General features: G+C 71.8%; 49 protein-coding genes and 4 tRNA genes. 25 read left to right on the top strand and 28 right to left on the bottom strand.

Features of this window, described 5'->3' with window-relative positions; all coding sequences use genetic code 11:
* Positions 1 to 29 precede the first annotated feature (29 nt).
* The 6 genes from ACWIF2_RS07550 to ACWIF2_RS07525 all read left to right on the top strand — a co-directional run bounded on the left by ACWIF2_RS07550 (position 30) and on the right by ACWIF2_RS07525 (position 4294).
* On the top strand, positions 30 to 998 hold the full coding sequence (locus tag ACWIF2_RS07550) for an ABC transporter ATP-binding protein (protein WP_399022461.1): 969 nt from the start codon (positions 30 to 32) through the stop codon (positions 996 to 998).
* Entirely contained in the window at positions 988 to 1905 is a 918-nt protein-coding gene (locus tag ACWIF2_RS07545; protein WP_454359170.1) for an ABC transporter permease, read from the top strand. The genes ACWIF2_RS07550 and ACWIF2_RS07545 overlap by 11 nt, the downstream gene beginning before the upstream one ends.
* The gene (locus ACWIF2_RS07540; RefSeq protein WP_184593781.1) at positions 1902 to 2813 is read left to right on the top strand and encodes an ABC transporter ATP-binding protein; all 912 of its coding nucleotides are present in this window, start codon (positions 1902 to 1904) and stop codon (positions 2811 to 2813) included. Before ACWIF2_RS07545 ends, ACWIF2_RS07540 begins: the two co-directional genes overlap by 4 nt.
* A gap of 9 nt (positions 2814 to 2822) precedes the next feature.
* Positions 2823 to 3542 (top strand): ABC transporter permease subunit, encoded by a 720-nt coding sequence (locus ACWIF2_RS07535; RefSeq protein ID WP_454359169.1) that lies wholly within the window; start codon positions 2823 to 2825, stop codon positions 3540 to 3542.
* Positions 3543 to 3653: 111 nt separating this feature from the next.
* Positions 3654 to 3938 carry an SGM_3592 family protein gene (locus ACWIF2_RS07530; RefSeq protein WP_454359168.1) on the top strand — a complete coding sequence of 95 codons (285 nt, stop codon included), beginning with the start codon at positions 3654 to 3656 and terminating at the stop codon, positions 3936 to 3938.
* Between the two features lie 269 nt (positions 3939 to 4207).
* A tRNA-Ser gene (locus tag ACWIF2_RS07525) sits at positions 4208 to 4294 on the top strand.
* A 36-nt stretch (positions 4295 to 4330) separates the two neighbouring features.
* On the opposite strand, the gene ACWIF2_RS07520 is transcribed toward ACWIF2_RS07525, so the two are convergent.
* From ACWIF2_RS07520 to ACWIF2_RS07480, 9 genes are all read right to left on the bottom strand, one after another.
* Positions 4331 to 5149, bottom strand: coding sequence for an HAD family hydrolase (locus ACWIF2_RS07520; protein ID WP_454359167.1), 819 nt, complete (start codon positions 5147 to 5149; stop codon positions 4331 to 4333).
* Positions 5146 to 6423, bottom strand: coding sequence for a serine--tRNA ligase (serS, locus tag ACWIF2_RS07515; RefSeq protein ID WP_454359166.1), 1278 nt, complete (start codon positions 6421 to 6423; stop codon positions 5146 to 5148). The genes ACWIF2_RS07520 and serS overlap by 4 nt, the downstream gene beginning before the upstream one ends.
* 550 nt (positions 6424 to 6973) lie before the next feature.
* A complete protein-coding gene (pheA, locus tag ACWIF2_RS07510; protein ID WP_454359165.1) occupies positions 6974 to 7906 on the bottom strand; it encodes a prephenate dehydratase in 933 nt (310 codons plus the stop codon).
* A gap of 62 nt (positions 7907 to 7968) precedes the next feature.
* Positions 7969 to 9258: an iron uptake transporter deferrochelatase/peroxidase subunit gene (gene efeB, locus ACWIF2_RS07505; RefSeq protein ID WP_454359164.1), complete on the bottom strand. Its 1290-nt coding sequence runs from the start codon at positions 9256 to 9258 to the stop codon at positions 7969 to 7971.
* A gap of 6 nt (positions 9259 to 9264) precedes the next feature.
* On the bottom strand, positions 9265 to 11271 hold the full coding sequence (locus ACWIF2_RS07500) for a copper resistance protein CopC (RefSeq protein ID WP_454359163.1): 2007 nt from the start codon (positions 11269 to 11271) through the stop codon (positions 9265 to 9267).
* A gap of 13 nt (positions 11272 to 11284) precedes the next feature.
* Positions 11285 to 11758, bottom strand: a complete 474-nt coding sequence (locus ACWIF2_RS07495; protein ID WP_454359162.1) for a copper chaperone PCu(A)C — start codon at positions 11756 to 11758, stop codon at positions 11285 to 11287.
* Entirely contained in the window at positions 11755 to 12408 is a 654-nt protein-coding gene (locus ACWIF2_RS07490; RefSeq protein WP_454359161.1) for an SCO family protein, read from the bottom strand. The genes ACWIF2_RS07495 and ACWIF2_RS07490 overlap by 4 nt, the downstream gene beginning before the upstream one ends.
* Before the next feature lie 95 nt (positions 12409 to 12503).
* Complete coding sequence (locus ACWIF2_RS07485) at positions 12504 to 13247, bottom strand: YcnI family copper-binding membrane protein (protein ID WP_454359160.1); 744 nt, start codon at positions 13245 to 13247, stop codon at positions 12504 to 12506.
* Between the two features lie 160 nt (positions 13248 to 13407).
* The gene (locus ACWIF2_RS07480; RefSeq protein WP_454359159.1) at positions 13408 to 14223 is read right to left on the bottom strand and encodes a hypothetical protein; all 816 of its coding nucleotides are present in this window, start codon (positions 14221 to 14223) and stop codon (positions 13408 to 13410) included.
* Positions 14224 to 14467: 244 nt separating this feature from the next.
* Between ACWIF2_RS07480 and ACWIF2_RS07475 the strand changes: the two genes are divergently transcribed.
* Positions 14468 to 14938 carry an ATP-binding protein gene (locus ACWIF2_RS07475; protein WP_454359158.1) on the top strand — a complete coding sequence of 157 codons (471 nt, stop codon included), beginning with the start codon at positions 14468 to 14470 and terminating at the stop codon, positions 14936 to 14938.
* Positions 14939 to 15058: 120 nt separating this feature from the next.
* On the opposite strand, the gene ACWIF2_RS07470 is transcribed toward ACWIF2_RS07475, so the two are convergent.
* Positions 15059 to 18052, bottom strand: coding sequence for a glycine--tRNA ligase (locus ACWIF2_RS07470; protein WP_454359157.1), 2994 nt, complete (start codon positions 18050 to 18052; stop codon positions 15059 to 15061).
* Between the two features lie 183 nt (positions 18053 to 18235).
* On the opposite strand from ACWIF2_RS07470, the gene ACWIF2_RS07465 reads away from it, so the two are divergent.
* Positions 18236 to 19165, top strand: coding sequence for an intradiol ring-cleavage dioxygenase (locus ACWIF2_RS07465; RefSeq protein ID WP_454359156.1), 930 nt, complete (start codon positions 18236 to 18238; stop codon positions 19163 to 19165).
* Positions 19166 to 19174: 9 nt separating this feature from the next.
* Positions 19175 to 19984: a triphosphoribosyl-dephospho-CoA synthase gene (locus ACWIF2_RS07460; protein ID WP_454359155.1), complete on the top strand. Its 810-nt coding sequence runs from the start codon at positions 19175 to 19177 to the stop codon at positions 19982 to 19984.
* On the opposite strand, the gene ACWIF2_RS07455 is transcribed toward ACWIF2_RS07460, so the two are convergent.
* Positions 19981 to 21441, bottom strand: a complete 1461-nt coding sequence (locus ACWIF2_RS07455) for an aminopeptidase P family protein (protein ID WP_454359154.1) — start codon at positions 21439 to 21441, stop codon at positions 19981 to 19983. The two genes, ACWIF2_RS07460 and ACWIF2_RS07455, sit on opposite strands and share 4 nt — an antisense overlap.
* A gap of 83 nt (positions 21442 to 21524) precedes the next feature.
* Positions 21525 to 23039 (bottom strand): PP2C family protein-serine/threonine phosphatase, encoded by a 1515-nt coding sequence (locus ACWIF2_RS07450; protein ID WP_454359153.1) that lies wholly within the window; start codon positions 23037 to 23039, stop codon positions 21525 to 21527.
* A 503-nt stretch (positions 23040 to 23542) separates the two neighbouring features.
* Here ACWIF2_RS07450 and ACWIF2_RS07445 point away from each other — a divergent pair.
* Both ACWIF2_RS07445 and ACWIF2_RS07440 read left to right on the top strand, forming a co-directional pair.
* Positions 23543 to 24208 (top strand): bifunctional DNA primase/polymerase, encoded by a 666-nt coding sequence (locus tag ACWIF2_RS07445; RefSeq protein WP_454359152.1) that lies wholly within the window; start codon positions 23543 to 23545, stop codon positions 24206 to 24208.
* 55 nt (positions 24209 to 24263) lie between these two features.
* Positions 24264 to 24884, top strand: coding sequence for a hypothetical protein (locus ACWIF2_RS07440; RefSeq protein WP_454359151.1), 621 nt, complete (start codon positions 24264 to 24266; stop codon positions 24882 to 24884).
* A 198-nt stretch (positions 24885 to 25082) separates the two neighbouring features.
* Here ACWIF2_RS07440 and ACWIF2_RS07435 read toward each other — a convergent pair whose 3' ends face one another.
* The 3 genes from ACWIF2_RS07435 to ACWIF2_RS07425 form a co-directional block, all read right to left on the bottom strand.
* Complete coding sequence (locus ACWIF2_RS07435) at positions 25083 to 26048, bottom strand: DUF5926 family protein (RefSeq protein WP_454359150.1); 966 nt, start codon at positions 26046 to 26048, stop codon at positions 25083 to 25085.
* Between the two features lie 111 nt (positions 26049 to 26159).
* The gene (locus tag ACWIF2_RS07430; protein WP_454359149.1) at positions 26160 to 26798 is read right to left on the bottom strand and encodes an ATP-binding protein; all 639 of its coding nucleotides are present in this window, start codon (positions 26796 to 26798) and stop codon (positions 26160 to 26162) included.
* 153 nt (positions 26799 to 26951) lie between these two features.
* Positions 26952 to 27779: a glycerophosphodiester phosphodiesterase gene (locus tag ACWIF2_RS07425; RefSeq protein ID WP_454359148.1), complete on the bottom strand. Its 828-nt coding sequence runs from the start codon at positions 27777 to 27779 to the stop codon at positions 26952 to 26954.
* A 288-nt stretch (positions 27780 to 28067) separates the two neighbouring features.
* Between ACWIF2_RS07425 and ACWIF2_RS07420 the strand changes: the two genes are divergently transcribed.
* Both ACWIF2_RS07420 and ACWIF2_RS07415 read left to right on the top strand, forming a co-directional pair.
* Complete coding sequence (locus ACWIF2_RS07420; RefSeq protein ID WP_454359147.1) at positions 28068 to 29510, top strand: S1C family serine protease; 1443 nt, start codon at positions 28068 to 28070, stop codon at positions 29508 to 29510.
* 64 nt (positions 29511 to 29574) lie between these two features.
* Positions 29575 to 29661 (top strand) — tRNA-Ser (locus tag ACWIF2_RS07415).
* A gap of 135 nt (positions 29662 to 29796) precedes the next feature.
* Here the strand turns inward: ACWIF2_RS07415 and ACWIF2_RS07410 are convergent.
* Positions 29797 to 29967: a hypothetical protein gene (locus ACWIF2_RS07410; RefSeq protein ID WP_454359146.1), complete on the bottom strand. Its 171-nt coding sequence runs from the start codon at positions 29965 to 29967 to the stop codon at positions 29797 to 29799.
* A gap of 500 nt (positions 29968 to 30467) precedes the next feature.
* Positions 30468 to 30866 (bottom strand): hypothetical protein, encoded by a 399-nt coding sequence (locus tag ACWIF2_RS07405; RefSeq protein ID WP_454359145.1) that lies wholly within the window; start codon positions 30864 to 30866, stop codon positions 30468 to 30470.
* Positions 30867 to 31437: 571 nt separating this feature from the next.
* Between ACWIF2_RS07405 and ACWIF2_RS07400 the strand changes: the two genes are divergently transcribed.
* Complete coding sequence (locus tag ACWIF2_RS07400; protein WP_454359144.1) at positions 31438 to 32196, top strand: glycosyltransferase family 2 protein; 759 nt, start codon at positions 31438 to 31440, stop codon at positions 32194 to 32196.
* A 19-nt stretch (positions 32197 to 32215) separates the two neighbouring features.
* Here the strand turns inward: ACWIF2_RS07400 and ACWIF2_RS07395 are convergent, their stop codons facing one another.
* The 3 genes from ACWIF2_RS07395 to ACWIF2_RS07385 are packed head-to-tail and all read right to left on the bottom strand — an operon-like array spanning position 32216 to position 33715.
* Positions 32216 to 32983, bottom strand: coding sequence for a PIG-L deacetylase family protein (locus tag ACWIF2_RS07395; protein WP_454359143.1), 768 nt, complete (start codon positions 32981 to 32983; stop codon positions 32216 to 32218).
* Between the two features lie 9 nt (positions 32984 to 32992).
* On the bottom strand, positions 32993 to 33202 hold the full coding sequence (locus ACWIF2_RS07390) for a ferredoxin (protein ID WP_454359142.1): 210 nt from the start codon (positions 33200 to 33202) through the stop codon (positions 32993 to 32995).
* Positions 33203 to 33250: 48 nt separating this feature from the next.
* Positions 33251 to 33715: a hypothetical protein gene (locus ACWIF2_RS07385; protein ID WP_454359141.1), complete on the bottom strand. Its 465-nt coding sequence runs from the start codon at positions 33713 to 33715 to the stop codon at positions 33251 to 33253.
* Between the two features lie 391 nt (positions 33716 to 34106).
* On the opposite strand from ACWIF2_RS07385, the gene ACWIF2_RS07380 reads away from it, so the two are divergent.
* Complete coding sequence (locus ACWIF2_RS07380) at positions 34107 to 38186, top strand: nSTAND1 domain-containing NTPase (protein WP_454359140.1); 4080 nt, start codon at positions 34107 to 34109, stop codon at positions 38184 to 38186.
* 176 nt (positions 38187 to 38362) lie between these two features.
* Here ACWIF2_RS07380 and ACWIF2_RS07375 read toward each other — a convergent pair whose 3' ends face one another.
* The 4 genes from ACWIF2_RS07375 to ACWIF2_RS07360 all read right to left on the bottom strand — a co-directional run bounded on the left by ACWIF2_RS07375 (position 38363) and on the right by ACWIF2_RS07360 (position 41108).
* Positions 38363 to 38935, bottom strand: coding sequence for a GNAT family N-acetyltransferase (locus ACWIF2_RS07375; protein WP_454359139.1), 573 nt, complete (start codon positions 38933 to 38935; stop codon positions 38363 to 38365).
* Between the two features lie 41 nt (positions 38936 to 38976).
* Positions 38977 to 39516 carry a DinB family protein gene (locus ACWIF2_RS07370; protein ID WP_454359138.1) on the bottom strand — a complete coding sequence of 180 codons (540 nt, stop codon included), beginning with the start codon at positions 39514 to 39516 and terminating at the stop codon, positions 38977 to 38979.
* A gap of 9 nt (positions 39517 to 39525) precedes the next feature.
* Positions 39526 to 40011: a hypothetical protein gene (locus ACWIF2_RS07365; RefSeq protein WP_454359137.1), complete on the bottom strand. Its 486-nt coding sequence runs from the start codon at positions 40009 to 40011 to the stop codon at positions 39526 to 39528.
* A 230-nt stretch (positions 40012 to 40241) separates the two neighbouring features.
* The gene (locus tag ACWIF2_RS07360; RefSeq protein WP_454359136.1) at positions 40242 to 41108 is read right to left on the bottom strand and encodes a bifunctional DNA primase/polymerase; all 867 of its coding nucleotides are present in this window, start codon (positions 41106 to 41108) and stop codon (positions 40242 to 40244) included.
* Positions 41109 to 41492: 384 nt separating this feature from the next.
* On the opposite strand from ACWIF2_RS07360, the gene ACWIF2_RS07355 reads away from it, so the two are divergent.
* The 6 genes from ACWIF2_RS07355 to ACWIF2_RS07330 all read left to right on the top strand — a co-directional run bounded on the left by ACWIF2_RS07355 (position 41493) and on the right by ACWIF2_RS07330 (position 47074).
* Positions 41493 to 41819 carry a hypothetical protein gene (locus tag ACWIF2_RS07355; protein ID WP_382492434.1) on the top strand — a complete coding sequence of 109 codons (327 nt, stop codon included), beginning with the start codon at positions 41493 to 41495 and terminating at the stop codon, positions 41817 to 41819.
* A gap of 167 nt (positions 41820 to 41986) precedes the next feature.
* Positions 41987 to 42943, top strand: a complete 957-nt coding sequence (locus ACWIF2_RS07350; RefSeq protein WP_454359135.1) for a bifunctional MaoC family dehydratase N-terminal/OB-fold nucleic acid binding domain-containing protein — start codon at positions 41987 to 41989, stop codon at positions 42941 to 42943.
* Positions 42940 to 43374 (top strand): MaoC family dehydratase, encoded by a 435-nt coding sequence (locus ACWIF2_RS07345; RefSeq protein WP_454359134.1) that lies wholly within the window; start codon positions 42940 to 42942, stop codon positions 43372 to 43374. Before ACWIF2_RS07350 ends, ACWIF2_RS07345 begins: the two co-directional genes overlap by 4 nt.
* Before the next feature lie 16 nt (positions 43375 to 43390).
* A complete protein-coding gene (locus ACWIF2_RS07340) occupies positions 43391 to 44599 on the top strand; it encodes a lipid-transfer protein (RefSeq protein WP_454359133.1) in 1209 nt (402 codons plus the stop codon).
* A gap of 97 nt (positions 44600 to 44696) precedes the next feature.
* A complete protein-coding gene (locus tag ACWIF2_RS07335) occupies positions 44697 to 45257 on the top strand; it encodes a SigE family RNA polymerase sigma factor (RefSeq protein ID WP_382492444.1) in 561 nt (186 codons plus the stop codon).
* 137 nt (positions 45258 to 45394) lie between these two features.
* A complete protein-coding gene (locus ACWIF2_RS07330; protein WP_454359132.1) occupies positions 45395 to 47074 on the top strand; it encodes a long-chain fatty acid--CoA ligase in 1680 nt (559 codons plus the stop codon).
* 40 nt (positions 47075 to 47114) lie between these two features.
* On the opposite strand, the gene ACWIF2_RS07325 is transcribed toward ACWIF2_RS07330, so the two are convergent.
* On the bottom strand, positions 47115 to 47657 hold the full coding sequence (locus ACWIF2_RS07325) for a GNAT family N-acetyltransferase (RefSeq protein WP_454359131.1): 543 nt from the start codon (positions 47655 to 47657) through the stop codon (positions 47115 to 47117).
* Between the two features lie 116 nt (positions 47658 to 47773).
* Positions 47774 to 48994, bottom strand: a complete 1221-nt coding sequence (locus ACWIF2_RS07320) for an MFS transporter (RefSeq protein ID WP_454359130.1) — start codon at positions 48992 to 48994, stop codon at positions 47774 to 47776.
* Positions 48995 to 49152: 158 nt separating this feature from the next.
* Here ACWIF2_RS07320 and ACWIF2_RS07315 point away from each other — a divergent pair, with 158 nt between their 5' ends.
* Entirely contained in the window at positions 49153 to 49731 is a 579-nt protein-coding gene (locus ACWIF2_RS07315; protein ID WP_454359129.1) for a TetR family transcriptional regulator, read from the top strand.
* Between the two features lie 232 nt (positions 49732 to 49963).
* Here the strand turns inward: ACWIF2_RS07315 and ACWIF2_RS07310 are convergent, their stop codons facing one another.
* Both ACWIF2_RS07310 and ACWIF2_RS07305 read right to left on the bottom strand, forming a co-directional pair.
* Positions 49964 to 54595 (bottom strand): PAS domain-containing protein, encoded by a 4632-nt coding sequence (locus ACWIF2_RS07310; RefSeq protein ID WP_454359128.1) that lies wholly within the window; start codon positions 54593 to 54595, stop codon positions 49964 to 49966.
* A 424-nt stretch (positions 54596 to 55019) separates the two neighbouring features.
* A complete protein-coding gene (locus ACWIF2_RS07305) occupies positions 55020 to 55535 on the bottom strand; it encodes an SSI family serine proteinase inhibitor (RefSeq protein WP_454359127.1) in 516 nt (171 codons plus the stop codon).
* Positions 55536 to 55700: 165 nt separating this feature from the next.
* Here ACWIF2_RS07305 and ACWIF2_RS07300 point away from each other — a divergent pair.
* The 3 genes from ACWIF2_RS07300 to ACWIF2_RS07290 all read left to right on the top strand — a co-directional run.
* Positions 55701 to 55791 (top strand) — tRNA-Ser (locus ACWIF2_RS07300).
* A 184-nt stretch (positions 55792 to 55975) separates the two neighbouring features.
* Positions 55976 to 56048: transfer RNA gene (locus ACWIF2_RS07295), tRNA-Arg, on the top strand.
* A 59-nt stretch (positions 56049 to 56107) separates the two neighbouring features.
* The coding region (locus ACWIF2_RS07290) for a hypothetical protein (protein WP_454359126.1) at positions 56108 to 56290 on the top strand (183 nt) is incomplete at its 3' end.

Genomic DNA, 56290 nt, shown 5'->3' with positions numbered 1-56290 from the left:
CCCGCGGCCCCTACCTTCGAAGGGTGACTGTGATCGCGACCGAAAGCCTGAGCAAGCGGTTCCCGAGGGTGACCGCGCTTGACCGGCTCTCCGTGGACGTCGGGCCCGGTGTGACCGGACTCGTCGGAGCCAACGGGGCCGGCAAGTCCACACTGATCAAGATCCTGCTGGGTCTGTCCCCCGCCACCGAGGGCCGCGCCGACGTGCTCGGCCTCGATGTCGCCACCAAGGGCGCCGACATCCGCGAGCGGGTCGGCTACATGCCCGAGCACGACTGCCTGCCGCCGGACGTCTCGGCCACCGAGTTCGTCGTCCACATGGCGCGCATGTCCGGCCTGCCGCCCACCGCGGCGCGCGAGCGCACGGCCGACACACTGCGCCACGTCGGGCTGTACGAGGAGCGCTACCGCCCCATCGGCGGCTACTCGACCGGCATGAAGCAGCGCGTCAAGCTCGCCCAGGCCCTGGTGCACGACCCGCAGCTGGTCTTCCTGGACGAGCCGACCAACGGCCTCGACCCGGTCGGCCGCGACGAGATGCTCGGCCTGATCCGCCGGATCCACACCGACTTCGGCATCTCGGTCCTGGTCACCTCGCACCTCCTGGGCGAACTGGAACGCACCTGCGACCACGTCGTCGTCATCGACGGCGGCAAGCTCCTGCGCTCCAGCTCCACCACGGACTTCACCCAGACCACGACGACCCTCGCGATCGAGGTCACCGACACCGACGAACACCCCGACGGCACCCGCGCGGTGCGCGACGCGCTGCACGCGCGCGGGGTGAGCGTCGAGGACGGCAGCGGCCTGCCGGGCGCCGGCCACGTCCTGCTCCTCACCGCCCAGGGCGAGGAGACGTACGACCTGGTCCGGGACGTGATCGCCGACCTCGGACTCGGCCTGGTGCGCATGGAGCAGCGCCGGCACCACATCTCCGAGGTCTTCACGAGCAGCGACGAGCGCGAGCAGCGGAAGGAGGCGGTCGGCCATGGCGGTTGAGCACTCCACGGGGACATCCACCCCGGCACCGGGTGACCAGACCCGCATCCACAACATCGGCTACCGCACCTACGACGGCCCCCGCCTGGGCCGCGCCTACGCCCGCCGCTCCCTGTACTCGCAGTCCCTGCGCGGCTCCTACGGCCTCGGCCGCTCGGTGAAGTCCAAGGTGCTGCCGATGCTGCTGTTCGTGGTGATGTGCGTGCCCGCGGCCATCATGGTCGCCGTCGCGGTCGCCACCAAGGCCAACGCCCTGCCCGTGGACTACACGCGCTACGCGATCGTCATGCAGGCGGTCATCAGCCTGTACGTCGCCTCGCAGGCACCCCAGTCGGTCTCGCGCGACCTGCGCTTCAAGACCGTGCCGCTGTACTTCTCACGGCCCATCGAGACCGCCGACTACGTCCGTGCCAAGTTCGCGGCGCTGGCCTCGGCGCTGTTCGTCCTCACGGCCGCTCCCCTGCTCGTGCTCTACGTGGGCGCGCTGCTGGCCGAGCTCGACTTCGCCGACCAGACCAAGGGATTCGCACAGGGACTCGTCTCCGTGGCACTGCTCTCACTGCTGTTCGCCGGTATCGGCCTGGTCATCGCGTCCTTCACCCCGCGCCGCGGCTTCGGCATCGCGGCCGTGATCGCCGTGCTGACCATCACCTACGGCGCGGTCTCCACCCTGCAGGCCATCGCCGACGTCCAGGGCAGCAGCGACGCCGTGCCGTTGATCGGGCTGTTCTCGCCGATCACCCTCGTCGACGGTGTGCAGTCCGCGTTCCTGGGCGCGACCTCCGCCTTCCCCGGCGGGGTGGGCCCGAGCAACGCCGAGGGCGTCGTCTTCGTCCTCGTCGCCCTGGGCCTGATCTCGGCGAGCTACGGCCTCCTGATGCGCCGCTACAAGAAGGTGGGACTGTGACCACGCTCTCCATCGACCATGTCTCCCGCTGGTTCGGCAACGTGGTCGCCGTCAACGACATCACCATGACCATCGGCCCCGGCGTCACGGGCCTCCTCGGCCCCAACGGCGCCGGAAAGTCCACCCTCATCAACATGATGGGCGGCTTCCTGGCCCCCTCCACCGGCACGGTCACCCTCGACGGCCAGCCCGTGTGGCGCAACGAGCAGATCTACCGGCACATCGGCGTCGTCCCCGAGCGCGAGGCGATGTACGACTTCCTCACCGGGAAGGAGTTCGTCCTGGCCAACGCCGAGCTGCACGGCCTGGGCGCCAAGGCGGCCCAGAAGGCCCTGGCCACGGTCGAGATGGAGTACGCGCAGGACCGCAAGATCCAGACGTACTCCAAGGGCATGCGCCAACGCGTGAAGATGGCCTCCGCCCTGGTCCACGACCCGTCCCTGCTCCTGCTGGACGAACCCTTCAACGGCATGGACCCACGCCAGCGCATGCAGCTGATGGACCTGCTGCGCCGCATGGGCGACGAGGGCCGCACGGTGCTGTTCTCGTCCCACATCCTCGAAGAGGTCGAGCAACTCGCCTGGCACATCGAGGTCGTCGTCGCCGGCCGGCACGCCGCCAGCGGTGACTTCCGCAAGATCCGGCGCCTGATGACCGACCGGCCGCACCGCTACCTGGTGCGTTCCAGTGACGACCGCGCCCTCGCGGCCGCGCTGATCGCCGACCCGTCGACGTCCGGGATCGAGGTCGACCACGCCGAGGGCGCGCTGCGCATCCAGGCCGTCGACTTCGGCCGCTTCACGGCTCTGCTGCCGCGTGTGGCCCGCGAGCACGGCATCCGCCTGCTCACGGTCTCGCCGTCCGACGAGTCCCTCGAGTCCGTCTTCTCGTACCTGGTCGCGGCGTAGGAGGCCCTGATGTACGACCCCACAGTCGCCCGGCTCACCTACCGGGCCCTGCTCGGCCGGCGCCGGGCCCTCATCCTCGGTGCCCTGCCCCTGCTGCTGATCGTCATCGCCGTGGCGGTGCGCGCTCTCACCGGTGCGGACGACCAGACCGCCTCGGACCTGCTGGGCGGGCTCGCCCTCGCCACGATGGTGCCGCTCATCGGCGTCATCGCCGGAACCGGCGCGATCGGTCCGGAGATCGACGACGGCTCGGTGGTGTACCTGCTGTCCAAGCCGATCAAACGGCCGACCATCATCTTCACCAAGCTGATCGTCGCCGTCGCCGTGACCATGGTGTTCTCCGCGGTGCCGACGCTCATCGCGGGCTTCATCCTGAACGGCAACGGCCAGCAGATCGCCGTGGCCTACACGGTGGCGGCGCTGGTCGCGTCCATCGCGTACGCGGCCCTGTTCCTGCTGCTCGGCACGGTCTCCCGGCACGCGGTGGTGTTCGGCCTCGTCTACGCGCTGGTCTGGGAGGCCCTGTTCGGCTCCCTGGTGCCGGGCGCCCGCACGCTGAGCGTCCAGCAGTGGTCGCTGGCCGTGGCCCAGAAGGTGTCCGGCGGTGACCTGGTGACCTCGGACGTCGGCCTGACGACGGCGACGGTGCTGCTGGTGGCCGTCACGGTCCTGGCCACCTGGTACGCCGGTCAGAAGCTGCGCTCGCTGACGCTGGCCGGCGAGGAGTGACGTTGTCCGGGCGTCCGGGCCTTGACGGGGGCTTCACCTCTGTCGGGGCACACTGGGCAAACGGGATGTAGGGGAACCACACGGGAGTTGGACGGCCGGGAGGAGACGGGGATGGCGGGCGAGAGGGCTCAGTACGAGGACGGCGACCAGGCCGGGGCGGAGCCCGGGGCCGGGTCCGATTCCGGGTCCGGGTCCGCAGACGACGCCTGGGAGGACCTCGTCCTGGACGACGACTTCATACGCTCCGCCGAGTCCTCCGAGCCGTCCGCCCGGGCCCGGATGCTCGCCGAGCGCTGGCGCCGCGAGGAGCCGGAGCCGCAGCCCTGGCGCTCCGACGAGCCGCCCGCGGGCTGGTTCTTCAGCAAGGTCCGGCGGCGCAGGTGGCGCAGGCGCTGAAGGCGGGCGATTTAATCGGTGGCGTCCAATTCGCCCGGCGGGCAGAGTGGTTGTGTCCACCCCGCCGGGCGAGGAAGCCCGGCGCCGAGTTCTGGGAGAGGAGCGGGACGATGTCCATGCACGGCAGTACGTCCAGCTCCCTTCAGGGCAGCCCGCGGCGGGCTCCGGAGTAGTCGCTACCCCACTCCGTAGAGCTCGCCCCGAACGGGGAGCTGCCCGGGGCGGCCGCTTCGAGCACGCGAATCGCATATCGCGTGGGCCGCCCACCCGGAGGATTGGCCGAGTGGTAAGGCACCGGTTTGCTAAACCGCGGTCGGGCTCATACGCCCGCGCACGTTCGATCCGTGCATCCTCCGCCGCGCGCGAGTCCCGAATGCGCAAGACCCGAAGCTTCAGCCCAGCCACCGCTCCAGCACCACAGCGATCCCGTCCTCCTCGTTCGAGGACGTCACCTCGTCGGCCACGGCCTTCAGTTCCTCGTGGGCGTCCGCCATGGCGACACCGTAGGAGGACCAGGCGAACATCGGTATGTCGTTGGGCATGTCGCCGAAGGCGATCGTGTCGGCCGCCTTCACCTTGAGCCGGCGGGCCGCCAGGGACAGGCCGGTGGCCTTGGACAGGCCCAGGGGGAGGAGTTCGACGATGCCCGCCCCCGCCATGACGACGCTGACGAAACCGCCGGCGGCGCGCGTGGCCACCTCGCACAGCTCGTCGTCCGACAGCGTCGGGTGCTGGATGTACAGCTTGTTCAGCGGCGCGGACCACAGGTCCGAGGCGTCCGCGAACGGGGTCGCGGGGAGGGTGCCCTGGACCGCGTAGCCGGGGCCGACCAGTACCTCTCCGTCCAGGCCGTCGCGGCTCGCGGCCAGGTGCAGCGGGCCGGCCTCCGCCTCGATCTTGGCCAGCGCGACCCCGGCCAGCTGCCGGTCCAGCGTCACCGACGTCAGCAGACGGTGGGCGCCGGCGTCGTAGACCTGCGCGCCCTGGCCGCAGACGGCCAGCCCCTGGTAGCCCAGGTCGTCGAGGATGTGCCGGGTCCACGGAACCGCGCGGCCGGTGACGACGATGTGCGCGGCGCCCGCCGCGGTGGCCGCGGCGAGCGCGTCACGGGTGCGCTCCGAGACCGACTCGTCGGAGCGCAGCAGCGTCCCGTCGAGGTCGGTGGCGATCAGCTTGTACGGGAAGCCGCCCGAAGGGGCCGTGTCGCTCACTTGGACACCGGCTCCAGGACCTCCCGGCCGCCCAGGTACGGGCGCAGCACCTCGGGCACGCGCACCGAGCCGTCGGCCTGCTGGTGGTTCTCCAGGATCGCGACGATCGTGCGCGGTACGGCGCACAGGGTGCCGTTGAGCGTGGCCAGCGGCTTGACCTGCTTGCCGTCACGGACGCGGATCGACAGCCGGCGGGACTGGAACTCGGTGCAGTCCGAGGTCGAGGTCAGCTCGCGGTACTTGCCCTGGGTCGGGATCCACGCCTCGCAGTCGAACTTGCGGGAGGCCGAGGCGCCGAGGTCGGCGCTCGCCACGTCGATCACGCGGTACGGCAGCTCCAGGGAGGTCAGCCACTGCTTCTCCCACTCCAGCAGCCGCTGGTGCTCGGCCTGCGAGTCCTCCGGGGCGACGTAGGAGAACATCTCGACCTTGTCGAACTGGTGCACGCGGAAGATGCCCCGGGTGTCCTTGCCGTGCGAACCGGCCTCGCGGCGGAAGCAGGGCGAGAAGCCCGCGTAGCGCAGCGGGAGGCGGTCGGCGTCGAGGATCTCGTCCATGTGGTACGCCGCCAGCGCCACCTCGGACGTGCCGACCAGGTAGAGGTCGTCGTCGGCGAGGTGGTAGACGTCCTGGGAGGCCTGGCCGAGGAAGCCCGTGCCCGCCATGGACTGGGGACGGACCAGGGCCGGGGTGAGCATCGGGGTGAAGCCGGCCGCGGTGGCCTGGGCCATCGCCGCGTTCACCAGGGCGAGCTCCAGGAGCGCGCCGATGCCGGTCAGGAAGTAGAAGCGCGAGCCGGAGACCTTGGCGCCGCGCTCGACGTCGATCGCGCCGAGGATCTGGCCGAGCTCCAGGTGGTCCTTGGGCTCGAAGCCCTCGGCGCCGAAGTCACGGATCGTGCCGTGCGTCTCCAGCGTGACGAAGTCCTCCTCGCCGCCCACGGGCACGTCCGGGTGGACGAGGTTGCCGAGCCTCTGGAGCAGTTCCTGGGTCTCGGTGGCGGCCGCGTCGCGTTCCGCGTCGGCGGCCTTGACGTCGGCGGCGAGCTGGCTCGCCTTCTTCAGCAGCTCGGCCTTCTCGTCCCCGGACGCCTTGGGGATCAGCTTGCCGAGCGCCTTCTGCTCGGCGCGCAGCTCGTCGAAGCGGACGCCGGACGACCTGCGCCGCTCGTCGGCAGACAGGAGGGCGTCGACGAGCGCGACGTCCTCTCCACGGGCGCGCTGGGACGCGCGCACACGGTCGGGGTCCTCACGAAGCAGGCGAAGGTCAATCACGCGGTCAAGGCTACCGGTGTGGGGTGACCGCCCACGACTCACTATTCGGGTCGTGCAATACGTACCGTTATGGGGGAATTGCGCGCAGTGTCAATAAACAGCCCGCCTCTCCCCGGAACGAGGCATCCGCCGGGCGCTGCATTGACTCGAATCCCTTGTGGGAGGCGGGACTTGGGATCCGGTTGTCCACAGGGATCCACACCCGTCGAAGAGTTATCCACAGGCTGTGTGGAAGATCTGTGGACTTCGGAATTGATCACTCCGGAAGGCCCTCCCACCCCTCGGAATTCCCGGCACAAACCCGCTCTATCTTCACTTTCGGTGGAATCAGCTCACCCCGAAGAGTTACACAAAGGAAAACGGTGGACGAAGGGTGACCTGCCCGTCGATGGACACATCAGGGGCCTGTAGGGCGATTTGTCGACTGACTCACACTTCGTTGTCGACTTGTCCCCAGGTCGAGAAGCCAACCTGTGGATAACTTCTGTGGATAACGACAATCAGCAGGTACGACAGCCCGGGGCCGGCCCGGGACCCGTCTGGAACCGGCCTAGAACCGGCCGTCCTGGCACCGCGCCACCCAGTCCGCCGCCTCCGCGAACTCCTCGTCCGACGTCCCCAGCCGCGGCGGCTGGACATCCCCGGGCTTCACGTCCGCGCGCGGATAGGAGCCGAGGTAGCGCACCTGGAGGCAGATCCGCTTCAGGCCCTTCAGGGCATCGGCCACCCGGCGGTCGGAGATATGGCCCTCGGCGTCGATGCAGAAGCAGTAGTTGCCGATGCCAGCACCGGTGGGCCGGGACTGGAGCAGCATCAGGTTGATGCCCCGCGTGGCGAACTCGCCCAGCAGGTCGCGCAGACCACCGGGGTGGTCGTCGCGCTGCCACAGCACGATGGACGTCTTGTCCGCGCCGGTCGGTGCCGCGGGCCGGGCGGGCCGGCCGACCAGCACGAACCGTGTCTGGGCGTTCTCCGCGTCGTGGATCCCCGTTTCCAGGGCCTCCAGGCCGTAGCGGGCGGCCGCGAACTCACCGGCGAAGGCGGCGTCGTACTGGCCCTCCTGGACCAGCCGGGCGGCGTCCGCGTTCGAGGCGGCCGACTCCCAGTGCGCGTCCGGCAGGTGCTTCTTCAGCCAGTTGCGCACCTGCGGCTGGGCGGCCGGGTGGGCGGAGACCGTCTTGATGTCCGACAGCTTCGTGCCCGGGCGGACCAGCAGCGCGAAGGTGATCGACAGCAGCACCTCGCGGTAGATCATCAGCGGCGCGCCGGCGACCAGCTCGTCGAGAGTGGTGGTGATGCCGCCCTCGACGGAGTTCTCGATCGGCACGAACGCGGCCTCGGCCTCGCCGGTCCGTACCGCGTCGAGCGCGGACTGGACGGAGACGTACGGGGTGAGTTCCCGGGTGGCGGCCTCGGGAAGCGTGCCCAGGGCGACTTCGGTGAAGGTGCCCTCAGGGCCGAGATACGCATAGCTCGCTGGCATGACCTCACCCTAATGGGCCCGCGGAATCGGCATCCCCCACAAGCCCGTCCAGAGACGAACTCTCACCCCTCCAGCAACTTCTGCCCCACGTACTCGCCCTCCGCGGCCCCGCCCGGAACCGCGAACAGCCCGCTCGACTCGTGCCGGATGAACTGAGACAGGGCATCGCCGCGGTCGAGCTTGCGCTGCACCGGCACGAAGCCGCGCAGCGGATCGGCCTGCCAGCAGATGAAGAGCAGACCCGCGTCGGGCACCCCGTCGGTGTCGATGCCGTCGTGGAACGAGAACGGGCGGCGGAGCATCGCCGCGCCGCCGTTCTGGTCGGGCCGGGTGATCCGGGCGTGGGCGTTGATCGGGACGACCAGGTTGCCCTTGGCGTCCGTCTTCTCCAGGTCCATCGCGGTCGTCTCGCTGCCTCCGGACAGCGCCGCCCCGTCGGACTTGCGGCGCCCGATCACGTCCTCCTGCGCCTTGCCGGAGAGCTTCTCCCAGTCGTCGAGGAGCATGCGGATCCGGCGTACGACGACGTAGGAGCCGTTCGCCATCCACGCCGGTTCGCCCTTCTCCGGCACGAAGATCCGCTGGTCGAAGTCGGGCTCGGCCGGCTTCGGGTTGCGGGTGCCGTCGATCTGGCCCATCAGGTTGCGGGCCGTCATGGGGTGGGCGGTGGCGCCCGGCGAGCGGTTGAAGCCGTTCATCTGCCAGCGGACCCGGGCCGCCGAGCCGGTGTCCTTCTGGATGGCGCGCAGGGCGTGGAAGGCGACCAGGGAGTCGTTGGCTCCGATCTGCACCCACAGATCGCCGTTGCTGCGGTTCTTGTCGAGGCGGTCGGAGGAGAACTCGGGCAGCGGGTCGAGGGAGGCCGGGCGCTGCTTCTCCAGGCCGGTCCTGGCAAAGAAGCTGTGGCCGAAGCCGAAGGTGATCGTCAGCGACGACGGGCCGGCGTCCCGGGCCACGCCGGTGTCGTCGTGGCCGCTCGGCTCGCCCGCCATCAACCGCCGGGCCGTCTCCGACCAGCGGCGCAGCAGGGCGGCGGCCTCCTTGCGGCCGGCGCCCGCCGCCAGGTCGAAGGCGACGACATGGCCGCGGGCCTGGAGGGCGTCGGTGATGCCGGGCTGATGTTTCCCGTGAAACATCGCCCGGTCGGTGCCGAGCGAGGTGAGCGGCGCGGCGGCCTCGGAGGGCGCGGCCGCGTATCCCCCGGCCGCGCCCGCCGTACCGAGCACGAGCCCGGTGGCACCGGCGGTGCCGAGCATCCGGCGCCGTGAGATGCCCTCCCGGGCGGAGGCCGCCTCGGTCTTCCCCGGGGCGGTGCCGGGGGTGCGGGCCTCCGGAGTGGACTGGTCAACCATGGTCGTTCAGCCGATCTGCGCGTTCTTGGAGACGGTCACCTCGTCGATGTCGGAGGTCCGCACGGTCACGTCGACCTGCCAGTCGCCGGCCATGGGGATCTGCACTCCGTTCGCCGACCAGTGTCCGGTAGCGATGTGGTCGGGGACGACGGGCAGGGGCCCGATGTCCTTGGCTTTCAGGGTGAAGTCGACCTTCACCTCGGGGATGTCGAAGGCCCGGCCGTTGGGCCGCTCCACGTAGACGTGCATCTCGTTGTCGCCCACGCGTGCGGGGTCGAGGTCGATCGTGACGATGCCCTTGCCGTCCTCGCCGCCGGTGTCGAACGGCATGTCCAGGGTCAGCGCCCCGGACGCCCCGGCGTCGGCGGCGGCGGACGCGGAGGACGATGCGGCCGCCTTGGCCTCCTGCTCCGTTCGGCCCGGCTCGGTCTGCGTCAGCACGGTGGTGACGGCGAGCAGGACGACCGCGATGCCGGCCTCGGCCATTACGGAGCGGCGCAGTCCGAAGCGGTTCGGATCGGCGTCCCGCAGCTGCTTCCGCAGGGCGGTGTCCCGAGCGGCCCGCTGCCGGGCGAGCTGCGCGGCGCGCTCGGCGTCGGCGGGCTCGCCGTTGTCGCCGGGCTGGGAATCAGGCTCGGCGTCGGCGTTGGCGTCGGCGTCGCTGTCGCCGTCGGTGTCCGTGCCGGTCCGGTCGTCGCCGGAGGCATCGGCGTCTGTGCCACCGGAGGCCTCACCCCCCGCACCGACGCGCGCCAGTTCCCGCTCCGCCGATGCCGGCACGGCCTCCAGCAGCCGCCCCGTCCAGCGCCGCGAGATCCACGCGACGCCGACCAGGACGACCACGAGGGCGATCTTGGCCAGGAGGAGCTGCCCGTACCGGGTGTCGGTGAAGGCCGACCAGGAGCCGAGCTGGCGCCAGGACTGGTACGTACCGGTCGCGATCAGCGCGAGCACGCTGCCGAAGGCGAAACGGGAGAAGCGGCGTACGGCCGCCGCGTCGACGGGCGCGTCGGCGGGTGCCCGGTACAGGGCGACCAGGAGCGCGCCCAGCCCGCCGAGCCACGCGGCGACCGCCAGCAGATGGACGACATCGACCGGCATGGAGATGCCCGCCTGGAGCCCGACCGAGGCGTGCTCCGACATCGCCCAGCTCGCGGCGAGCCCGGCCGCCACGACGATGCCGCCGATGGCGAGACCGAAGGTCAGGTCGCGCTTCTCCTGGGCGTCCTCGCGCTTGTCGTACGCCCCGAACAGCACGGAGATGAACAGCGCAGCGGCGGCGAGCAGCAGCAGCCGGGACACCAGGGCGGCGCCGGTCTTGGTCTCGAGCACCTGTCCGAGCAGGGACAGGTCGAAGACGTCGGCGACCTTGCCGGAGCCGGTGAAGGAGCCGCGCAGGAGCAGCAGCGCGAGGGTCGCGGCGGTGAGCGCGAGCCACCCGGAGACGACGAACCGCTGCACCGGCCGCACCCCGGAGCCGCGTCGCCAGCAGCCGAGGACGAAGGCGGCGCCGCCGGCCATCATGATGAACCCGGCGTACGACACATACCGCCCGAAGCCGTACAGCCAGCCGACGACCCCGTCGTCGGTCGCCTGCTGGGAGACCGCGGCGGAGGTCTTGGAGGGGGCGCCGATCGAGAAGGTGTAGGCGCCGGCGACGGGATGGCTGTCCGCGGAGACGACCTGGTAGGCCACCGTGTACGTGCCGTCGGGCAAGCCCGGCTTCAGCGGCACGGCATACGTCGTCCCGCTCACGTTGGACGGCTCGGCGGTGTCGACGCGCTTGCCGTCGGGGTCGAGCACGCGCAGCGAGTCGTCGGACAGCGCGACCTGCTCGGAGAAGGTGAGCGAGATCCGGGCCGGGGCCTCCTGGACCACCGCCCCCTGCCCGGGGTCGCTGCCGGTCACCGCGGCGTGCGCGGAGGCCGGTCCGGCCCCGGCGAGAAGTGCGCAGGCCGCGCCCAGGAGCAGCAGCACCAGGGTCCGGACGCGGGGGGCGATGGTCTGTGTCACAGGGATCCCTCCCTCAGTGTCCGGTCTTCGGGTGGTAGGTCGCCGACTTCACCGGCATCTCGACCTTGACGGGGCCGGAGCGGGCGAAGCGCAGTTCGAGGGTGACCGTCTGGCCTTCCTTCGGCTTGCGCTTCAACTGCTCGAACATCAGGTGGTCGCCGCCGCTCTTCAGCACCAGTTCGCCGTGGGCGGGGACCTTCAGGTCCTTGACCTCCTGCATGGCCCCGCCGACCGTCTCGTGCACGGTGACCTGACCGGCGACGTCGCTCGTGACCGAGGTCAGCTCGTCGGCGGCACCGCCCTTGTTCGTGACGGTGAAGAAGCCGGCCGCCATCTCGTCGGAGACCGGCTGCGGCATGTACGCGGAGCCGACGGAGAGTTCCGCCTTCCCGTCCGCGGAGCCGCTGCCGGAGTCCGAGCCGCCGCAGCCCGCCAGGGCCAGTGCCCCGGTCAGGACGAGGGCCGCCGGGACGGGTCGACGCCTCACGGGTTCGCTCCCTTGACGATCTCGGGGAGGTCCTTGGTGTAGTCGTCGACGCTGGCGTCCTCGCCGTAGAGCACATAGCCGCCGTCGGTCTTCGGCGAGAACGCGATGACCTGGGTGCCGTGCTCGGAGATGACCTTGCCGTTCTTGTCCTTCCTCGGCGCGTCGATGGAGATGCCGAGGGTGCGGGCGCCGGCCTGGATGGTCGCGAAGTCGCCGGTGAGCCCGATGAACTGGGGGTCGATGCCCTTGAGCCACTTGCCGAGCTCGGCCGGGTTGTCGCGGTCCGGGTCGGTGGTGACGAACACGACGCGCAGGTCGTCCTGTTCGGCCTTGGGCAGCTGCTTCTTGGCCACGGCGATGTTGCTCATGGTCGACGGGCACACGTCGGGGCAGTGGGTGTAGCCGAAGTAGATCAGCGTGGGCTTGCCCTCGGTCTCCTTGCGGAGGTCGTACTTCTTGCCCTGTGTGTCGGTGAGGACCAGGTCCGGCTTCTCGAACGGCTTGTCGAGGACGGTGGCGGCCTTCTCGGTGCCGGCCTCCTCCGACACCACGGCGACGGGCTTGTCGCTGTCGCCGCCGCTGCCGCAGGCGGTCAGGGTCAGAGAGGCGGCGGCGAGCAGAGCGGCCGCGGCGAAGGTCTTGGTGCGCATAGAAAGGAATCCCAGATGTCGGTGACCCGGCGCGCACCGGGGTGTCCCCGCCCGAGGGGCGAGGACCCGGCGCGCGCCGTGCAACGGAAGCGGCGTCAGGCGTTGGCGCGCCGACGCCCGGCGAGTACGCCGTAGGCGACGCCCGCCGCGCCCACCACGATGCCGACGACGCCCAGGACACGGGCGGTGGTGTCGGTGCCGTCGGAGGAGGCGGTGTCGGCGGCGGCGGTCTTGGCGGAGGCCTTCTCGGCGTGCTCGGAGTCGGAGGCCTTGTCGCCCGAGGAGCCGTGGTGCCCGTCCTCGGAGGCGGCGGACAGCTCCAGCACGGGGGCCGGGTTGTCGGGCTCCTCCTTGCCCTCCTGCGGCACCTCGATCCAGCGGACGACCTCCTTGTTGGAGTACGTCTGCAGGGCCTTGAAGACGAGCTCGTCGGCGTCCTCGGGCAGGGTGCCGATGGAGACCGGGAACTTCTGGAAGAAGCCGGCCTTGATGCCGTCGCCGTCGGCGGTCCAGGTGACCTTGGTGACGGCCTCGGAGATCTTCTCGCCGTGCATCTCCAGCGGCTTGTCCAGCTTGGACTTGGTGACCTTGATGTCCCAGCCGGGCACCGGCTCCGGCATGACGGAGGCCAGCGGGTGGTCGGTGGGGAAGTTGACCTCGAGCTTGGTGGTCGAGGCGTCGTCGCGCTCGTTCGGGACCTTGAAGTCCACGACCGCGTAGCCGCCCTTGGCGGCCTCGCCCTCGGGCTGCACGGTGACATGCGCGAAGGCGGGGGCGGACAGGGCGAGAACGGTGACACCGGCGGCGGCACCGGCCGCGGCGATACGGGAAACCTTCATGGAAGGGAGCACTCCGCTGTGAGTCGGGTCGGGATGGGGAAGAGGGATCCGCGCACGCGCGCGTGCCGCACGACGGCGGCCTCTTCTCCGAGCCGTCCGGGAATCCGGGGATTCAGAGGAATCCGGGAATCCGAAAAAGCGGAGTGGTGGTCGCGTCGCGTCAGGCGGCGAGAGCGAGTGCGGCTGCGGGAGCCGTGCCGGCCGGCGGGCCGCGCCGGATCACCGTGTGCTGCAGTGCGGTGGTGCACGGCATCTCAGGTACGGGTCGCACGGCGTGCGCGGGGCACGGACGTGCTTCCGGCGCTCCCGGCAGCCCGGCACGCAGGGCGCGCACCAGCGCGAACGCCGCCCGCAGGGAGCGCACCAGCGTCCCTTCGGCGACGCCCTGCGCCGACAGTTCGGTGAGCCGCAGCAGCGCCAGGTCGCCGTGGCGCAGCAGCCAGCCCGCGGCGATCGCCGCGAGGACATGGCCGAGCAGCATCGGCAGGGACGGCCAGAGCGAGGCCGGTGCGGCATCCGTGGCCACATGCGTGTGGGCGCCGCCCGTCGGCTGGAGCCGGGCGTCGGTGAGGATCTTGTGGGCCTGCGCCGGGCTGATCGCCGCCGCCGTGGTGCCGCACAGGAGCCGCGCGGCCTGCTGGACCAGTGCGGCGTCGCTCCCGCTCGCCGGTACCGAGGACGTGCCGGCGGCGGCCGTACCGTGCTGCCCCAGCCCGAACAGGGTGTGCAGCACCGTCTGGCCGACCGCGAGCAGTGCCGCGATGCCCGGCAGCGAGCGCACTCGCCCCGTGAGCGGGGCCGCCACCGCGACCACCCCGAGGAACCCGGCGCCCAGCGTCCACAGCGGAATGCCCTCGCACGACGCCAGCGCGTGACCTGCCCCGGCCAGCACGACGCAGACCGCGGCGAACACCGCGGCCCGCAGGATCCGGAGCGGGTGTCCGGAGCGCGTCGCGCGCGCGTGGGGGGCAGTCATGGCGGGCTCATCATCGCACTGGCCCCGCGGGCCTCGTGCGGCAGGTCCACAAGATGCCGTACGACCGGAACGTCACCCTCTGGTCGCGCGCGCCCCCACTTGCACCGATGTTCGCTCCTACATACACCGATCGGGACCAGCACGCATCCGCCGTATGGGCGGCGTCACGTCAACTTCACGCTTACATGCGGGGACTCGGGGCAATACGTAACGGTATGTCGAGCCGCAGCCAGGAGGCTGGAGCATGAGCATCTGGTGGTCACTCCATTTGCGGCGCGAAGCTGCCAGCGTGCCTCTCGCCAGGCGCCTGCTGATCGGCACGATGGAGACCGCGGGCGTCGACCCGGACATCTCCTACGACCTCTCCGTCGCCCTCAGCGAAGCCTGCGCGAACGCCGTGGAGCACGGTGGGGACAAGGCCTGCGGCGGCCCCGGTTCGGAGGCGTACCGGGTGACGGCCTACCTCGACGGGGAGAAGTGCCGGATCGAGGTCGCCGACGCGGGCCCGGGTTTCCCCGTGTCCTCCGCCGCCCGGCCCCGTCCGCCGATCCGGCCCTCGCACTCCGACGCGGAGAACGGCAGAGGGCTGTGCCTCATCCAGGAGCTCGCCGACCACGTCCACATCGGCAACAAGCCGGGCCGGGGCGGGGCCGTGGTGAGCTTCGACAAGGTCCTCAAGTGGCGCGAGGGCGCCGCGCCGCTGATGGCGGTCTGACCCCGCGGCGGTGTTTCACGTGAAACACCACCGCCGTGTGAACCACCACGGCCGTGTGAACCACCACGGCCGTGTTTCACGTGAAACGTCCCCCTGAGACATCTGCTGCCAGGCCCGCCCCTACAGCGCACTCCAGTCCAGCGTCGTCCGCGCCAGCCCCGCCACCTGTGTGAGCAGCGCCAGCCGGGCCGCACGGACCGCCGGTTCGGGGTCCATCACCAGCACCTCGTCGAAGAACGCGCTGATCGCCTCGACCAGTGGCCCGGAGACCTCGATCAGTGCCCCGAGGTCGTCCTCGCGGCCGTGCAGCGCCTGGCGTACGGCCTCGGCGCTCTCGGCGAGGCGCAGTTCGGCGGGCGCGGTCAGCAGGGACAGGTCCGCCGCCTCGACGCCGCCCCCGGGGAGGATGCGCACGACCCGCTGGAACGCGGCGGCGAGTGCCTCGAACGTCTCCGTGCCGATGTGCCGCTCCAGCGTGGCCAGTGTCCGGTCCCCGTGGGCGGGCCGGTCGGCCCACACCAGGACGGCCTGGACGAGCCGGTGTTCGTGCCCGGCGTCCGTGAGCTGCTGCTCATAGCGCCGGGTGATCAGCTCGGCGGCCTCCGCGACCCGCTCGACAGGCACCTCGACACCCTGCGCCGCATACCGTACGGCCGCCGCGCGCAGCCCGTCGCTCACCCGTACCCCGGCCACCGCGGGCAGGGTCCGCAACACGTTGAGCAGACCGATCGCGGCCCGGCGCACCCCGTACGGATCGGAACTCCCGGTCGGTGCGGCCCCGATGATGAACATCCCCGTCACCAGGTCGAACCGGTCGGCGAGCGACAGCACGGCACCCGCGTCCCCGGCAGGAAGAGCGCCGCCGGCGGAGCGCGGCAACTCCATCTCGGCGAGGGCCCGGGCGACCTCCGCGGACTCGCCGGCCCGCCGGGCGTACTCCTCGGCCATCACCCCGGCCAGCCCCGAGAACTCGATCACCATCTGGGACGCCAGGTCGAACTTCGCCAGCGCACCGGCGCGGCGGACGACGTCCACCGCCTCCTGAGCCAGCCCGGCACGCCCGGCCAGATCGAGGGAGAGGACGGCCAGGCGCTCGGCGCGGTCGGCGACCGTACCGAGCCGGTCCTCGAAGGTCAGCTTGTCCAGCCGGCTCCGGAATTCCGCCGGCGGCACCTTCAGGTCCGCCCGCCAAAAGAACGCGGCGTCCTCGTAACGCGCCCGCAGCACCGCCTCGTTGCCCGCCCGGACCACGTCGTCGTCGCACAGGGCGTTGGCGAAGGTGACGAAGTGCGGCATGAGGCGCTCGCCGTCCAGCACCGGCAGATAGCGCTGGTGCTTGCGCATCACCGTGGTCAGGACGCTCGCGGGCAGTTCGAGATAGCGCTCGTCGAACGATCCCCGCACGGCGTACGGGAACTCCAGGATGTCGGTGATCTCGTCGATCAGTCCGGCCTGGCCCTCCACGTCGATCCGCCCGCCGACCTCGGCCGCCGCCTCCAGGGCACCGCGGACGACCGCGCCGCGCCGTGACTCCCGGTCGAGCAGGATGCCGTGCATGTGCAGGAAGTGCGGGTAGCCCTCGGCGGCGGTCACCCGGACCTCCGGGTAGGGGGCCTGGCGCTGCACCCGCGTCGTGTCGCCCGCGGAGAGGGAGGAGACCACGACGGGCAGGGGAGTACGGCCCAGCAGCGCGAGCAGCCAGCGCACGGGACGCGAGAACGACAGCCCCGGGTCGCTCCACCGCATGTTGCGCCCGGCCCGCAGCCCGGACACGACCTCGGCCAGCAGCTCGCTGAGCACCTCGACGGCCGAGCGCCCCTCCTCGTGTCGGGTGAGCGCCACATACTCGACGCCCTTGACGTCGACGATCCGCACGTCCGTCGGTTCGGCGCCCTGGCTGCGGGCGAAGCCCAGCAGAGCCGGGGTGGGAGCGCCGTCTTTGAAGGCGGCGGCGACCTTCGGCCCGCGCACGGTCCGCATCGTGTCCCGTTCACGCGGCTGCACACCGTCGACGGTGATCACGATCCGGCGAGGTGTGGCCATCACGGTGATCGCGCCGTGCCCCAGCCGGGTGTCGGCCAGCTTCGCGGTGACCGACTCGCGCACCGCCTCGGTGGTGGCGGGCACGTCGGCGTACGGCAGTTCCTCCACGCCGATCTCGAACAGCAGCGTCTCGACGCCGGGCACCTTGGGCAGCGCGGGCCGCTCGGCCGGGGCCGGTGCGGCCGCCACCCCGAGCGGATACTCCAGCGCGGCCCGCCGCCGCTCCCACAACTTCGCCGACTCGTGGGTCAGCCCGCGCATCAGCGAGAACGCCTTGGCCCGCTCGGTGGTGCTGATGGCGCCGCGCGCGTCGAGCACATTGAAGGTGTGGCTGCACTTGAGCACATAGGTGTACGCGGGAACCGGCAGCTCCAGGTCGAGCAGGCGCCGGGCCTCGGACGCGTACGCCTCGAAGAGCCGATGGTTGGTGTCGAGGTCGGCGTCGTCGAGGTAGTAGCGGCTCATCTCGTACTCGTTCTGGCCGAACACCTCGCCGTACGTGATGCCCGGCGCGTAGACGATGTCCTTGAAGTGGGACACGCCCTGAAGGTTCATCAGGATGCGTTCGAGGCCGTATGTGATCTCCACCGACACCGGATCCAGGGCGACCCCGCCGACCTGCTGGAAGTAGGTGAACTGGGTGATCTCCATGCCGTCCAGCCAGACCTCCCAGCCCAGCCCCCACGCGCCGAGCGCGGGTGACGCCCAGTTGTCCTCGACGAACCGCACGTCGTGCGCGCCGAGGTCGACGCCGAGCGCCCTCAGGCTGCCCAGGTACAGCTCCTGAGGGTTGCCGGGGTCCGGCTTGAGGATGACCTGGAACTGGGTGTGCGTCTGGAGCCGGTTGGGGTTCTCGCCGTAGCGCGAGTCGTCCGGCCGCACGCTCGGCTCGACGTAGGCGACGCTCCAGGGCTCGGGACCGAGCACACGCAGCGCCGTGGCCGGGTTGGCCGTACCGGCTCCGACCTCGGTGTTCAACGGCTGCGTGATCATGCAGCCGTTGTCGCTCCAGTACTTCTGCAGGGTGAGGACGGCGTCCTGCATGGTCAGCGCCGTCTGGACGTTCTTCATGATCGAATCGCCTGTTCCCCGAGTCGGCCCGGCAAGGTCGGCCATGATCTCATACGCTAACTACCGCTGACCTGCTGTTTTTTGACCTGCGGCCCGTTGGCCGGATGCCTCGCGTCGATTCACAGCGGGCTCTCAGCCCGGCCTCACGAACCTGACGGGTGGCGTCCTTAAATTCTCCGTTCCATGACGGGAAACCACAGGAACACCTCCATCACCCGGCGCCGCGCCCTCGGGGTCGCGGGCGGCACGGTCGCCGCGGGCGGTCTGGCGGCGGCCGGCTACCAGTCGGCCTTCGCGGACACGACGACGACCACGGCGACGGGCACCGCCTCCACAACCACGGCCGCCTCCTCCGCGAGCTCCGGCGCCTGCATGGAGCTGATGTCGAGCGTCACGGAGGGGCCGTACTACCTCGACGGCGCGCTGGTCCGCAAGAACATCACCGAGGGCAAGAGCGGCGTCCCGCTGGCCCTGCGCCTGACCGTCGTGGACGCCACCGACGGCTGCACCCCGGTCCCCGGCGCGGCCGTGGAGATCTGGCACTGCGACGCCTGGGGCTACTACTCCGGCTACACCACCGCCAACCCCGGCGGCTCGGCCCCCGCCGAGAGCGAGGACGGCTCCACGGCGAACGACAAGACCTATCTGCGCGGCTACCAGGTCGCCAACGCCAACGGGGTCGTCAAGTTCGAGACGATCGTGCCGGGCTGGTACACCCCGCGCACCTGCCACATCCACCTGAAGGTCCACACCGGCGGCGCGAAGGAGGACGGCACCTACGAGGGCGGCAAGGTCAACTTCACCGGCCAGCTGTTCTTCGACGACGAGATCGCCGAGTCGATCTTCGCCTTGGAGCCGTACAGCAAGCACACCGGCAGCTACACCAAGCTCGCCGACGACATGGTCTACGACGGCGGCGGCGCGTCCAGCGGCCTGCTCACGCTCGAAGCCGTGCACAACAAGGACCCGTCCAAGGGCTACAAGGGCTTCCTCACCCTGGGCATCGACCCGGACGCCGAGAACACCGGCGCGGGCAGCGGCGGCGGAGGCGGCACACCCCCGAGCGGCGCCCCCGCTCCTTCGTCGTCCCCTTCTTCCTCGTCCTCTTCCTGAGGTACGGCGATGAACAGCCGTGAGGACGAGTCGCTCGCGCAGGCCGCCGTGGAGGCGCTGGTCGGCCAGCTGGCCCTGGCCCCGAAGCCGGGCCTGCCCGACCCACGTGATCTGACGGCCCGGGCCACGCGCCGGGACCACAGCGCCCTGCGCTGGTCGGCCAGGGCGCTGCTGCCGGGCCTCACGGCGATGGCCGCGACGGCCCGCCGCACGGGCGAGCCCAGCGCCCGGCTCCGCGCGGACCTGGGCGCGATCGGCCGCTCCACCGAACACACGGTGGGTCTGACGGGCGGCGGCCACCGGGGCGCCCTGTGGACGCTCGGCCTGCTGGTCGCGGCGGCGGCGCTGCGACCGGGGGCACGACCGGCCGACACAACGGCCCTGGCCAAGCAGCTCGCCGCCCACCCGGACCGCCGCGCTCCACGCCGCCCCTCACGCGGCTCCACGGTGTCGGCCAAGTACGGCGCGGCCGGCGCGAGGGGCGAAGCCAGGGCCGGCTTCCCGCACGTCCGCCGCGCCCTGACCACCCTCGCCACGTCCCGCGCCCAGGGAGCGACCGAGCCTCAGGCCCGCCTTGACGCCCTGCTCACGGTGATGTCCACACTCCAGGACACCGAACTCCTCCACACGGCGGGCCCGATGGGCCTGCGCCATGTCCAGGCGGGGGCGCGTGGTGTCCTGGAGGCGGGAGGTACGGCGACGGAGCCGGGCACCGAGGCGCTGCGGGCCCTGGACACCGACCTCACCGGCCGTGCCTGGAGCCCGAGCGGCAGTGCGCCCCTGCTGGCGGGCGCACTGTTCCTGGACCGTCTGCTCTAGGCGGTCTTCAGGGAGGCCATCCAAGCCTCCACCTCGTCCGACCGCCGGGGCAGCGCCGCACTCAGGTTCCGGTTGCCGTCCTCCGTCACGAGGATGTCGTCCTCGATCCGCACCCCGATACCCCGGTACTCCTCGGGTACGGTCAGATCGTCGGCCTGGAAGTACAACCCGGGCTCGACGGTCAGGCACATCCCCGGCTCCAGCACACCGTCGACGTACGTCTCGGTCCGCGCGGCAGCGCAGTCGTGGACGTCCATGCCGAGCATGTGACCCGTGCCGTGCAAGGTCCAACGCCGCTGGAGCCCCAGCTCCAGCACCCGCTCCACCGGCCCCTCGACGAGCCCCCACTCGACCAGCTTCTCCGCCAGCACCCGCTGCGCGGCATCGTGGAAGTCCCGGTACTTAGCGCCCGGCTGCACGGCCGCGATCCCGGCCTCCTGAGCCTCGTACACCGCGTCGTAGATCTTCTTCTGGAGCTCGCTGAACCGTCCGTTGACCGGCAGCGTGCGCGTGACATCCGCCGTGTAGTAGGTGTGCGTCTCCACACCCGCGTCGAGCAGCAGCAGATCGCCCGAGCGCACGGGCCCGTCGTTGCGCACCCAGTGCAGCGTGCAGGCGTGCGGCCCGGCCGCGGCGATCGTGCCGTAGCCGACGTCGTTGCCCTCCACGCGCGCGCGGAGGAAGAACGTGCCCTCGATGTAGCGCTCGGAGGTCGCCTCGGCCTTGTCGAGGACCTTCACCACGTCCTCGAAGCCGCGCACGGTCGAGTCGACCGCCTTCTGCAGTTCGCCGACCTCGAAGTCGTCCTTGACCAGCCGTGCCTCGGAGAGGAAGACCCGCAGCTCCTCGTCGCGCTCGGCGGTGACCTTGTCGGTGAGCGCGGCCTCGATGCCGGCGTCGTACCCGCGTACGGCCCGCACCGGACCGGTGGCCTCGCCCAGCGCCCCGGCAAGCTCGCGCACATCGGAGGCGGGGATGCCGTACAGCTGCTCCGCCTCGGTGAGGGAGTGGCGGCGGCCGACCCACAGCTCGCCCTGGCCGTCCAGCCAGAACTCGCCGTTCTCCCGGTCGGAACGCGGCAGCAGGTAGATCGTCGCCTCGTGGCCCTCGCCCTTGGGCTCCAGGACCAGGACTCCGTCCTCCGTCTGGTTGCCGGTGAGGTAGGCGTACTCCACGGAGGCGCGGAAGGCGTACTCGGTGTCGTTCGAGCGGGTCTTCAGGTTGCCCGCGGGGATCACCAGACGCTCGCCGGGGAAGCGCGCGGACAGCGCGGCCCGGCGGGCGGCGGTCTCGGCGGCCTGGGGGACGGGCTCGAGGTCACGCAGCTCGGTGTCGGCCCAGCCGCTCTTCATGTTCTCGGCAAGCTCGTCGGACACGCCGGGGTACAGTCCGTTCTTCCGCTGCTTGATCGGCTCTTCGCTCTCTTCCGGGGTCTCCGGTGTGAGCTCCTCCGCCACGGTCATCCTCCTCGGGTACGGCACTGGACCGTCCTCCACTGTACGGCGGCGCGGAAGACGTCTCAGGGCGATGACGAGGAGCGTTACTCGAACCGCACCGCCAGCAGGACGACATCCTCCGCACCGTCCGCCGCGTCCAGCCCGTCCGGCAGCAGGCTCCGCAGGACGTGGTCGGCGAGCGCGCCCGGGTCGTGCCGCAGCGCCCGCGGCACTCCGGCGGCCGCCGCGTGCAGCCGGGCGAAGGCGCGGTCGGTGGCCTCGCCGGTGCGGTGCAGCAGCCCGTCGGTGTACAGCAGAACCGTCTCTCCGGGTTCGGCGAGGATCTCCACGCTCGGCGCCTCCCAGCAGGCGAGCATGCCCAGCGGGGCGGAGACCGACGTCTCCACGAACTCCGTGCGGCGCTGTCCGATCAGCAGTGGCGGGCTGTGCCCGGCGCCGGCCAGCGTGATCTTGCGGGCGGCCGGTTCGCAGTAGCCGAACAGCGCGGTGGCCGAGCGGGCCGGCTCGGTCAGCCGCAGCAGCAGCTCCAGGTCGGACAGGACCGCGACCGGGTCCTCCCCCTCCATCACGGCGTACGCGCGCAGGGAGGCCCGCAACCGGCCCATCGCGGCGACCGCGCTGGGCCCCGACCCGGTGACGGAGCCGACGGCGAGACCGAGGGCGGCGTCGGGCAGCGGCAGCGCGTCGTACCAGTCGCCGCCGCCGCGCGGGCCGGTGCGGTGCCGGGCGGCGAGCTGGACGCCGGACACCCGGGGCAGCCGCGACGGCAGCAGCTCGTCCGACATCGTCGCCATGGCCGCGCGTGTGCGCTCCAGCTCGAGGAGCCGGGCGAGGTGCTCGGCGGCGTACCGGGCGTACAGGCCGACGAGGTGGCGCTGCCGCTCGCCCGGCTCGGCGGGTTCGTCGTAGAGCCAGACGGCGGCCCCGAGGCGGCCCGCGGTCCCGGTGGACAGGGGCAGGGCGTAGCTGGCGGCGTAGCCGAGCCGGGCCGCGACCTCGCGGTGGCGGGGATCGAGCCCCTCCGCGGCGAACAGGTCGGGCTCGGCGATCCCGTCCTCGCCGCCCGGCAGCCCGTCGAGGATCCGGCCGTAGGACAGGGCGCTGCGCGGCACGGTCTCGATGTGGCCGAGATCGGCGCGCGCCAGACCGAGCCCGATGGTGGTGTCCGGGCCGAGGCCATCGCCGGGTTCCAGTACGACGAGGCCGCGCCGGGCGCCCACGAGGGCGGCGCCGGCCCGCAGCACTTCCTGGAGCGCCTCGTCGAGCGCGGCCGTACGGGCCAGGCGTTCGGTCAGCTCGTGCAGGGTGGTGAGGTCGGAGACCCAGCCGGCGAGACGGTCCTGCAGCACCGCGCCGGGTGGGGCGGGGGAGTTTGCGGGCACAGCCGGGGAGGTACCCGGCGCGCCGGGCGCGACAGTGTGTGCGGGTGCCGGAACCGTTGAATCGATTCCGGCCACTTTCGGAGGGTGCGGGGCGTTCATGGTCTCCGGCCTTCCGACCGGCGCGTACTGCTCAAAAGCATCGCAAACCCCCATGTCATTCTGCGCCGCCAGCAGTGTCTCCACATGTACACGCACTCGTGAGGAGATGTCCAGCATTGTCCTGCCGGGATTCCTGGTGTCCGTGAGGTTGGAGGGAGTAACTCCCCTTCCTCTTACAGAAATGTAAAGTTGGCCTAAAACTGCCGCAGGGGACGGCTTATTGCGGTCGACTGGGCTTGCTCGACGGAGCGTCACGACGGTCGTGATGGGTACGTACTCGGTGAAGGCCAGGGGTGGTTGGGAATCACCCGGAACCTGGCGACGGACCCGGGCGTCCTATCCACCGACGACCGTGCCCCATCCTCCCGTGGCGGAGGCGGAGAGAAATACGCGCGACGGCAAACGCCATACTTCGCCACCCCTACGCCACGCCCGTGCTTTTGATACACGCAGTATGGGCGGGACGGCCGCGGAGGCAGTCAAAGCTCGACCCATAGGGGTTCCCCCTGCTCACGGCAGGGGTGTGATGCGCCAACAGGTACGCACAGTGAAGTGATCGACACATGTTGTGATGTGGACCACGGTGTTGCCAGGCGTGCAACGGAAAGGAACGAGCGCTCATGCGCGAGATCCTCGGAAGGCGACGCAGGCTCCTGTCCAAGCGCGGTGACGGGACGCCTGAGCTGATCGGCGCGGCCCTGACCTACGCGACGGAATGGCAGTGGCCCGTACTCCCGGGCGTGGCGGCGGACCCGCAGGGGCTGGGCCGCTGCGGCTGCCCCGACCCCGAATGCACGGTGCCCGGCGCGCACCCCTTCGACCCCGGCCTCCTCGCGGCCACCACCGACGCACGCATGGTGCGCTGGTGGTGGGGCAACCGGCCGACGGCGCCGATCGTCCTGGCCACCGGCGGCCAGGCCCCCTGCGCGGTCTCCCTGCCGGCCCTCCCGGCCGCCCGCGCCCTCAAGGCGCTCGACCGGATGGGCATGCGGCTCGGCCCGGTCGTCGCCTCCCCCGCCCGCTGGGCGATCCTCGTGAAGCCGTACTCCATGGAGCAGCTCGGCGAACTGCTCTACGCCAAGGACTTCGTGCCCGGCTCCCTCCGGTTCCACAGCGAGGGCGGGTACCTGGCCCTGCCGCCGTCCGAGACCGGTCGGGGCGAGATCCGCTGGGAGCGCGCGCCGCTGCCCGGCTCGGCCTCCCCGTGGGTGCCCGATGTCGAGGCCGTGGTGGACGCCGTGGTCGAAGCCCTCACTCGTACGGGTGTGAGCGCGCCCGAGTTCTAGGACCGTCGGGCGCGCCGGGCCCGGCGTCGGCCTCGGGGCGTTAAGTTCCGGGGTCATGCCGCGTCATGCCCGGGGCCGCTCCCGGGACCCCCGAAAGGCCAGACTGCTCGCCCTCGCGGGCGTCGTGGCGGTGTGCGCGGTCGCGCTGCCGCTTGCGGTGGCGTCCGCGGGATCCGTACACGGTGGCCCCGCCTCCCGTCCTGTACAGGACGAGGTCCGTCCCGCCCCGGACGGTCCTTCCTCATCAGGCGCCGACGACAAGGCGCTCGGGGCGTCCGGAACAGCTCCCTCCGCCGCTCCCACCTTGCCCACACTCGGCCAGGGCCTGGCGACCGCCGTGCGCTGCGGTCCCGAAGTCTCCTCCCCCGACGGCATCGAGGCGCAGACCTGTGTCGTGACGCAGGGTGCGCGGACCTGGGCGCGGACCTACTACCGCAACGCGACCGGCGAGGCGCTGGACGCCGTACTGACCCTGATGGAGCCCGGCGCCCGGACCGTGCGGATGACGTGTGCGGTGAGTGCCGATGACGAGCCGCGGACGTGCGAGACGCCCCGGGAGCCGGTACGGGGGGATCTGGCGGCGTACACGGCGGTCGCGGAGTTCGCCCGGCGGGCGGGGGAGGGTCCGCTGCTGCTGCGCTCGGGGAGCAACTCACCGGCGTGGACGGGCAGTTGACGAGCGGCTGCGTTCAGTGAACGGTTGCGGAGACGAAAAGACCCGGTTGCTGGCGACGGGGGATGCACCAGCAACCGGGCTACAGGAACGGTAACAAGAGATCGGCGGTTCGCAAATTCGATCTCTCCCTTTCCAGTCACCGACTGGCTTGTCTCCAGCGGGAGTTGTGAAGGGAGTGACCGAACCTGGTGGAGCACGTCAGCTGAGCGTGACCTGCCGGTTGGTGAGGCCGCCGCGGGCGCGGCGCTCGTCCGGGGTGAGCGGCTCCTCCGTGGCCAGGGCGGCGGCGAGGCGCTCGGCGAACTCCGCCGCCGGCTTCTCCACGTCCTCGGCCGTGACCCCGCTCGGCAGGTCCCACACCGGCACCGTGAGCCCGTGAGCGCGGAAGGAGCCCACCAGTCGGGTGCCCTCGCCGAGGCTGGAACGGCCCGCGGCGTGCAGCCGCGCGAGAGCGTCCAGAAGCTGCTCCTCGGCGTGGGGCATGACCCACCGCAAATGGTTCTTCTCCGGCGTCTCGCACCAGTAGGCGGCGTCCACGCTCTGGAGCTTGACGGTCGGGATGGCCGCGGCGTTGGCCCGCTCCAGGGAGGCGGTCACCTCCGGCGTGGCGTTCTCCGTGTCCGGGACCCAGAACTCGAAGCCGCTGTGCACTTCTGGCTCGAAGGTGCCCTCCGGGTCGAGCAGATCCTGCAGCCGCGGACCGCCGGCCGGGGCGCGGCGGCCCTGCACGGGCGTACCGGGCTGGGCCTCGAGGGCGCGCTGGAGGGTGTCGGCGAGGTCGCGGCTGATGTCGCCGGACGAGGTGTCGTTCTGCAGGCCGAGCAGGACCGAGCCGTCGTCGCGGCGCAGGGCGGGCCAGGCCATCGGCAGGACCGTGGCCAGCGTGACCGCGGGGACGCCCTCGGGCAGGCCGTCCTTGAGGGGCAGCTCGACCGTGGCCGCCGGGACCAGCTCGCGCAGGGCCACCCAGTCGCACTCGCCGGGCAGACCCTCGAAGGGGCGGTGCACCAGCTCGGTCGCGGCGTGGGAGGCGGCCCGGCCGTGACAGGCCTTGTAGCGGCGGCCGCTGCCGCAGGGGCAGGGCTCGCGGGCGCCTACGACCGGGACCTCGCCATCCGTGATCTGCGGGCGCTTGGCCTTCGTCTGGGGTCGCTTCTTGGCCATCGATGGGTCTCCCGGTTACGGCTCGTCTCGTACGTTCGCGAGCCTAGCCGTTCAGGCCTCGGGCGACGGGATCCTGTGGACAACACTCGGTCCAGCGCGGCGTACGGGCGCTCAGTCCATGTCCTCGAAGGCGTCCGCGAAGTCGAGCCCGGGTATCCGGGACACCGCGGGGGCCGCGACACGCGTCACGAAGTCGTCGCGGCGGTGGCCGGCGTCCGGGTCGTACACGTCGTCGTGGACGATGACCCACACGGTGACCTCGCCGCGGATGTCGTCGCGGACGCCCCAGTCGTCGGCCAGCGCGGTGATGATGTTCAGCCCGCGGCCGCCGTGCGCCGTGACCGACGGGGTCGCCGGGGCGGGGCGGGTCGGGCCGCCGCCGTCCGTGACCTCGACGATGAGCCGGCCGGCCGTGTCCACACGCCACGCGGCACGGACGTCCCCGTCACCGGACAGGGCGTCGCCGAGCGGCCTGCCGTGTTTGCAGGCGTTGCTCAAAAGTTCGGAAAGGATCAGTACGGCGTCGTCGATGACCGAATCCGCTACGCCACCGCTGCGCAACTGTGCACGCATGTGGTGCCTTGCTTTCCCCACGCCCGCAGGGCCATGGGGTACGGCCATGCTCGACGACGTGGGCACCTCCTGTGCCACCACCAACGCCACCCCCGAGACCTCCTTCGCCCCACGCCACGGTGTGGATGCCCCATTGGCCTGAACCGGAAACCGGCCAATCAACGTCCTATGACGCATTCACCACGATCGAATACGGACCGAACGCGCCGGAGCACTCCCTGTAATCGCATGGCTTGATTTCGTCGGTGTGGCCGAGACGGGAGGATCCCGCCCGTCAAGGCGTGGGGTCAAGAGGTGTGCGTGGGTCTGATGGGACTTGTGCGCTAGGACTCAGCGGCCGAGGCGGTCCAGCACGGCACGCGGACGATTGGTGATGATGGCGTCGATACCGAGGTCGATGCAGAGATCGACGTCCTCCGGCTCGTTCACGGTCCACACGTGCACCTGGTGGCCGGCCCGCTTCAGGCGCTCCACATAGACGGGGTGGTTGCGCACGATCCGGATCGAGGGGCCCGCGATTCCCACGCCCAGGGGCAGCCGCCCGTCGCGCAGCCGGGGCGAGACGAACTGCGTCAGATAGACCGTCGGCAGGGTCGGGGAGGCGGCCCGCACCCGGTGCAGCGAGCGGGCCGAGAAGCTCATCACCCGTACCTGGGACTCCTCGGCGGCGGCCGGGGCGTCGAGGCCGAACCGCTTCAGCAGGGCCAGCAGCCGCTCCTCGACCTGCCCCGCCCAGCGCGTGGGGTGCTTGGTCTCGATGGCCAGTTCCACCCGGCGCCCGGCGTCTGCGACCAGTCCGAGCAGCCGCTCCAGGGTGAGTACGGAGGTCGCCTCACGGTCCTCCGGGGGGTGCTCCCAGTCGGGCTCCTCGTCGCGCCCCTTCCAGGCCTCGCGCGTCTTCCAGGAGCCGAAGTCCAGGGCGGCGAGGTCGGCGAGCTCCAGTGCGGAGACCGCGCCCCGGCCGTTGGACGTACGGTTGATCCGGCGGTCGTGCACGCACACGAGGTGGCCGTCGGCGGTGAGGCGCACATCGCACTCGAGGGCGTCCGCGCCGTCCTCGATCGCCTTGGTGTACGCGGCCAGGGTGTGCTCCGGGGCGTCCTCGGAGGCACCGCGGTGGGCGACGACTTGAATCACATGCTGCCGTGCGTGGGTCACCGCGTCATGGTGCCACCGAGTCCGGGTACGCGTCCGGTCGTACGGACCCGACGGATGCGCAGGCCCGTACGGAGGTGCTGGAATTGCATACTTTTCAGCAGTAATGACCTATATAAAGAATGGCCGCGGACCCACAGCCACCGCTTATGGTGCTCTGACGTCCCGTGGGAAAAGCTGACGGCATACAAAGGGACAAGCACAGCTGTATCGCGCCGGACCGTCGCCAGCGTGAAAAAGCGTGACCGAGTGCGACCCAGGAAAAGCAGCCGTGGATCGAGGAGAGAAGCTGTGAGCACCGAGAACGAGGGCACCGCGGTACCCCCCGCCCCGTCCGCACCCCCCGTGCCGGTGGATGCTCCCGCTGCTCCGGCGCCCCAGGGGCCGTACGGACAGGACGCCCAGGAGCAGGCCGCCCCGGGAGAGGGCGCTTCCGGTGGTGCCGGTCATCCCGGCGGTTCCTCCTCCGCCCCCGACCCCTCCTGGCCGCCGCCCCCGCCCCCGGCCACCCCGTCGTACGGCGACGGCGGTGCCGGATCGTCGTACGGCGACGGCGGTTCCGGTTACGGAGCGGGCGGCTGGGGTTCCTCCTACCAGCAGCCGGCGCCGAAGCCCGGCCGCGGCCGCAGCGGCCTGGTCGTCGCGATCCTGGCGGCCGCGCTGGTCGCGGGCGGTCTGGGCGGCGGCCTCGGCTACACCCTGGCGAAGAACAACGACGAGAACTCCGGCTCCACGACGGTCTCCGCCTCCACCAGTGGCGGCGACCTCAAGCGCGACCCGGGCACGGTCGCGGGCGTGGCCGCCAAGGCGCTGCCGAGCACCGTCACGATCGAGGCCGAGAGCAACAGCGGCGAGGGCGGCACCGGCACGGGCTTCGTCTTCGACAAGCAGGGCCACATCGTCACCAACAACCACGTGGTGGCGGGCGCGGTCGACGGCGGCAAGCTCACCGCGACCTTCCCGAGCGGCAAGAAGTACGACGCCGAGGTGGTCGGCCACGCGCAGGGCTACGACGTGGCGGTCGTGAAGCTCAAGAACGCCCCCTCCGACCTGAAGCCCCTCACCCTCGGCGACTCGGAAAAGGTGGCCGTCGGCGACGCGACCATCGCGATCGGCGCCCCCTTCGGGCTGTCCGACACGGTGACGACGGGCATCATCAGCGCCAAGAACCGCCCGGTGGCCTCCAGCGACGGCAGCGGCAGCCAGGCGTCGTACATGAGCGCCCTGCAGACCGACGCCTCGATCAACCCGGGCAACTCCGGCGGTCCGCTGCTGGACGCGCAGGGCAACGTCATCGGCATCAACTCCGCGATCCAGTCCACCGGCAACGGCGGCTTCGGCACCGGCCAGTCCGGCTCGATCGGCCTGGGCTTCGCCATCCCGATCAACCAGGCCGAGTACGTCGCCCAGGAACTGATCAAGACCGGCAAGCCGGTGTACGCGAAGATCGGCGCCTCCGTCTCCCTGGACGACAGCTCGGACGGCGCGCAGATCACCGACCAGGGCGCGGGCGGCGCCGCACCGGTCGAGCCCGGCGGCCCGGCCGCCAAGGCGGGCCTCAAGCCCGGCGACGTCATCACCAAGCTCGACGACCGGGTGATCGACTCCGGCCCCACCCTGATCGGCGAGATCTGGACCCACAAGCCCGGCGACAAGGTCACCATCACCTACGAGCGCGGCGGCAAGCAGCAGACCGTCGACGTCACCCTGGGTTCGCGCACCGGCGACAACTGATCCCCACCCGCGCGCACCGACCCGTTACCCTTGTCCCCGCGCCGCCGATCACCGGCCGGCGCGGGGAGGCGTGCCCGAGCGGCCGAAGGGAACGGTCTTGAAAACCGTCGTGGCAGCGATGTCACCGTGGGTTCAAATCCCACCGCCTCCGCGTGGTGAGCAGTGAGAACGGCCCCTGACCTGGCGATATGGTCAGGGGCCGTTCGCATGTTCGGTCTCGGTGCCTACCCGGTGGCCCCCGTGATTCCCCGCTCGATCGGGCACGGCTGGGACACGGGAGCCGGGATCAGCTGTTGCGGTTGCCGTACGTCACTGCTGTACCGCACCCTCCAAGAAGCAAGGTCACCAATGCCGCTGCGTCTGCGTACGCGCTAACGATCTCGGCGAGCGGTGCAGTGACGAGCACGATCAAAACGATGACCGTGATGAGCCGCTCGGGGTTGATCGGAATTGACATCCCCTGAGGGGTAGGCGACACACTCATCTTGAGCCTCCTGGAGGTTCGGAGACCCGCCCTGCCGTGCACGCCTAGGAACCTGTCCGGCGAGGGCGGGTTTTTCGTGGTCTGACGGGGCTCATTGTGGGCTCAGATCGGCCATTCGCAAATTCGATCTCGGCTATTCGGACACTGATTTGCTTGCAGCGACGGGGAGTTGTGACGAGGGTCACCTGTCGGCGACCGCGCCGACCCCGCAACTGACGCCGTCGGCCTCAGGTTCCGCGGATGGGTCGCCCATGACTGCGGATCAATTCCAACGCGGTGCGTGGAGTTGCAATGATCGAGTCAAGGCGACGGGCGCCGCCCCACAGTGTGGACGGCGCCCGTGCGAGGTCAAAGCTTTGCCATACGACGCCGGTCGGCGCTGTCCGCGCCTGTTGGTGTAAGCCGATGATGTCAGCCAACCCGGCGTCCCCTTGACAGATCGGCTGTCCGCTGACGGGTCGCGCCATGTTGACCTACGTGTGTGCCTGCCACGACCGGTCTGTCTCAACGCGAGCCACTTCGGCGTCATACCGGCTCGCCTGGAACTGAAACTCCAATGGCGGCGGTGTCGGGGCGAAGGGAACTTGCCAGTCCGACCACTGCACGATCTCCCCGAATCGCCGCACGACCACGGACAGGAAACCGCAGCAGCCGCCAGTGCACTCGGGTTCTCCCAGTTCCAAGCGGCGCGCCTCGCTGGTGGCCCGCAGAAGGCTGGGCTGGTCGGCAGGCAACAGTTCATCCGCGAACGGTCCGCGGCCACCCCTGTCAACTGCCTCCTCGACCACGTCCTTGCCGTTGATCCAGAACCGCAGTTGAGCACCCCACCTCGGTCCCCGCGGCAGCACCCTGATCTCCAGCTGATCGAACATCAGGCCACTTTACGAGCCATGCCGACGCCTGCTTCAACCCACCGCTCGCCCCAGCCCCCATACCGTCCGCCGTCGACGCCCGAGGCAGGAGCGCGGAGGGCGGCGGCGCTCGGAGGGCAAGAAGGGATCAGCTCTCCCGAAGTCCGTAAGCCGCTCTGAGACGCGCTGCACTTGTGACGCCCCTGGCCAGCAACACGGTCAGGGGCGTGTGTCGTGGCCAATTCGCGGCCGCAGCTCTGATCGTCGCTTGGAGCCAGCAATGGTCCTTGCCGGTGATCGTTCCCGTTGTGACTGCTGGTTGAGGGGGCACAATCCTGCCGCCTGGGGCACGTAGCGGGCGCGACGACGATGACGACGGCTCGGCCGGGGTGCCCATACCCGTCTGATCTGCGGCGGCGTAGCATGCTGGCCGTGAGGCGGAGAGGTCTTAAGAACCGTCGTGGCAGCGATGTCACTGTGGGTTCAAATCCCACCGCCTCCGCGCAGGTCATAGATGTTGCGGGTGAGAGGGGCTGTCGAGCGCGAGTGTGCTCGGTGGCCCCTCTCGCCTGTTCGTTGTGAGAGGGGGCGCGTGAGCCGGCGCATCGTCGTCGTCACCGCTGTGCACGGTCCGTCGGCCCCGTTTCTGGGGGAGGCGCACAGATCTCTGTGTGAGCAGCGGCTGCCGGAGGGCTGGGAGTGGCACTGGGTGATCCAGGAGGACGGGGAGGGCCAGGACGTAGCGCCTTATGTGCCCGATGACGCGCGGGTGACGTTCCGGCAGGGCCGGGCCGGTGGGCCCGGGGTGGCTCGCACCATCGCGCTGGCGCATGCCGAGGGCGCGTATGTGAAGGTCCTGGACGCCGACGACCAGTTGCCGCCGGGCGCGCTCGCGCGGGATCTCGCGGTGCTGGAGGGCGACCGCACCCTGGGGTGGGCGACCTCGCGGGTGCTGGATCTGCTGCCCGACGGGTCGACGGCGGGGTTTCCGGGCGATCCCGACCAGGGGCCGATCGAGCGCGGGGCCGTGCTCGACCACTGGAAGGCGAACGGCTTCCTCGCTCAGGTCCATCCCGCCTCGCTGTGCGTGCGGCGGGAGTTGCTACTGGCCCTGGGCGGGTGGATGGCCCTGCCCGCTTCCGAGGACACGGGGTTGCTGCTCGCGCTGAACGCCGTGAGCCGCGGGTGGTTCTCGGGGGAGGTGGGGCTGCTGTACCGGAAGTGGGAGGGCCAGGTGACCGGGCAGGCGGCCCATGTGGACCGGGCCGAACGGGATGCCCGGATGGCCGTCGTGGAGGCCCGGGCCCGGGCGCTGTCGGGGCTGCGGTGGAGCTCTCCGGCGGGTCGCTGACCGGCGCGCGGGCCCTGGCCTAGGGCAGAAGGTCCGACTGCGGCGGTGCCGTGCTCACGGGGTCGTGGCGGATGTACCACTCGGTGCCGAGCAGCCGCTCCCGCTCGGGTGCCGGGAGGGCGGCGATCAGGCCCGGGGCGGCTCCCCGTGCCACCTCCGTGCGGTGGGCCAGGACGGCGGCGGTCTTCTGCTCCAGCCAGGGGGTGACGTCGACGGTGGCGGTGATCCGGTCGTCGGGGACGGTGCGCATCGCCTTGCCCGTGGGGGCCCAGTGCCCGCCCCACGCCCGGAGGGCGGAGTGCGGGTGCGTGGCCAGGTACAGGGCGCTCGGCTGCCAGGGCTCGCCCGCGTCCGGGTAGAGGCGTTCGAGCCCGGCGGCGTGGACCGCGAGCAGCGTCACGCGGTGGGTGTGCACATGGTCCTCGTGCCCGGTCAGACCGCCGTAGCCGTCGTGGGTGACGACGATCTCCGGGCGGAAGTCGCGGATCTGTGCGACCAGTTCCCCCACCGTCTCGTCGAGCGGGGCGTCGCACCAGCGGGGTCTGCCGGGTGCCGAGTGGGGCACGCGGGAGTCGGCGTGACCGAGCATGCGCGGCTTGCCGGCGCCGAGGATGTGGCACGCCTCGGCCAGTTCCGTGGCGCGTGGGGTGTCCGCCGCCCAGGTCGCGGTGACGACCGCCGTCCGAGCGCCCGCGGCCGCGTGCCGGGCGAGGACGCCGCCCGCCACCAGGGACTCGTCATCGGGGTGGGCGAACACCGCCAGCAGGCTCGGCGACAGCGACGGCATCGGTCCTCGCTACGGCCGGTCCGGCGACGAAGGCGCGTCGGTGATCGTGATGGCCTGGCTGGGGCACCTCTCCGCCGCTTCCAGGACCCCCGGGTCGTCCGTACGGTCCCGGCCCGGGCGGACGACGCCGAACCCGTCGACGAACTCGAAGACCGCCGGGGCCCGGTGGGCGCACTCGGCGGAGCCGTAACAGAGGTCGCGGTCGACAGAGACCTTCATGACCCTTCCTCTGCCCAACGCACCGCCGGCTGAACCGAACCGGCCCGGCTAGCGCGTGCCGGCCGCGGCGAGCCAGTGGGCGACGCGGCGGACGGCGGGCTCGTCGAGTTGTTCGACGAGGGCCTGGACGGTCGTGTCGTCCTCGGGGGTGAGGTCGTAGAGGCCCGCCTTGCTCAGCCCGGCCATGAGGACCTGGTGGCGGCGGCCGGTCATCCGTTCCGCGTGCGTGGTGGGTTTGGCGGAGGGCTCCGCCGAGCCGGGCCGGGGTGCGGCCGCTTGCTTCAGCGGGGTGTCGAACAGGTGCCAGGCGCCGTCCTTCGGTCCCCAGAGCGCGACGGTCACCTCGTCGCCCCGCGCGCGCAGGGTCTGGGTCATCTCGCCGAGCGCGTACAGCACGGGCGAGCGGTGGGGCGACTCCGCTGCGGACCGCCAGGACTTGGTGGCCGGCCGGTAGAGCATCGCCACCCAGCGTGGATCGCCCTGCGGTGCCGGGCTCTCGGGACGTGTCTCCATCGCGCTCACCCCTGTACGTCGCTGGTACGTCGCTCCGGAAGCGGTACGGGCAGGTACGGCAGGCGCCGACCATAGCTGACGTACCGTCAGTTATCCAGGGTTGCAAGGCGCGTCACGGCGGGGAGGATCATCGGAGGCGGACCACGTCGTCCGACACCGGTCCCTCCCCTCGTGGGGACCGGTGTCGAACGGTGGAGCTACCGCCGTCCGGCGCGGATGGCAGCGGACGGAAGCGGAAGGAAGCTGACCGGAATGGTCCGTTGCTGCTCCCGGATCCTGCCATTTCCGGTTGCCCACGAGGAGAATCCGGTGCCGGACGGGCGGTATTACCGCAGGTCAGCCGTATAGAGTGAGTTTTCCGGTCCGGACGTCCAGGCGTGACAAGTAAGGAGTGGAGACCTTGAGTTCCGACTCGGGGGCACGCACCGCCTTCGCGGAACGCCTCGCACTGCTGTACAGGGAAGCCGGGAACCCTCCCCTCAAGCGTGTGTCCGAGGCGGTCGTCCGGCTCCAGCGGGTCGACGAACGCGGGCGCCCCGTGCGGGTGTCCGCCCAGCGCATCAGCGACTGGCGGCGGGCCCGGAACGTACCCGCCCAGTTCGCCGCCCTCGCGGCCGTGCTGCTCGTGCTGATACCCGAGGCGCGGCGCTCGAGGCCCACTCCGGTGTCCCCGGGCCTGTACGACCTCGGCCAGTGGCAGCGGCTGTGGGAACGGGCGGTGGCCGACCCGGTCGGCGAACGACCCGAGGCATCTCCCGCAGAGGAGCAGAACCCGCCCGCGCCCGGCGTGGTGTGCCCGTACCGCGGGCTGGCCTCCTACCGCCGGGAGGACGCCCGTTGGTTCTTCGGCCGGGAGCGGAGCACGGACGCGATCGTGGCGCAGCTCGGGGCCGTGGCGGAGGCGGGCGGCCTGGTCATGCTGGTGGGCGCGTCGGGGGCGGGCAAGTCCTCGCTGCTGAACGCCGGTCTGGTGCCCGCCCTGCGGGACGGCGCGCTGGGCGGCGACGACGGCGCGGAGCAGGGCCGGGCACGGACGGTCGTACAACTCGTCCCGGGCGGCGACCCGCTGGCGGAGCTGGCCCGGTGCATACCCGAACTGGGGCCCGTTCTCCTGCCCGAGGCGGGAGAGCCCGACATCCCGTCCGCCATGGAACCGGAACCGAGGGTGGAGGAGCCCGGCGGCTCGGCCATGGAGCAGGAGGAAGTGGCGCAGCCCGGCGTTCCCCCCGCCGCGGACGCCGTCCGTGCCGCCGTCGCCGCCTGGGCGCGGCGCGAGGCGCCCACCGGTGCGCGTCCCGTCTTCATCGTGGACCAGTTCGAGGAGACGTTCACCCTCTGCCCCGACGAGGCGGACCGGCGTGCCTTCATCGAGGTCCTGCACGCCGCGTGCTCACCCACCGGACCGGACGAACCGCCCCCGGCGGTCGTGGTCCTGGGCGTACGCGCCGACTTCTACGAGCGGTGCCTGAGATATCCCGAACTGGCCGACGCGCTCCAGCACCGGCACATGGTGCTCGGGCCGCTCACCACCGCGGAACTGCGCGAGGCGGTGACCGGACCGGCCAAGGCCGTCGGCCTCGAACTGGAACCGGGCCTGGCGGAGCTGATCGTCCGGGAGGTCAGCGCCGACGGCCCGCGCGGGGCGCACGACGCGGGCGTGCTGCCGCTCCTCTCGCACGCCCTGCTCGCCACCTGGCAGCGCAGAAAGGCGGGCCGGCTGACCCTCGCCGGCTACCGCGCGGCCGGCGGCATCCAGGGCGCCGTCGCGGCGACCGCGGAGCGGGCCTGGTCCGACCTCGACCCGGCGGCGCGCACGGCGGCACGGCTCCTCCTGCTCCGCCTCGTCCGGCTGGGCGAGGACACCCAGGCCACCCGCAGACGCGGCACCCGCCGGAAGCTGGCGGCGGAGTCGACCGACCCCGGCAAGACCGAGGAGTCCCTGGAGGCGCTGGTCCGCGCCCGGCTGGTGACCCTCGACGCGGAGACGGTGGAGATCACCCATGAGGCGCTGCTGCACGCTTGGCCGCGGCTGCGCGACTGGATCGACGACGACCGGCAGGGCAATCTGCTGCGCCAGCGCCTGGAGGAGGACGGCCGGGCCTGGGAGGAATCGAACCGCGACACGTCACTGCTCTACCGGGGCTCCCGGCTGGAACAGGCCCACGGCTGGGCGAAATCCGCCGGGGACAGGTTCCTGACGCGGAGCGCGGTGGAGTTCCTGGCCGCCTCGGTCCGGCTGCGCCGGCGGGTGACCTGGATCAGCCGGGGCGCGGTGGCGACGCTGGTCGTCCTGGCGATGCTGGCCGTCGGGTCGGCCGTCATCGCCTCGAAGCAGCGGGACGACGCCGTGTTCGAGCAGGTGCTCGCCCAGGCCGACCGCGTCCAGGACACGGATCCGTCGCTGTCCGCGCAGCTCGACCTGGTGGCGCACCGGCTGCGGCCGGACGACAAGGGCGCGAACAGCCGTCTGATCTCCATCGTGAACGCCCCGCTGGCCACGCCGCTGGTCGGCCACACGGGCGCCGTCTACCTCACGACGTTCAGCCCGGACGGGCGGACCCTGGCCACGGCCAGCTACGACCGGACCGTACGGCTGTGGGACGTGGCCGACCCGAAGCGCCCGAAGCCCCTGGGCGAGCCTCTCACCGGCCACACCAGCTGGGTGAGCAGCGCGGTCTTCAGCCCGGACGGCCGCACCCTCGCCAGCGCGTCCGACGACGGCACGATCCGGCTGTGGGACGTGACGGACCCCCGTCGGCCGAAGCGGCTCGGCAAGCCGCTGACCGGCCATGACGGCTCGATCTACCTGGTCGCCTTCAGCCCGGACGGCAAGACGCTGGCCTCCGTCGGCGACGATCACACCGTCCGGCTGTGGGACGTGGCCGATCCGCGCCGGCCGCGGGCTCTGGGCAAGCCCCTGACCGGGCACAAGGCCGCCGTGCGCTCGGTGGCGTTCAGCCCGGACGGCAGGACGCTGGCGGCCGGGGGCGACGACGGGGCGATCCGGCTGTGGGACGTGACCGACCCCCGGCGTCCGGAGCGGGCCGGGGAGCAGCTGACCGGCCACACCGCCACCGTGCACTCGGTGGCCTTCAGCCCGGACGGCCGTACGCTCGCCAGCGGCAGCTCGGACAACACCGTGCGGCTGTGGAACATGGCCGGTTCACATCGCCCGGCACCGATCGGTACGCCGCTCACCGGCCATACCGGGCCGGTGTGGTCCGTGGCCTTCAGCCCCGACGGGAACATGCTCGCCGCCGCCAGCGCGGACAGCACCGCGAGCCTGTGGAAAGTCAGTGATCCGGAGTATCCGTCGCAGGTCGGCGGGCCCCTGGCGGGCAGCAGCGGCGAGATGTACGCGCTCGGCTTCAGCCCCGACGGGCGCACCCTCGCCACCGGGGCGGGCGACAACAAGGTCCGCCTGTGGTCGCTGCCGAGGTCGGACATGATCGGCCGGACCGGAGTGTTCCGCCCGGACGGGCGGGTGCTCGCCACGGCGGCGCTCGACGGGCGGGTGCGGCTGTGGGACGTGCGGACGCCCGGCAGGCCGGTGCGGATGGGCCGGCCGTTCCGGCCGGACGGGGGCGTCCGCTCCCTGGAGTTCTCCCCGGACGGCCGCACCCTCGCGGTGGTGACGGGCAGCAGGGCGCTGGAGCTGTGGAACCTCCGCGACCCGGAACACCCTGTGCCGCACGGCTCCGCCATCCCCCTGCCCATCAAGTTCGCCGACCCGCTGGCCTTCAGCCCGGACGGGAAGGTCCTGGTGACCGCCTCCGACGACCGCACCATCCAGCTGTGGGACATCCGCGATCCGTCCCGTCCCCGTCGGCTGGGCGAGCCCCTCACCGGTCACAAGGGCTACGTCAACGCCGTCGTCTTCAGCCCGGACGGCCGTACCCTCGCCAGCGGCAGCGCGGACGGCACCATCAGGCTGTGGAACGCGGCCGATCCCGGTCGGCCGACCCTGCTGCGCGCACCTCTCAGGGGCCATCTGGGAGCCGTCAACGTCCTCGCCTACAGCCCCGACGGCCGGACGCTGGCCAGTGCCGGTGACGACAACTCGGTGCGCCTCTGGGACATCGAGGACCCCGCCGAGGCCTCCGGGCCGGCACGCCTCACGGGGCATACGGAAGCGGTCGTGTCCCTGACGTTCAGCCGGAGCGGACGCACCCTGGCCAGCGGCGGCAACGACAGCACCGTCCGGCTGTGGAACGTCTCCGACCCCGCCGAAGCCACCGCGATCGGCCAGTCGATGAGCCCCAACGCCAAGACCGGCAACTTCCTGGCGTTCAGCCCGAACAGCCACATGCTCGGGGTGTCGAGCGGCGCCGACAGCATCCGGCTCTGGAACCTGGACACCGACGAGGCCGTACGCCGTATCTGCTCGATGACCCGGGGAGTTCTGACGCCGGACACCTGGCGCGAGTATCTGCCCCGGCTCTCCTACGACGCGCCGTGCGCCGGCCGATGAGACCGGGGTGCGGCAACAGGGCGGAACCACACGGAAGTTGAGTGATACGAGTCACAACCCGGCTTTCCTGACGGTCAGTCGGCTCCTCCCGCGCAAGCGCTTGTTACCCTTGGCCATAGCCCGACCGCTGGTGCATCCCCCGTCGCCAGCGGTCGGGCATTCGCATGCCGGTCCGCTCAGCGCAGGTCGAGGCGCATCAGGACGCGGGGATGGCCCGCCAGCACCGATGTGGTCGGTGCCGCACAGGTGAAGCCGGCTCGCTCGAAGTTCTTCCGCAGACCGGCGTAGGCCATGGTCAGATCGACCTTGGCGTCGCCGTTGTCGAGGGGGTACGCCTCGATCGCCGGTGCGCCCCGGGCACGGGCGAAGTCGACCGCTCCGGCGATGAGCGCGTGCGAGATGCCCTGCTTGCGGTGGCCGGGGCGGACCCGGACGCACCACAGCGACCAGACGGGCAGATCGTCCACGTGCGGGATCTTGCGGTTGCGGGCGAAGGCGGTGTCCGAGCGCGGTGCGACGGCGGCCCAGCCGACCGGTTCGTCACCGTCGTAGGCGAGCACACCCGGGGGAGGGTCCGCACCGCACAGCTCCGCGACATAGTCACCGCGGGCCGGGCCGCGCAGCTCCTTGTTGAGCTTCGAGGGGATGCGGTAGCTCAGGCACCAGCAGACATTCGCCCCGGGCGACTTCGGCCCGAGCACGGCACGGACGTCCTCGAAATCCGTGGCCGGGCGGACGTCGATGCTCATGGCACCACGATGTCACGCCCCTGGCGGCTTCGCCGCCTCCGCTACACAGCGGACCGAGCAGCCGACGCCGCCCGCAGCAGACGCAGCTGGCCGATCTCGGTCACGTTCTTCATCAGCTCCGCGTTCACCCAGGTCACCATGTGCGCGACGGTGTACTGAGGGTCGCCCTGCGACGGGAACGAAGCCGGGGCGTCCAGGTCGGTGTCGGTGAGGCCGTCCAGGACCTCCAGCCACTGGGTGCGCAGGTCGCGCAGCCACTCGACAGTCTGGGCGCCCTCGCCGGGCCAGGCGATGTCCGTGCGGTCGCGGGGCGTCCGGCCCTGCACATGGTCCAGGGTGACGCTCCACCACCAGCCGATGTGCCAGCTCACCCAGGCGATCGTGGGCACGGGCACCGGGTCGGGCTCGGTGTCCGCCCAGTCCGGTGTCCAGGTGCCGTCGGACGCCCGGCGCATCGTCCAGCAGAGGGGCGCGGGTTCCCAGAGGAAGTCCTCGGGCTCCAGCCGCTCCAGGTGGTACTCGAACAACGACCAGGTGAACTCGAACTGCCAGCGCGGCAGTTCCGTACGGGAGACGCTCATCGGGCGACCCTACGCAAGGGCCCGTGCGTCCCGGGCAAGTCCCGGCCAGTCGATGTCCCGCAACGCCGGATCCGTGTCGCAGCCTGACGGCAGGCGCGGAGCGGACTGGAACCAGACGACGGCCAGGCGCGAGCGGTACAGGACCGGGTCGCGGGCCGGATCGAGGGCGGCGGAGTGGAAGGTGCCGAGGCAGGCCACGGCGGGCAGCACCTCGACGGGACCGAGGCCGCCCGCGTACTGGTCGGGGCGCTCGCGCGGGGGCGGGACGAGGTGGACGGGCGTGCCGGGGTGGGACCGCTCGGCGGCGCGCAGCAGCTCGCGGATCCGCAGATCGTTGACCGGCTTGCAGGGATAGCCCTCCAGCGGGTCGCCGCAGGCCGAGAGCAGATCGCCGTACGTCGAGGAGAACCGCAGTTCGGCGAGGTCCACCGAGCGGCCGGAGGCGAGAACGAGGCGGGCGAGCGCCATGGTCGGCGGTCTGGCGTACTGGTGCATGGAGGTCTTTCGGCGCTGGTGGACGAGGCCCTGCTCATGGCCGGTGTCCTGTCAGTCGGGTGGCTGACGTGGTTGTCGCGTGGGTGGACGTGGCCCGGTGCTCGTGGCTGGTGTCCGTCAGTCGGGCGGCCGATGCGGTCGTCGCGTGGGTCGATGAGGCCCTGCTCATGGCCGGTGTCCCGTCAGCGGGGCGGCTGATGCGGTCGTCGCCCGGGCCGACGACGTCCTGCTCATGGCCGGTGTCCGGTCATCCGGGCCGCCGACGCGATCGTCGCCCTGGCCTCACGCTCGGACAGGCCGGTGTGGAGAGCCGCTTCGACCAGGGGATCCACGAGCGCCGGGCCGATGCCGTCCTCGTACGCCCGGCAGGCCGCCCAGAACAGCCGCGTGTTGCGTTGGCCCTCGTGCGCGCCCAGGACGAACTGGACCAGGCCCTGGCCGTGCCCGCCGGCCGACGGGGGCGTGGGGTGGTGGGCACGGGGCGGCGGGAGCAGCAGCCGCAGCAGGGAGCGCGGGCAGGGGGCGGGCGCCAGGTGCGCGGTCCCTGGGGCGGCGGCGTACACCCCCTGGCCGGTGCGGGAGCCGGGGCCGACGAGGTAGCCGCCGGCGCCCCGGATGTCGATGCCGGGGGCGAGACGTCCCGCCGAGTTGGGGACCACCACGTCGGGCGGGCCGCTCAGCCAGAGGTGACGCCCGCCGGACGGGGTCAGGACCACCACCGTCGGGGGGATGGTGAACAGATGCCGCAGGGCCAGCTCGCGCAGGGCCGCCGAGGAGTCCCTGCCGGTCTTCACGTCCAGGTCGATGCCGATCAGCTGGTGCGGGGGCAGGCCGCAGGCGATGCCGTAGCCGGTCGCCCAGGGCGCCGCGGCGAAGAGTTCGCGGATGCGGGCCGGGTCGCTGGAGGCGTCGTACACGCCGTGCCCGAGACGGCCGCACGCGCCGTGGCAGAGGGAGGGGGCGGGGTCGTCGCGGTGCGGGGAGCGCAGCGCCGGGAGCTTGGTGCGGGACAAGGGGATGACGGCCAGTCCGCGTTCGGCGGCTGACAGGGCGTGTGCGAGGGCCAGCGTCGTGGCCTGCCGGTCGGTGGTGGCCATGCTTCTAGTTTCGTACGTACGTTCGAAAAAGGAAAGAGGGAGCGGGTGTGACGCGCCGGGGCCGAGGCCTGTGTGCGAAAAGTGCTGGAACGCTTCGGCCCTTGCGGCACCAGGGTTCGAACCGCCTCTTCCCTCCCGGTCCGGTACGGAAGTGATGCAAAGGGGTTTATCGACATGTCATCACGCTTGAGTGCGAAAAGGGGCTTCCGGTGTGGTTCGCCGGGGATTCGGTGGGCAACTCTGGACTCGCGACGTCGAGCAACGGACCAGGGCGGTCGGCCAACTTCCCTGGAAGCAGCAGTACTTCTCCATGCAGTCCTTGGTTCTGAAGTCTCAGAAGTCCCGAGTCTCAGAAGTCTCAGAAGTCCTTGGAGGGACAACAACATGGCAAGCATCCGTACCGCCCGCGTCATCGCCGCCGTCTCCGCCCTTCCGCTCGCGGCCGCCCTCTTCAGCGGCATCGCGACGGCGGACAACGGCTCCTTCGCGGACAACGGATCGATCGCGTCCGTCACGGAGGCCGAGGCGGGTGTCCTCGGCAGTGGTGTCGGGGGTGACAACTTCGGCACCTCGTCCACCACGAATCAGCAGGCCGTCGGCGACGGTGCCTCGAACCAGAGCAACACCGCCCAGGTCAACGGCTCCGCCTTCACGGCCGTCAACCAGGGCAACGACAACACCGCCGTCAGCTTCACCCCGCTGTGGTGGTGAGCTGAGCGGGCCGGTGTACCGGCATCGGCCCGCCGTCCGTGTGGGTGTGCATCGTGGGGTGACAAGCGTCTGAGCGGCGGTACTTCGGTACCGCCGCGCAGGCGTTTCGGCGTCCGTGGGGTGCGATGCCTTGACGCCGCACCAAATCTGACGGACAGTCAGAAATCGTGAACGGTGAGCCGGAGGTCCACGAGGAGTCCGAGGAGTCGGAGAGATCCGAGGCGTTCGAGGCGCGCCTGAAGGCCTACGAGGGCCGCCCGGCGGCCGCCACCGGGGTCGGCCGGGACCCCGTCAACGCGCCGATGATCAGGCACTGGTGCGAGGCCATGGGCGACACCAGCCCCGCCTACACCGGACCGGACGCCATCGCTCCCCCCACCATGCTCCAGGCGTGGACCATGGCCGGCCTCACCCGCCGACCGGAACGCACGGCGGCCTACGACGAACTCCTGCGCCTACTCGACGAGTCGGGCTACGACGCGGTCGTCGCCACCGACTGCGAGCAGGAGTATCCGCGCCCCCTGCGCCCCGGCGACGAGATCACCTTCGACTCGGTGATCGAGTCGGTCTCCAACCTGAAGACCACGAAGCTGGGGGCGGGTTACTTCATCACGACCCGTACGGACATCCGGACCGGCGGCGAACTCGCCGGCACCCACCGCTTCCGCATCCTCAAGTACGCCCCCGCACGGCGGCCGGGGAAGCAGACCCCCGAACCGCCCGGGGAGCGCCGCCCCCGCCCGGTCGTCAACCGCGACAACGCCGGCTTCTGGGAGGGCGTGGCCCGCCACGAGCTGCTCATCCAGCGCTGCACCGGCTGCGGCGACCTGCGCTTCCCCTGGCTGCCGGGCTGCAACAGCTGCGGCTCCCCGGAGTGGGACACCGTCGAGGCGAGCGGCGAGGGCACGGTCTACTCGTACGTCGTCATGCACCACCCGCCCTTCCCGGCCTTCGAGCCCCCCTACGCGGTCGGGCTGATCGAGCTCGCGGAGGGCGTGCGGATCGTCAGCAACGTGGTCGGGGTGCCGTACGACAAGGTGCGGATCGGCATGCCGGTCCGGCTCGAGTTCCGGCGCTACGACGACGAGCTGGTCCTGCCCGTCTTCCAGGGGGTGACGCGGTGAACGCCGGCGACCGACTCCCGCCCCTGGAGATCCCCGTCACCCGCACCCTGATCGTCGCCGGGGCGATCGCGTCCCGCGACTACCAGGACGTGCACCACGATCCGGACCTGGCCCGGCGGAAGGGCTCCCCCGACATCTTCATGAACATCCTGACGACCAACGGCCTGGTCGGCCGGTACATCACGGACCACTTCGGTCCGCGGGCCGTGCTGCGCCGGGTGGCCATCCGGCTCGGCGCGCCCAACCACCCCGGCGACACGATGGTGCTGACGGGCACGGTCGAGGAGGTCGACGGCGACATGGTGACGGTCCGGATCGTCGGCGCGAACGGCCTCGGCAAGCACGTCACCGGCACGGTGACGGTCGTGGTTCCGGCGGGAGCCGGGACGACGGCGGATCCCGGCGGACCGTCGACCGAGGACATCCCATGAGCCGAGGAGGCCCGGCATGAGTCCGCGTCGGCACGACGCCCTCGGCGGGCGGGCGGCCATCGTCGGTATCGGGGCCACCGAGTTCTCCAAGGACTCGGGGCGCAGCGAGCTGCGGCTTGCCGTCGAGGCGGTGCGGGCGGCGCTGGCGGACGCCGGGCTCGTCCCGGCCGACGTCGACGGGATGGTCACGTTCACCATGGACACCAGCCCCGAGATCACCGTGGCCCAGGCAGCGGGCATCGGCGAGCTCTCCTTCTTCTCCCGGATCCACTACGGCGGCGGCGCCGCCTGCGCCACCGTCCAGCAGGCGGCCCTCGCGATCGCGGCGGGCGTGGCGGACGTGGTCGTCTGCTACCGGGCGTTCAACGAGCGCTCGGGCCGCCGCTTCGGCTCCGGCGTCCGGCACCGCGAGCCCTCGGCCGAGGGCGCGGCGCTCGGCTGGTCGCTGCCGTTCGGCCTGCTCACCCCGGCCTCCTGGGTGGCGATGGCGGCCCAGCGGTACCTCCACACGTACGGGCTGAAGCCGGAGGTGTTCGGGCACGTGGCCGTGGTCGACCGCGCCTACGCGGCGAACAACCCGGCCGCGTACTTCCACGGCCGGCCCATCACCCTGGCCGACCACGCCGCGTCCCGCTGGATCGTCGAGCCGCTGCGGCTCCTGGACTGCTGCCAGGAGACCGACGGCGGCCAGGCCCTCGTGGTCACCTCGGTGGAGCGGGCCCGCGACCTGCCCCACCCGCCGGCCGTGATCGCGGCGGCGGCCCAGGGCGCGGGACGCGCGCAGGAGCAGATGACCAGCTTCTACCGCGACGACCTGACCGGCCTGCCCGAGACGGCGGTGGTGGCCCGGCAGCTGTGGCGGACCTCCGGACTCGCGCCGGCCGACATCGACGTGGGGATCCTCTACGACCACTTCACACCGTTCGTGCTGACGCAGCTGGAGGAGTTCGGCTTCTGCGGCCCCGGCGAGGCACCGGACTTCGTGGCCGAGCGGCGCCTGCCGATCAACACACACGGGGGACAGCTGGGGGAGGCGTACCTGCACGGGATGAACGGGGTGGCGGAAGCCGTCCGGCAGATCAGGGGGACGGCGGTGAACCCGATCCCCGGAGCGGAACGGGTCCTGGTGACGGCGGGGACGGGCGTGCCTACGTCGGGACTCGTACTCACAGCCGACCCTGAGGGGACAACCCGCAGTACCCCGGTGCCTCCGCTCCACCTCTAGGAGGTGCAGCGGGCCCTACCCCTACAACCTGAGGGGGACCCCGCTTCGGGACCTGCGGCCGATCCGCCGGACCCGGCCCCGCTCATAGCGTTGAGCCATGACCACACTCGTCTGCACCAGCGCGTCGAAGGCCGCTTCACCAGCGGCGCAGACTCTTCCGTACCCGTCGTTCTCGTCGTACGTCAGGGCCCGCCAGCCGGTGCTGCTGCGTACCGCCCGCTCGCTCACCGGCAACCCGAGCGACGCGGAGGACCTGTTGCAGACCGCGCTCACCAAGACGTACGTCGCCTGGGAGCGTATCGAGGACCACCGCGCCCTCGACGGCTATGTGCGCCGGGCGCTGCTGAACACGCGGACGTCGCAGTGGCGCAAGCGCAAGGTCGACGAGTTCGCCTGCGACGAGCTGCCCGAGCCGGAGCCGGTGACCGGCAGCGACGACCCGGCCGAGCAGCAGGCGCTGCGTGACGCGATGTGGCGGGCGATCATGCGGCTGCCCGCCCGGCAGCGGGCGATGGTAGTCCTCAGGTACTACGAGGACCTCAGCGAGGTCCAGACGGCCGAAGTGCTCGGCGTCTCGGTGGGCACGGTGAAGTCGGCCGTCTCACGCGCGCTGGGAAAGCTCCGCGAGGACGCTGAGCTGGGACTTGTCCGCCAGTGAGCCCCGCCCGGCACGCCGCCCCGGCCGCCGCTGAGCCACTCATTCCGCTTGGCGTGATGTGATCGATCGCCCGGTCCTAGTGACATACCGCGCGGTATGTGCGCAGAATCAGCGCAACCTTTACCACCGCGTTGGCAATGTCGCCCCGGGAGGACGCCGTGCTGAGCACCATGCAGGACGTACCGCTGCTGATCTCGAGGATCCTGACCCACGGGTCCACGATCCACGGGACATCGCAGGTGACCACGTGGACCGGTGAGGACGAGCCGCACCGCCGCTCCTTCGCGGAGATCGGTGCCCGCGCCGCCCAGCTGGCCCACGCGCTCCGGGAGGACCTCGGCGTCACCGGCGACGAGCGCGTCGCGACTCTGGCCTGGAACAACGCGGAACATGTCGAGGCCTACTTCGCGATCCCGTCCATGGGCGCGGTCCTGCACACCCTGAACCTCCGCCTCCCGCCCGAGCAGCTGGCCTGGATCGTCAACCACGCCGCCGACCGCGTGATCATCGCCAACGGTTCGCTGCTCCCCCTGCTCGCCCCGCTGCTCCCGCACCTCAAGACGGTCGAGCACGTGGTCGTCACCGGCCCCGGGGACCGCTCCCTCCTCGCGGACGCGACCGCCCGTGTCCACGAGTACGAGGACCTGATCGCCGACAAGCCGACGTCGTACGACTGGCCCGAGCTGGACGAACGCCAGGCCGCCGCCATGTGCTACACCTCCGGCACCACCGGCGACCCCAAGGGCGTGGTCTACAGCCACCGCTCCATCTACCTGCACTCCATGCAGGTCAACATGGCCCAGTCGATGGGCCTGACCGACGGGGACACCTCGCTGGTCGTCGTGCCCCAGTTCCATGTGAACGCCTGGGGCCTGCCGCACGCGACCTTCATGACCGGCGTGAACATGCTGATGCCGGACCGCTTCCTCCAGCCGGCCCCGCTCGCCGCGATGATCGAGCGCGAGAAGCCCACCCACGCGGCCGCCGTCCCCACCATCTGGCAGGGCCTGCTCGCCGAGCTGACCGCGAACCCGCGTGACGTCTCCTTCCTCGGCCAGGTCACCATCGGCGGCGCGGCCTGTCCGCCCTCCCTCATGGAGGCCTTCGACAAGCTGGGCATGCGGGTCTGCCACGCCTGGGGCATGACGGAGACGTCCCCGCTCGGCACGATCGCCCGCCCCCCGGCCAGCGCGATCGGCACGGCGGACGAGCTCGCCTACCGCCTCACCCAGGGCCGCTTCCCCGCCGGCGTCGAGGGCCGCCTGACCGGCCCGGGCGGCGAACGCCTCCCCTGGGACGGCGAGTCGGCCGGCGAGCTGGAGGTACGCGGCCCGTGGATCGCCGGTGCCTATTACAACGGCCCGGACGCCGACCCGCTCCGCCCGGCCGACAAGTTCAGCGAGGACGGCTGGCTCAAGACGGGCGACGTCGGGACCATCTCCCCCGACGGCTACCTCACCCTCACCGACCGGGCCAAGGATGTCATCAAGTCCGGCGGCGAGTGGATCTCGTCGGTGGACCTGGAGAACGCGCTCATGGCCCACCCGGACGTCGCCGAGGCGGCCGTGGTCGCCGTCCCCGACGACAAGTGGGGCGAGCGCCCCCTGGCCACGGTCGTCCTCAAGGAGGGCGCCACCGCCACCTTCGAGACCCTGCGCGCCTTCCTCGCCGACGAGGGCAGCATCGCCAAGTGGCAGCTCCCGGAGCGCTGGACGGTCATCGAGGCGGTCCCGAAGACGAGCGTCGGAAAGTTCGACAAGAAAGTACTGCGCAGGCAGTACGCGGAGGGCGACCTGGACATCACCAAGCTCGGCTGACCCGCAGAACGTCTCGGAGCCCCTGGCCACCGCCAGGGGCTCACCCCTGCACGGCGCTCCCCGCGTCCCACTCCTCCTCGAGCAGGCCGAAGACCAGCGAGTCCCGCCAGCCGTCACGGATGAGCTGGGTGTGCCGCAGGCGTCCCTCCAGCGTCATGCCGAGCTTGGCCAGCACCCGCGCGGAGCCGAGATTCCGGGGATCGCAGGTGGCATGGACGCGATGGAGCCGCGAGTCGCCGAAGGCGTGCCCGAGAAGCAGCCGCCCGATCTCCGTCCCGATGCCCCGCCCCCAGACGCGCGGATGCACGATGTACGAGATCTCGCCCTGCCGCCGGGGTGCGTCGCGCACCCGCAGCTCCCCCATCCCCACGACGTCCCGCCCAAGCCGGGCCACATAGGGAAAGCGGCGCTGGGGCCTGTCCGACCAGGCATCGACCGCACCCGCCACGAACTCCCGCGTCTCGTCCGGCGTGTTCGGCCCCCACGGCTGATAGCGGCAGGCCTCGGGCAGACCCGCCCAGGTGTGGACGGCGGCCCAGTCCTGCGAACCGATCCTGCTCAGGGTCACGGTTTCGCGGCGCACAGGAAGATCATGTCCACCCCGGCGTACGGCTATCCGCGGCCCTCTCACACACGGGAGGCCGTCCGCCCGGCCGGCGCCCCGCGTTCCCGCCCCGCGTCGCGCCCCGCGGCATCGCCTCACCGCCGGGGGAGCCGGGCCGTAGCCGAGGTCAGCCCCCATCCCAGCACCAGCCACAGCCCCGCCACCGCGCACACCCCGCCCCAGCCGAAGTGGCTGAAGGCGGTCCCGCCGAGAGCCGAGGCCCCGGCGCCGCCCGCGAAGCCCGCGACCACATAGGCGGTGTTGGCCGTGGCGGGGGTGGAGGTCGCGGTCAGGGCGAGGGTCTGGTTGGCGACATGGGAGGCGACGAGCGCCGCGTGGATCGCGATCGCGGCGGCGAACAGCGCGGCAAGCGCGTGCCCGCCCAGCCAGAACAGCGGCACGGACACGGCCGCGAGCAGATACGCGGACCGTACGACCCGCGCCGCGCCGAACCGGTCCACGAACCCGCCGGCCAGCGGAGCCACCGCACTCGCCGTCAGCCCGAAGAGCCCGAACAGCCCGGCGGTCGCGGTGGACAGCCCGTACGCGGGGCCGGTCAGCAGCAGGGAGAGCGCGGTCCACAGCGCGCTCCACGCGCCGAACATCCCGGCCTGCCGCAGGCACGCCCGCCACAGCTCCGGTGACCCCCGCAGCACCGACGGCAGCGCGGCGAGCCCCGCGAACAGCGGGCCTTCCCGCCGCCGCCGCGACGGCAGGACGAACGCGGTCGCGAGCCCCAGGACGAGGGTGAGCAGGGCCGCGCCCGCGAACACCCAGCGCCAGCCGAAGGCCTGCCCGGCCAGCCCGCCCAGGACCCGGGCCCCGACGATGCCGGTGAACAGGCCCGCGATGACGGCCGCGACATGACGGGCACGCCGGTCGGCGGGGGCGCGTTCGGCGACCAGCGGGACGAGCAGCTGGGGGATGACGGTCGTGGCCGAGGCGACGAACATGGCGATCGCGAGGGCGGTGGCGCCCGGGGCGGCCGCACTGGCGCCCAGCGCGACGGTGGTGACGAGGGTGAGCCCGGCGACCAGCCGGCGCCGGTTCGCGCTGTCGCCGAGCGGGGCGAAGAACAGCAGGCCGACCGCGTAGCCGAGCTGGGCGACCGAGGCGATCCAGGCGACGGCCGAGGGGGCCGAGCCGAAGTCGCGGGCCATGAGCGAGAGCAGCGGTGCGGCGAGGTAGATGTTGGCGGCGGTCACCGCGCTGCACACGGCGATCAGGGTGAGGAAGAGGCCGGGTGCGGGCGTACGCGCCTGCCGGGGAGGGGCCTGTTCGGCCCGGCGGGTCGTGGTCGTGGTCGCTGACGGCATGGAAGGGGACTCCTCGGAGTCGATTTGGAGTCGGGAGTCGGCTTGGAGTCGGCTCTAACAACTAACTGGTTGGTTGGATGATGGAGCAACAGTGTGAGCCGCCCTTCGATTCCCTGTCAACCAAACAGTTGGTTACCCGGCGCGCTACCCTCTCCCCCATGGCACCAAGGGACCCCGAGGCCACCAAGGCCCGGATCTTCGAGGCGGCGGTCGCCGAGTTCGCCCGGCACGGCATCGCCGGCGCGCGCATCGACCGCATCGCCGCCGAGGCGAAGGCCAACAAGCAGCTGATCTACGCCTACTTCGGCAACAAGGCGGAGCTGTTCGCGATCGTCCTCGAGAAGAAGATGCTCCACCTCGCCGAGGACGTCCCCGTCGTCCCGGACGACATCGAGAGCTGGATCGACCGCGTGATGGACTACCACGCCGCCCACCCGGAGCTGCTGCGCCTGCTCTTCTGGGAGGGCCTGGAGTACGGCAGCGCCGAACTGCCCCACGAGTCCGCCCGCCAGGAGCACTACGTCCGCAAGGTCGCCGCCCTCAAGGACGGCCAGGACCGGGGCGTCATCACGGACGCCCTCCCGGCGGCCGACCTGCTGTTCCTGCTCACCGCCCTGGCCAACTGGACCGCCGTCGTCCCGCAGATGCGGCGCATCCTGGTCGGCGACGGGGAGGACGCCCAGGACCGCCTGCGCGCGTCGGTCAAGGAGGCGGCGCGCAGGCTGACGGCCCGGTAGAACCGGCCACCCGCCCACCCGTCCGCTCGGCCGCCGGGCCTCCGGCCACCCGTCCGCTCGGCCATCGGGCCTCCGGCCACCCGTCCGCTCGGCCACCGGGCCCCCGGCCACGGGCCCGCCCGGCCACCGGGCCCCCGGGCCCCCGGCCACCCGTCCGCCCGGCCACCGCGCCCCGGCCACCCGTCCGCCGCCTCAGCCGGTACCGCTCTGGCTCAGCCGGCCCCGATCCGGCTCAGTTGGTCCCGATCCGGCTCAGCAGCTCGACGATCCGGGTCTGCACATCGCCGCTGGTGGACCGCTCCGCGAGGAACAGCACCGTTTCCCCGGAGGCCAGCCGCGGCAGGTCGGCCTGGTCGACGGCGGCGGTGTAGACGACCAGCGGGGTGCGGTTCAGCTGCCCGTTCGCGCGCAGCCAGTCCACGATCCCGGCGAACCCGGCCTGCCGCTGGTGCACCTGCATCAGGTCCATCACGACCAGGTTCGGCCGGAAATCGCTGGCCAGCGTCACCGCGTCCGCGTCGCTCGCGGCCCGCGCGACCTGCATCCCGCGCCGCTCCAGCGTCGCCGTCAGCGCCAGCGCGATCTCCGCGTGCTCCTCGATCAGCAGCACCCGCGGCGGGTGCTGCTCACTGTCGCGCGGCGCCAGCGCCTTCAGCAGCACGGCCGGATCGGCACCGTAGGCAGCGTCCCGCGAGGCCTGTCCGAGCCCGGCCGTGACGAGGACGGGCACCTCGGCGGCCACGGCGGCCTGCCGCAGCGACTGCAGCGCCGTACGGGTGATCGGCCCGGTCAGCGGGTCGACGAACAGCGCGGCGGGGAACGCCGCGATCTGCGCGTCCACCTCCTCGCGTGAGTTCACGATCACGGGCCGGTAGCCGCGGTCGCTCAGCGCCTGCTGGGTGCTGACGTCCGGCGCTGGCCACACCAGCAGCCGCCGCGGGTTGTCCAGCGGCTCCGGCGGCAACTCGTCGTCCATCGGCTGCGGCCGCGGCGGATCGGCCACCTCGACGGCACCCCCGGGCCCGTCCAGCGGCTCGGGCCCCTCGGCGGCGTTCTCGTCGGGTGCGCCTATGGCGTACGACCGGCCGCCGCCCTCGGTCAGCTGCGTGAGCCGGGACTGACCGGCGAGGGACGGCTGAGCCGGCACGGGGGCCGGGGCGGGCACCTGGGCGGCGACCGGCGGGGGCGTCGGCTCGGCCGGATGCGGACGCGCGGCCTGCTCAGGACGGGCCGCCTGCTCGGGGCGCGCCGTCTGGTCGGGGCGCTGTCCCTGGTCCGGACGGGACGCCGGTTCCGTACGGGTGGCCTGATCGGGACGCGTGGCCGGGTCGGGCGGCGTGCCGAGCTTGCGGCGCCGGCCCGATCCGCCCGGCTGGTGCGGGGGCGGCGTCGCCGTCGGCAGGGGGACGGACAGGGACGGCGACTGCTGGACCTGGGCGGCCTGCCGGTTGAACGGCACGCCCTGCCCCAGCGTCCGCACGCTGATCGCCCGCCCCTGCGTCGAGTTCGGATCGACGGGCGCCGAGGCCTCCGCGGGCAACGGCTGAGCCGCCCGCTGCGCCTGCGCCGCACCCTCCGGCGGCAACGGGGTGCCCGGGGCCGGGGTGTTCGTGGCCGTGGCGTTCGGCTGCGGGGCCTGAGGGGGCGTGCCGTTCGGGGGTACGGCGACACCGGCCCCCGCGCTGTCGTCGGCGGCGGGCCAGGGCTGGGGGGCGGGGGTGCCGCCCTGAGCCGGGGGCCCCTGAGCCGGGGTCCCCTGAGCCGGGGTCCCCTGGACGGGAGTGCCCTGAGCCGGGCTGCCCTGGGCCGGGGTGTCCTGCCCGGGGGCGGCCTCGGCGGGGAGCGGCTGCCCGGCGGAGGGCTGCTGCGCCGCCGCGGCGACGCCCTGCTGCGGCAGGGGCTGCCCGACCTGGGCCGGAGGCTGCAGCGCCTGCCCCGGGAGGGCCGCCTGCACGCTGTGCCCGAGCCCGCCCTGCGCGGGGACGGACACGCCCTGCGGCTGGGGGATGCCGCCCTGCGGAGCGTTCCCCTGAGGCTGAACGGCGTTGCCCTGCGGCGGCACGGCCGTACCCGGCACGGCCTGCGCGGCGGCCACCCCGACCTGGACCGGCGCGCCCTGCCCCGGCGGGACCTGCCCCGCGGCGCCCTGCTGCGCGGGAATGCCCTGCCCGGGCCCCACGGGCACGGAACCGGGCCCCACGGGCACGGAACCAGGCGGCACGGCGGCAGCCGGTACGGCACCCGCTGGCGCGGCACCCGCCGCACCCGCCGTCTGCCCCTGGGCCCCCTCACCCTGCTGCGGCACCACGGCCCGCCGCCGACGGCCCGTCGGCGCACTCGTGGGATGCGGCTGTGGCGGGGTGTGATCGGCGGACTGGTCGTGCGGTACGGCGTCGTGCCGCCCCTCCGCGGCCACCGCGTCACCGGCGGCGGCCGAAGCGGCGACCGCCTCGGTCCCCTGCCTCTGATCGGTCGGTCCGGCCTGAACGCCCTGGTGGGCCGGTTCGACCGGGGTCGTCTGATCGGCCTCGGCCGGCGGCAGGGCGAACACCGGACGCGGCCCCGCGGCCTGCTGCGCCGCCGCCCGCTCATTGGCGGCGGCCAGCGCACGCCGCCGGCGCCCGGTCGGCTGCTGGGCCTGCCCCGGTGCCGCACCGTCCGAACCGGAGCCGGCGTCACCGGACGGCGCGGGCAGGGCTGGAGGCAACGCGCGCTGCTCACCGGGTTCACGCCGGGCCCGCTGCCCGGAGGACTCGGGCACGCCCTGCGGCGGAACGGTCCCGCCCAGCCCCGTACCCGAGGCGGCGGTCCCGGCCGCGTGCTCGGCGGCCGTGACGACGGCCCCCTCGGCGACACCCTGGACGGCACTCCCGACGCCCTCGGCGGCGACGGCCCCTGCGGCGGCACCCTCGGCCGGACGCCCGCGCCGCCGCCCGGTGCCGCCCGACCCGGCGGGCTCACCGGAGGCCCCCGCCGGAAGAGCGGCCGGTTCCCCGGCGGCCCGCCTCCTGCGCCGCCCGGACCCACCGGCCCCGGCGGAACCATCGGCCTCGTCGCCCTCACTGGGAACATCGCCGTCGAGGAAGGCATCGGTGGTGGCGCGCCGCGCCCGGCGCCGCCCCCCACCGGAGGTCTGCTCACCCGGGGCCCCGGCGAGGCCCTCGTCGACCGCCTCGGCGGCGGCATCCGCGGCAACGGCCCCGGCCCCACCCCCGATCGGCACCTCGAGGACGTACGCGCTCCCGCTCATCCCCGGCACGTCATGCGTCTGCAGCACACCGCCGTGCGCCCGGACGATCCCCCGCACGATCGGCTCGTGCACGGTGTCGCCACCGGCGTACGGCCCGCGCACCTCGATGCGTACGACCTCGCCGCGCTGCGCCGCCGCCACCACGACGGTGTTGTCCAGATAACCGCCCGCCGACAGGGGCGTGTTGCCGGTCGCGTCGACCCCCGCCACGTCCGCGACGAGATGCGCGAGGGCGGTGGCGAGCAGCCGAGGATCCACCTCGGCCTCGATGGGCGGCGCGTGCACGGCGAACTGCACCCGCCCGGGCCCGATGAGCTCGACGGCCCCGTCGACCCCGGAGGCGACCACGGCGTCCAGCATCACCTTCGTACGGGCCACGTTCTCGCTGCCCGTGTCGAGCCGCTGGTAGCCGAGGACGTTGTCGATGAGCGTCGTGATCCGCGAGTAGCCCGCGGACAGGTGGTGCAGCACCTGGTTGGCCTCGGGCCACAGCTGCCCGGCGTCGTCGGCGGCGAGCGCGGCCAGCTCGCGCCGCAGTTCCTCGAGCGGCCCGCGCAGCGACCGGCCCAGCAGGGTCAGCAACTGCTCGTGCCGGGCGGCGAGCGCCTCGTACCGGTCCTTCTCCCGCTCCCCGAGCGCGGCGTACCGATCCTCGTTCGCGCCGAGCTCCTCGGCGTGCCGCTCGCTCAGCTCCTCCAGCTCGGTGACGTGCCGCTGGCGCAGCGCGGTCAGCTCGGAGGCGTGCTCCTCGGAGACCCGCTCCAGCTCTTCCTCATGGCGTTTGTCCGCCGCTTCCTTCTCCTCGACGACCGCGTCGTACGGCCGCCGGTCGGTGAAGGTCATCACGGCGCCGACGAGCTGGTCGCCGTCCCGCACGGGCGCGGTCGTCAGATCGACCGGAACCTTGCCGCCGTCCTTGGCGTACAGCACCTGCCCGCGCACCCGGTGCTTGCGCCCGGAGCGCAGGGTGTCGGCGAGCGGCGACTCCTCGTACGGGAAGGCCGACCCGTCGGCTCGCGAGTGCAGCACGAGTTCATGCAGTTCACGCCCGCCGAGATCGCTGGCCCGGAAACCCAGTATCTGAGCGGCGGCCGGATTGACCAGCACGATCCGCCCGTCGGTGTCGGTCCCGACGACGCCCTCGGAGGCGGCCCGCAGAATCATCTCGGTCTGCCGCTGCGACCGCGCGAGCTCGGCTTCGGTGTCCACGGTCCCGGACAAGTCGCGTACGACGAGCATGAGCAGCTCGTCGCCGGTGTAGCCGTAACCGTCGTAGGCCTGCTGCCCGTTCTCCAGATTCGCACTGGTGACCTCGACGGGGAACTCGGTCCCGTCCGTCCTGCGCGCGATCATCCGGGTCGGCTTGGTCCGGCCCTGCGGATCGAGGTGCTCCGGCCGTCGCATGGAGCCGGGGATGAGCTTGGAGTCGAACTGCGGCAGCAGATCGAGCAGCCCGCGCCCCACCAGAGCGGTGCCCGGAGTCTCGAAGGCCTCCAGGGCGATGGTGTTGGCGTTGACGACCGTCCCGTTGGCATTGACCAGCACCAACGCGTCGGGGAGCGCATCCAGTATGGCTGCGAGGCGAGCAGCGCCTCGGGATGGCCTGCTGCTCACGAGACGCTTCCTCCCTGTTACCGCACCTTGCCGACCGCTCGGGCCATCTTGCCAACCGTCCCGCAGCGTGTCACGCGAGGGAGTCTAAGGGCTGCGGTTGCGCTCGCGACGCCGGATGAGAGGGAGGTCGCACGCATAAGTGACCCCGAACTGACGACCGAGTAACCGCCAAACGCCCGCCCTCCTGCGACGACGTCGCGGGACCTTCGCGGGACCTTTACGACGACGGTGTTTCTGTACCTTTTGGCCGGACCGGCGGGATGACGGACGGGGAGGGGCGAAATCCGGACGAGATGCGACGAGGTACGGAGGGTCGTAACGGAGGCGACATGAGGAGAACCGGTGCGGGATCCGACACGGGTTCCGATTGCGTGATCCGCTGCGTGATCCGATACGGGTTCCGCTGCGTGATCCGCCGCGGTACTCAGGCGCGCCGCCCGCTCCCCATGTCCGGCAGGAGCGGCACGAGCCGGTCCCAGCGGGAGATCTGGCAGCCGTCACGGCGGTCGTACGTGGCGTCGACGGGGCGCCCGGCCCAGGTGCCGGTGATGTGCGCGGTGGCCGGCCCGCCGTACTGCATGGTGCAGAAGCCACCCTGCGGGGCGGGAGCGAAGGCCTCCTGCCCCCACCGTGTGTCCCGCTCCAGGGCGGCACAGGCGCCACGCGGGTCGGGATGGCTGCCGCCGTCGGGTCCGCAGTACAGCTCGAAGGTCCCGTCGGCCCCGTTGCCGGCGTTCCGCACGGTGACGGTGAGGTGATCCCGCTCCTTGCTCTTGCCGTCGCCGAGCCCGGTCTGGGCGTACGCGGCGGGGGACACCGCGGCCAGTGACCCGAGGGCGGCGACGGAGGCGGCGGCACCGAGGGCGAGGCGGCGCAGACCGGAGCGGGGGGTGGTCCGGGACGCGGTTCGGGCGGTGGCCCGGGAAATGGCAGTCGACATGCCCTGACTAACGCGGCGTGCCCCGGGACGTTGCGCGACAGCCCGAGAAGGCTTTTGCCCTGCGACCTTCCTGCCTAGTACCGTGGGGGGCGATTGGTGACACGGCGCTCGACTGTGTCATCATCGGCAAGCACCGACTCGCGCTCGCGCGAGAGGATGTTGCGTGGAGGCGTCGCCTAGTCCGGTCTATGGCGCCGCACTGCTAATGCGGTTTGGGACTTAAATCCCATCGAGGGTTCAAATCCCTCCGCCTCCGCACCTGATCACGAAGCCCCGGTCACCCGACCGGGGCTTCGCTGTCGTACCGTCCGGAACAGCCGTTTCCGCAGCTCACAAGGGGTGCGGCAAACGGATTTCACATGGCGGCGGCAGTCATGTAATGTTCTTCCTGTCGCCGCGAGCGAGCCGGAAGGCCCGAGAGCGGCGATAAAACAGAACAAGCACTCGTAGCTTAACGGATAGAGCATCTGACTACGGATCAGAAGGTTGCAGGTTCGAATCCTGCCGAGTGCACAGCAGACCAGAGGCCCTGTGGAGTGATCCACAGGGCCTCTGGCTTGTGTCCTGCCCACATGGTCACCACGATCGGGCGAGTCCCGGTGATCGCCCTTTTCGTCGAGGTGGCGACCCTCGCCGCCGCAGCGATGATGGTCGGCGCGGAGACAGCGCGAATCGAGTGGACCCTGTCCGCCGTACCAGGGGCGTCTGGCGCGACGGCAACGACGGCACACAGATCACGAGCCCCGGAGATATCC

Source organism: Streptomyces sp. NPDC055506 (assembly GCF_053643595.1).
Note: the sequence above shows the minus strand (reverse complement) of the source record. Positions and strands in the feature narration are given on the sequence as shown.

Excerpts from the sequence above, each read along its gene's own strand:
- ACWIF2_RS07545 (WP_454359170.1), top strand. The coding sequence starts at position 988 with ATGGCGGTTGAGCACTCCACGGGGACATCCACCCCGGCACCGGGTGAC.
- ACWIF2_RS07535 (WP_454359169.1), top strand. The coding sequence starts at position 2,823 with ATGTACGACCCCACAGTCGCCCGGCTCACCTACCGGGCCCTGCTCGGC.
- ACWIF2_RS07530 (WP_454359168.1), top strand. The coding sequence starts at position 3,654 with ATGGCGGGCGAGAGGGCTCAGTACGAGGACGGCGACCAGGCCGGGGCG.
- pheA (WP_454359165.1), bottom strand. The coding sequence starts at position 7,906 with ATGCCAGCGAGCTATGCGTATCTCGGCCCTGAGGGCACCTTCACCGAA.
- efeB (WP_454359164.1), bottom strand. The coding sequence starts at position 9,258 with ATGGTTGACCAGTCCACTCCGGAGGCCCGCACCCCCGGCACCGCCCCG.
- ACWIF2_RS07490 (WP_454359161.1), bottom strand. The coding sequence starts at position 12,408 with ATGCGCACCAAGACCTTCGCCGCGGCCGCTCTGCTCGCCGCCGCCTCT.
- ACWIF2_RS07485 (WP_454359160.1), bottom strand. The coding sequence starts at position 13,247 with ATGAAGGTTTCCCGTATCGCCGCGGCCGGTGCCGCCGCCGGTGTCACC.
- ACWIF2_RS07480 (WP_454359159.1), bottom strand. The coding sequence starts at position 14,223 with ATGACTGCCCCCCACGCGCGCGCGACGCGCTCCGGACACCCGCTCCGG.
- ACWIF2_RS07475 (WP_454359158.1), top strand. The coding sequence starts at position 14,468 with ATGAGCATCTGGTGGTCACTCCATTTGCGGCGCGAAGCTGCCAGCGTG.
- ACWIF2_RS07470 (WP_454359157.1), bottom strand. The coding sequence starts at position 18,052 with ATGAAGAACGTCCAGACGGCGCTGACCATGCAGGACGCCGTCCTCACC.
- ACWIF2_RS07465 (WP_454359156.1), top strand. The coding sequence starts at position 18,236 with ATGACGGGAAACCACAGGAACACCTCCATCACCCGGCGCCGCGCCCTC.
- ACWIF2_RS07460 (WP_454359155.1), top strand. The coding sequence starts at position 19,175 with ATGAACAGCCGTGAGGACGAGTCGCTCGCGCAGGCCGCCGTGGAGGCG.
- ACWIF2_RS07450 (WP_454359153.1), bottom strand. The coding sequence starts at position 23,039 with ATGCTGGACATCTCCTCACGAGTGCGTGTACATGTGGAGACACTGCTG.
- ACWIF2_RS07445 (WP_454359152.1), top strand. The coding sequence starts at position 23,543 with ATGCGCGAGATCCTCGGAAGGCGACGCAGGCTCCTGTCCAAGCGCGGT.
- ACWIF2_RS07440 (WP_454359151.1), top strand. The coding sequence starts at position 24,264 with ATGCCGCGTCATGCCCGGGGCCGCTCCCGGGACCCCCGAAAGGCCAGA.
- ACWIF2_RS07435 (WP_454359150.1), bottom strand. The coding sequence starts at position 26,048 with ATGGCCAAGAAGCGACCCCAGACGAAGGCCAAGCGCCCGCAGATCACG.
- ACWIF2_RS07430 (WP_454359149.1), bottom strand. The coding sequence starts at position 26,798 with ATGCGTCATAGGACGTTGATTGGCCGGTTTCCGGTTCAGGCCAATGGG.
- ACWIF2_RS07410 (WP_454359146.1), bottom strand. The coding sequence starts at position 29,967 with ATGTCAATTCCGATCAACCCCGAGCGGCTCATCACGGTCATCGTTTTG.
- ACWIF2_RS07405 (WP_454359145.1), bottom strand. The coding sequence starts at position 30,866 with ATGTTCGATCAGCTGGAGATCAGGGTGCTGCCGCGGGGACCGAGGTGG.
- ACWIF2_RS07395 (WP_454359143.1), bottom strand. The coding sequence starts at position 32,983 with ATGCCGTCGCTGTCGCCGAGCCTGCTGGCGGTGTTCGCCCACCCCGAT.
- ACWIF2_RS07390 (WP_454359142.1), bottom strand. The coding sequence starts at position 33,202 with ATGAAGGTCTCTGTCGACCGCGACCTCTGTTACGGCTCCGCCGAGTGC.
- ACWIF2_RS07385 (WP_454359141.1), bottom strand. The coding sequence starts at position 33,715 with ATGGAGACACGTCCCGAGAGCCCGGCACCGCAGGGCGATCCACGCTGG.
- ACWIF2_RS07375 (WP_454359139.1), bottom strand. The coding sequence starts at position 38,935 with ATGAGCATCGACGTCCGCCCGGCCACGGATTTCGAGGACGTCCGTGCC.
- ACWIF2_RS07370 (WP_454359138.1), bottom strand. The coding sequence starts at position 39,516 with ATGAGCGTCTCCCGTACGGAACTGCCGCGCTGGCAGTTCGAGTTCACC.
- ACWIF2_RS07365 (WP_454359137.1), bottom strand. The coding sequence starts at position 40,011 with ATGCACCAGTACGCCAGACCGCCGACCATGGCGCTCGCCCGCCTCGTT.
- ACWIF2_RS07360 (WP_454359136.1), bottom strand. The coding sequence starts at position 41,108 with ATGGCCACCACCGACCGGCAGGCCACGACGCTGGCCCTCGCACACGCC.
- ACWIF2_RS07355 (WP_382492434.1), top strand. The coding sequence starts at position 41,493 with ATGGCAAGCATCCGTACCGCCCGCGTCATCGCCGCCGTCTCCGCCCTT.
- ACWIF2_RS07340 (WP_454359133.1), top strand. The coding sequence starts at position 43,391 with ATGAGTCCGCGTCGGCACGACGCCCTCGGCGGGCGGGCGGCCATCGTC.
- ACWIF2_RS07335 (WP_382492444.1), top strand. The coding sequence starts at position 44,697 with ATGACCACACTCGTCTGCACCAGCGCGTCGAAGGCCGCTTCACCAGCG.
- ACWIF2_RS07330 (WP_454359132.1), top strand. The coding sequence starts at position 45,395 with ATGTCGCCCCGGGAGGACGCCGTGCTGAGCACCATGCAGGACGTACCG.
- ACWIF2_RS07320 (WP_454359130.1), bottom strand. The coding sequence starts at position 48,994 with ATGCCGTCAGCGACCACGACCACGACCCGCCGGGCCGAACAGGCCCCT.
- ACWIF2_RS07315 (WP_454359129.1), top strand. The coding sequence starts at position 49,153 with ATGGCACCAAGGGACCCCGAGGCCACCAAGGCCCGGATCTTCGAGGCG.
- ACWIF2_RS07305 (WP_454359127.1), bottom strand. The coding sequence starts at position 55,535 with ATGTCGACTGCCATTTCCCGGGCCACCGCCCGAACCGCGTCCCGGACC.